This window comes from Phenylobacterium sp. FG114 (genome assembly GCF_057809855.1).
On sequence record NZ_JBMDKU010000011.1, the window covers coordinates 112420 to 166773 of the forward strand.

55 protein-coding genes and 2 tRNA genes (2 of these 57 cut by a window edge) are annotated in these 54354 nt (G+C 69.6%); 21 read left to right on the top strand and 36 right to left on the bottom strand.

Features of this window, described 5'->3' with window-relative positions:
- The 14 genes from ACODSY_RS18410 to ACODSY_RS18475 all read right to left on the bottom strand — a co-directional run.
- A protein-coding gene (locus ACODSY_RS18410; protein ID WP_488953305.1) for a bifunctional [glutamine synthetase] adenylyltransferase/[glutamine synthetase]-adenylyl-L-tyrosine phosphorylase crosses the window boundary here: on the bottom strand, positions 1–662 show its 5' end (the start). It extends 2227 nt beyond the left edge of the window; the window shows 662 of its 2889 coding nt (coding positions 1–662); the start codon lies at positions 660–662; its stop codon lies beyond the left edge, outside the window.
- Positions 663–671: 9 nt separating this feature from the next.
- Entirely contained in the window at positions 672–2072 is a 1401-nt protein-coding gene (locus ACODSY_RS18415; RefSeq protein WP_488953410.1) for a sensor histidine kinase, read from the bottom strand.
- 18 nt (positions 2073–2090) lie between these two features.
- Positions 2091–2762 carry a response regulator transcription factor gene (locus tag ACODSY_RS18420; protein WP_488953306.1) on the bottom strand — a complete coding sequence of 224 codons (672 nt, stop codon included), beginning with the start codon at positions 2760–2762 and terminating at the stop codon, positions 2091–2093.
- A gap of 29 nt (positions 2763–2791) precedes the next feature.
- Positions 2792–4372, bottom strand: a complete 1581-nt coding sequence (locus ACODSY_RS18425; protein WP_488953307.1) for a Do family serine endopeptidase — start codon at positions 4370–4372, stop codon at positions 2792–2794.
- Between the two features lie 146 nt (positions 4373–4518).
- Positions 4519–4971 (bottom strand): cytochrome c-type biogenesis protein, encoded by a 453-nt coding sequence (locus tag ACODSY_RS18430; RefSeq protein WP_488953309.1) that lies wholly within the window; start codon positions 4969–4971, stop codon positions 4519–4521.
- A complete protein-coding gene (locus ACODSY_RS18435; protein ID WP_488953311.1) occupies positions 4968–6932 on the bottom strand; it encodes a heme lyase CcmF/NrfE family subunit in 1965 nt (654 codons plus the stop codon). Before ACODSY_RS18435 ends, ACODSY_RS18430 begins: the two co-directional genes overlap by 4 nt.
- Positions 6929–7438, bottom strand: coding sequence for a cytochrome c maturation protein CcmE (ccmE, locus tag ACODSY_RS18440; protein WP_488953312.1), 510 nt, complete (start codon positions 7436–7438; stop codon positions 6929–6931). The genes ACODSY_RS18435 and ccmE overlap by 4 nt, the downstream gene beginning before the upstream one ends.
- Positions 7435–8517 carry a c-type cytochrome biogenesis protein CcmI gene (ccmI, locus tag ACODSY_RS18445; RefSeq protein ID WP_488953314.1) on the bottom strand — a complete coding sequence of 361 codons (1083 nt, stop codon included), beginning with the start codon at positions 8515–8517 and terminating at the stop codon, positions 7435–7437. Before ccmI ends, ccmE begins: the two co-directional genes overlap by 4 nt.
- A gap of 45 nt (positions 8518–8562) precedes the next feature.
- Complete coding sequence (locus ACODSY_RS18450) at positions 8563–9936, bottom strand: hypothetical protein (RefSeq protein WP_488953315.1); 1374 nt, start codon at positions 9934–9936, stop codon at positions 8563–8565.
- Positions 9937–10017: 81 nt separating this feature from the next.
- Positions 10018–11409 (bottom strand): ATP-binding protein, encoded by a 1392-nt coding sequence (locus ACODSY_RS18455; RefSeq protein ID WP_488953316.1) that lies wholly within the window; start codon positions 11407–11409, stop codon positions 10018–10020.
- Positions 11406–12098 carry a response regulator transcription factor gene (locus ACODSY_RS18460; RefSeq protein ID WP_488953317.1) on the bottom strand — a complete coding sequence of 231 codons (693 nt, stop codon included), beginning with the start codon at positions 12096–12098 and terminating at the stop codon, positions 11406–11408. Before ACODSY_RS18460 ends, ACODSY_RS18455 begins: the two co-directional genes overlap by 4 nt.
- A gap of 36 nt (positions 12099–12134) precedes the next feature.
- The gene (locus ACODSY_RS18465) at positions 12135–12443 is read right to left on the bottom strand and encodes a PepSY domain-containing protein (RefSeq protein WP_488953318.1); all 309 of its coding nucleotides are present in this window, start codon (positions 12441–12443) and stop codon (positions 12135–12137) included.
- A gap of 63 nt (positions 12444–12506) precedes the next feature.
- Positions 12507–13454, bottom strand: a complete 948-nt coding sequence (locus tag ACODSY_RS18470; protein WP_488953319.1) for a DnaJ C-terminal domain-containing protein — start codon at positions 13452–13454, stop codon at positions 12507–12509.
- A gap of 98 nt (positions 13455–13552) precedes the next feature.
- Positions 13553–14017 carry a YcgN family cysteine cluster protein gene (locus ACODSY_RS18475; protein ID WP_488953320.1) on the bottom strand — a complete coding sequence of 155 codons (465 nt, stop codon included), beginning with the start codon at positions 14015–14017 and terminating at the stop codon, positions 13553–13555.
- Positions 14018–14083: 66 nt separating this feature from the next.
- Here ACODSY_RS18475 and ACODSY_RS18480 point away from each other — a divergent pair, with 66 nt between their 5' ends.
- The 4 genes from ACODSY_RS18480 to ACODSY_RS18495 all read left to right on the top strand — a co-directional run bounded on the left by ACODSY_RS18480 (position 14084) and on the right by ACODSY_RS18495 (position 18996).
- Positions 14084–15898 (top strand): ABC-F family ATP-binding cassette domain-containing protein, encoded by a 1815-nt coding sequence (locus ACODSY_RS18480; RefSeq protein WP_488953321.1) that lies wholly within the window; start codon positions 14084–14086, stop codon positions 15896–15898.
- Between the two features lie 616 nt (positions 15899–16514).
- On the top strand, positions 16515–17510 hold the full coding sequence (locus ACODSY_RS18485) for an ABC transporter substrate-binding protein (RefSeq protein WP_488953322.1): 996 nt from the start codon (positions 16515–16517) through the stop codon (positions 17508–17510).
- Positions 17507–18244, top strand: coding sequence for an ABC transporter ATP-binding protein (locus ACODSY_RS18490; RefSeq protein WP_488953323.1), 738 nt, complete (start codon positions 17507–17509; stop codon positions 18242–18244). The genes ACODSY_RS18485 and ACODSY_RS18490 overlap by 4 nt, the downstream gene beginning before the upstream one ends.
- Positions 18241–18996, top strand: coding sequence for an ABC transporter permease (locus ACODSY_RS18495; RefSeq protein WP_488953324.1), 756 nt, complete (start codon positions 18241–18243; stop codon positions 18994–18996). Before ACODSY_RS18490 ends, ACODSY_RS18495 begins: the two co-directional genes overlap by 4 nt.
- A gap of 51 nt (positions 18997–19047) precedes the next feature.
- Here ACODSY_RS18495 and ACODSY_RS18500 read toward each other — a convergent pair whose 3' ends face one another.
- From ACODSY_RS18500 to ACODSY_RS18525, 6 genes are all read right to left on the bottom strand, one after another.
- Complete coding sequence (locus tag ACODSY_RS18500) at positions 19048–19713, bottom strand: TonB family protein (RefSeq protein WP_488953325.1); 666 nt, start codon at positions 19711–19713, stop codon at positions 19048–19050.
- Positions 19714–19792: 79 nt separating this feature from the next.
- Positions 19793–21166 carry a hypothetical protein gene (locus ACODSY_RS18505; protein WP_488953326.1) on the bottom strand — a complete coding sequence of 458 codons (1374 nt, stop codon included), beginning with the start codon at positions 21164–21166 and terminating at the stop codon, positions 19793–19795.
- Between the two features lie 174 nt (positions 21167–21340).
- A complete protein-coding gene (locus ACODSY_RS18510) occupies positions 21341–22465 on the bottom strand; it encodes a 3-deoxy-7-phosphoheptulonate synthase (RefSeq protein WP_488953328.1) in 1125 nt (374 codons plus the stop codon).
- A 512-nt stretch (positions 22466–22977) separates the two neighbouring features.
- Positions 22978–23697, bottom strand: a complete 720-nt coding sequence (locus ACODSY_RS18515; RefSeq protein WP_488953411.1) for a pseudouridine synthase — start codon at positions 23695–23697, stop codon at positions 22978–22980.
- A 14-nt stretch (positions 23698–23711) separates the two neighbouring features.
- Positions 23712–24617 (bottom strand): class I SAM-dependent methyltransferase, encoded by a 906-nt coding sequence (locus ACODSY_RS18520; protein ID WP_488953330.1) that lies wholly within the window; start codon positions 24615–24617, stop codon positions 23712–23714.
- Between the two features lie 4 nt (positions 24618–24621).
- The gene (locus ACODSY_RS18525) at positions 24622–26229 is read right to left on the bottom strand and encodes a peptide chain release factor 3 (protein ID WP_488953331.1); all 1608 of its coding nucleotides are present in this window, start codon (positions 26227–26229) and stop codon (positions 24622–24624) included.
- A gap of 218 nt (positions 26230–26447) precedes the next feature.
- Here ACODSY_RS18525 and ACODSY_RS18530 point away from each other — a divergent pair, with 218 nt between their 5' ends.
- Positions 26448–27422, top strand: coding sequence for a hypothetical protein (locus ACODSY_RS18530; protein WP_488953333.1), 975 nt, complete (start codon positions 26448–26450; stop codon positions 27420–27422).
- Between the two features lie 91 nt (positions 27423–27513).
- Positions 27514–27903: an ArsR/SmtB family transcription factor gene (locus ACODSY_RS18535; protein WP_488953334.1), complete on the top strand. Its 390-nt coding sequence runs from the start codon at positions 27514–27516 to the stop codon at positions 27901–27903.
- A gap of 30 nt (positions 27904–27933) precedes the next feature.
- On the opposite strand, the gene minE is transcribed toward ACODSY_RS18535, so the two are convergent.
- From minE to ACODSY_RS18560, 5 genes are all read right to left on the bottom strand, one after another.
- Entirely contained in the window at positions 27934–28248 is a 315-nt protein-coding gene (gene minE, locus ACODSY_RS18540) for a cell division topological specificity factor MinE (protein WP_488953336.1), read from the bottom strand.
- Positions 28245–29066, bottom strand: coding sequence for a septum site-determining protein MinD (gene minD / locus ACODSY_RS18545; RefSeq protein ID WP_488953337.1), 822 nt, complete (start codon positions 29064–29066; stop codon positions 28245–28247). Before minD ends, minE begins: the two co-directional genes overlap by 4 nt.
- A 39-nt stretch (positions 29067–29105) precedes the next feature.
- A complete protein-coding gene (gene minC / locus ACODSY_RS18550) occupies positions 29106–29804 on the bottom strand; it encodes a septum site-determining protein MinC (protein WP_488953338.1) in 699 nt (232 codons plus the stop codon).
- A 139-nt stretch (positions 29805–29943) separates the two neighbouring features.
- The gene (locus ACODSY_RS18555) at positions 29944–30945 is read right to left on the bottom strand and encodes an ATP-dependent DNA ligase (protein ID WP_488953339.1); all 1002 of its coding nucleotides are present in this window, start codon (positions 30943–30945) and stop codon (positions 29944–29946) included.
- 20 nt (positions 30946–30965) lie between these two features.
- Positions 30966–31298, bottom strand: coding sequence for a DUF1491 family protein (locus tag ACODSY_RS18560; protein WP_488953341.1), 333 nt, complete (start codon positions 31296–31298; stop codon positions 30966–30968).
- A 171-nt stretch (positions 31299–31469) separates the two neighbouring features.
- On the opposite strand from ACODSY_RS18560, the gene ACODSY_RS18565 reads away from it, so the two are divergent.
- Positions 31470–32321 carry a hypothetical protein gene (locus ACODSY_RS18565; RefSeq protein WP_488953342.1) on the top strand — a complete coding sequence of 284 codons (852 nt, stop codon included), beginning with the start codon at positions 31470–31472 and terminating at the stop codon, positions 32319–32321.
- 15 nt (positions 32322–32336) lie between these two features.
- Here the strand turns inward: ACODSY_RS18565 and ACODSY_RS18570 are convergent, their stop codons facing one another.
- Positions 32337–33956: a sensor histidine kinase gene (locus ACODSY_RS18570; RefSeq protein WP_488953343.1), complete on the bottom strand. Its 1620-nt coding sequence runs from the start codon at positions 33954–33956 to the stop codon at positions 32337–32339.
- A 247-nt stretch (positions 33957–34203) separates the two neighbouring features.
- Here ACODSY_RS18570 and ACODSY_RS18575 point away from each other — a divergent pair, with 247 nt between their 5' ends.
- The 3 genes from ACODSY_RS18575 to ACODSY_RS18585 all read left to right on the top strand — a co-directional run bounded on the left by ACODSY_RS18575 (position 34204) and on the right by ACODSY_RS18585 (position 36117).
- On the top strand, positions 34204–34896 hold the full coding sequence (locus ACODSY_RS18575) for a sensor histidine kinase (protein ID WP_488953344.1): 693 nt from the start codon (positions 34204–34206) through the stop codon (positions 34894–34896).
- A 42-nt stretch (positions 34897–34938) separates the two neighbouring features.
- A complete protein-coding gene (locus ACODSY_RS18580) occupies positions 34939–35361 on the top strand; it encodes a SufE family protein (protein WP_488953345.1) in 423 nt (140 codons plus the stop codon).
- Between the two features lie 96 nt (positions 35362–35457).
- Complete coding sequence (locus ACODSY_RS18585) at positions 35458–36117, top strand: peroxiredoxin (protein WP_488953346.1); 660 nt, start codon at positions 35458–35460, stop codon at positions 36115–36117.
- Positions 36118–36122: 5 nt separating this feature from the next.
- Here the strand turns inward: ACODSY_RS18585 and ACODSY_RS18590 are convergent, their stop codons facing one another.
- The 5 genes from ACODSY_RS18590 to ACODSY_RS18610 all read right to left on the bottom strand — a co-directional run bounded on the left by ACODSY_RS18590 (position 36123) and on the right by ACODSY_RS18610 (position 39165).
- Positions 36123–36581 (bottom strand): YybH family protein, encoded by a 459-nt coding sequence (locus ACODSY_RS18590; protein ID WP_488953348.1) that lies wholly within the window; start codon positions 36579–36581, stop codon positions 36123–36125.
- Positions 36578–37057, bottom strand: a complete 480-nt coding sequence (gene mopJ / locus ACODSY_RS18595; RefSeq protein WP_488953349.1) for a motility/cell cycle regulatory protein MopJ — start codon at positions 37055–37057, stop codon at positions 36578–36580. Before mopJ ends, ACODSY_RS18590 begins: the two co-directional genes overlap by 4 nt.
- Before the next feature lie 181 nt (positions 37058–37238).
- Positions 37239–37658 (bottom strand): Ros/MucR family transcriptional regulator, encoded by a 420-nt coding sequence (locus ACODSY_RS18600; protein ID WP_488953351.1) that lies wholly within the window; start codon positions 37656–37658, stop codon positions 37239–37241.
- Positions 37659–37950: 292 nt separating this feature from the next.
- Positions 37951–38829: a crotonase/enoyl-CoA hydratase family protein gene (locus tag ACODSY_RS18605; RefSeq protein ID WP_488953353.1), complete on the bottom strand. Its 879-nt coding sequence runs from the start codon at positions 38827–38829 to the stop codon at positions 37951–37953.
- A 111-nt stretch (positions 38830–38940) separates the two neighbouring features.
- On the bottom strand, positions 38941–39165 hold the full coding sequence (locus tag ACODSY_RS18610) for a hypothetical protein (protein ID WP_488953354.1): 225 nt from the start codon (positions 39163–39165) through the stop codon (positions 38941–38943).
- Between the two features lie 233 nt (positions 39166–39398).
- On the opposite strand from ACODSY_RS18610, the gene ACODSY_RS18615 reads away from it, so the two are divergent.
- The 3 genes from ACODSY_RS18615 (at position 39399) to ACODSY_RS18625 (ending at position 42523) form a co-directional block, all read left to right on the top strand.
- Positions 39399–40940 (top strand): acyl-CoA synthetase, encoded by a 1542-nt coding sequence (locus ACODSY_RS18615; protein ID WP_488953356.1) that lies wholly within the window; start codon positions 39399–39401, stop codon positions 40938–40940.
- A 124-nt stretch (positions 40941–41064) separates the two neighbouring features.
- A complete protein-coding gene (locus tag ACODSY_RS18620; protein WP_488953358.1) occupies positions 41065–41967 on the top strand; it encodes a PEPxxWA-CTERM sorting domain-containing protein in 903 nt (300 codons plus the stop codon).
- 106 nt (positions 41968–42073) lie between these two features.
- Positions 42074–42523, top strand: coding sequence for a MaoC family dehydratase (locus tag ACODSY_RS18625; protein WP_488953359.1), 450 nt, complete (start codon positions 42074–42076; stop codon positions 42521–42523).
- A 39-nt stretch (positions 42524–42562) separates the two neighbouring features.
- Here ACODSY_RS18625 and ACODSY_RS18630 read toward each other — a convergent pair whose 3' ends face one another.
- Entirely contained in the window at positions 42563–43411 is an 849-nt protein-coding gene (locus ACODSY_RS18630) for a S1 family peptidase (protein ID WP_488953360.1), read from the bottom strand.
- Positions 43412–43605: 194 nt separating this feature from the next.
- On the opposite strand from ACODSY_RS18630, the gene ACODSY_RS18635 reads away from it, so the two are divergent.
- From ACODSY_RS18635 to ACODSY_RS18655, 5 genes are all read left to right on the top strand, one after another.
- Entirely contained in the window at positions 43606–45711 is a 2106-nt protein-coding gene (locus tag ACODSY_RS18635) for a S9 family peptidase (RefSeq protein ID WP_488953361.1), read from the top strand.
- Positions 45708–46253: a GNAT family N-acetyltransferase gene (locus tag ACODSY_RS18640; protein ID WP_488953363.1), complete on the top strand. Its 546-nt coding sequence runs from the start codon at positions 45708–45710 to the stop codon at positions 46251–46253. Before ACODSY_RS18635 ends, ACODSY_RS18640 begins: the two co-directional genes overlap by 4 nt.
- A 256-nt stretch (positions 46254–46509) precedes the next feature.
- Positions 46510–47937, top strand: coding sequence for a sensor histidine kinase (locus ACODSY_RS18645; protein WP_488953364.1), 1428 nt, complete (start codon positions 46510–46512; stop codon positions 47935–47937).
- A complete protein-coding gene (fixJ, locus tag ACODSY_RS18650; protein WP_488953366.1) occupies positions 47894–48514 on the top strand; it encodes a response regulator FixJ in 621 nt (206 codons plus the stop codon). Before ACODSY_RS18645 ends, fixJ begins: the two co-directional genes overlap by 44 nt.
- A gap of 28 nt (positions 48515–48542) precedes the next feature.
- On the top strand, positions 48543–49349 hold the full coding sequence (locus ACODSY_RS18655; RefSeq protein ID WP_488953367.1) for a glycosyltransferase family 25 protein: 807 nt from the start codon (positions 48543–48545) through the stop codon (positions 49347–49349).
- Between the two features lie 29 nt (positions 49350–49378).
- On the opposite strand, the gene ACODSY_RS18660 is transcribed toward ACODSY_RS18655, so the two are convergent.
- From ACODSY_RS18660 to ACODSY_RS18675, 4 genes are all read right to left on the bottom strand, one after another.
- Positions 49379–50212 carry an ATP-binding protein gene (locus ACODSY_RS18660; RefSeq protein ID WP_488953369.1) on the bottom strand — a complete coding sequence of 278 codons (834 nt, stop codon included), beginning with the start codon at positions 50210–50212 and terminating at the stop codon, positions 49379–49381.
- A gap of 194 nt (positions 50213–50406) precedes the next feature.
- The gene (locus ACODSY_RS18665) at positions 50407–51102 is read right to left on the bottom strand and encodes a response regulator transcription factor (protein WP_488953370.1); all 696 of its coding nucleotides are present in this window, start codon (positions 51100–51102) and stop codon (positions 50407–50409) included.
- Between the two features lie 5 nt (positions 51103–51107).
- Positions 51108–51524: a response regulator gene (locus ACODSY_RS18670; protein WP_488953371.1), complete on the bottom strand. Its 417-nt coding sequence runs from the start codon at positions 51522–51524 to the stop codon at positions 51108–51110.
- Positions 51525–51793: 269 nt separating this feature from the next.
- Positions 51794–51867 (bottom strand) — tRNA-Gln (locus tag ACODSY_RS18675).
- Between the two features lie 144 nt (positions 51868–52011).
- On the opposite strand from ACODSY_RS18675, the gene ACODSY_RS18680 reads away from it, so the two are divergent.
- The 3 genes from ACODSY_RS18680 to ACODSY_RS18690 form a co-directional block, all read left to right on the top strand.
- Positions 52012–52088, top strand: a tRNA-Pro gene (locus ACODSY_RS18680).
- 347 nt (positions 52089–52435) lie between these two features.
- Entirely contained in the window at positions 52436–53500 is a 1065-nt protein-coding gene (locus tag ACODSY_RS18685) for an alpha/beta fold hydrolase (protein WP_488953373.1), read from the top strand.
- Between the two features lie 38 nt (positions 53501–53538).
- Positions 53539–54354: the 5' portion of an MBL fold metallo-hydrolase gene (locus ACODSY_RS18690; protein ID WP_488953375.1), read on the top strand. It continues 135 nt past the right edge of the window; the window shows 816 of its 951 coding nt (coding positions 1–816); it begins with the start codon at positions 53539–53541; its stop codon lies off the right edge, out of view.

The following is a 54354-nucleotide window of genomic DNA, read 5'->3' on the forward strand; positions in this document are numbered from 1 at the left end:
TGCATCAGGTCGGAGACCCGGTGGGTCAGTCGCACGGCGAAGGCCTGGACCTCGACGTCGTCGGCCAGGACCTCGGCCAGGGCCTCGGGCTCGAAGAAGACCGAGACGTCGATGTCGCTGGAATAGTTGAGCTCGAAGGCGCCCTGCTTGCCCATGGCGATGCAGAACCAGCCGGGCACGGGCCCCCGCTCGCCCTGCCCCAGCCGCAGCAGGCGCCCGGCGTCCAGCTCGCCGCGGGCCGCCGACCACAGCGCAGCCGTGACCGCCGCGTCGGCGAAACGGGTGAGCGCGCCAGTGACCTGGTCTAGGTCCCAGACGCCGCCCAGGTCGGCCAGGGCGGTCAGCAGGTGCAATTCCTGCTTCAGCAGCCGCAGGGGTTCCGACGCCTGCTCCGGCAGTTGCTCGGCAACGGTTTGCGTGCGGCGCAAGATGTCCGCCAGGCGCGCATCGGGGTCGTCGGCCAGGAGCGCGGCCAGCCGCTCCGGGTTTCGCCGCGCGAGACTCGCCAAGTATGGGGAGGCCCCGAGCACGGGCGCCAGCGCCGGCCAGGCCCGCTCCAGGCCGGGCGTCCAGACCCGGTCGGCCACGATTTCGCGCGCGCGTTCCGCGGCCTTGGAGTCAAGCACGGGGCCGCAGGGCTTGAGAGCGTCGGCGAGGATCATGCGGTGAACCTAGGCCCGCGGCAGGATGAAGGCCACGCGCAGGCCGGGCCCCATTTCGCCCACCTTGCCGGGACCCTCCGACAGTTCCAGCCGTCCGCCGTGCGCCTCCGCCACCGCGGCCACCAGCGAAAGCCCCAGGCCTGCGCCGGGTTGGTTGCGGCTGTTCTCGAGGCGCACGAAGCGCTGAATGACGCGCTCGCGGTCCTCGTCGGGCACGCCGGGTCCGGTGTCGGTGACCGAGAACTCCACCTCGCCCGAGGATCGGCGGCGAACGCGCAGCATGATGGCGCCCCCGGGGGGCGTGTACTTGACCGCGTTGTCGAGGATGTTGGCCAGGGCCTGGGCCAGGAACTCGCGGTTGCCGCGCACGGTCAGGTCCTTCGCCGTTTCGGCGGCGTACTCGATGTCCTTCTCCTCGCAGAAGGGCTCGTACAGCTCGCTGATGTCGGCGGCCAGTTCGGCGGGATCGAACAGGGTGGGGTTCGGCGCCTGGCCGGCGGCCTGCAGGCGGGCGATCGACAGCACCGCGCCGAACGTCTTCAGCACGCCGTCGGTGTCGTCCAGCGCCTGGGCCAGCGCCTCCTCGGCGTTGCCCTTGCCGGCCTCGACGTCGATGTAGGCGGTCTCCAGCCGCGCCCGCAGGCGGGTGAGCGGAGAGCGCAGGTCATGGGCGATGGCGTCGCCGGCGTGCTTGTGGCCCTGCATCGACCGCTCCAGGCGATCCAGCATGTCGTTGACGCCCTGGGCCAGTTCGTCGAACTCGTCGCGGGCGCCGCGCACCCGAGCGCGCACGCCCTGCTCGCCGTTGCGCACCCGCTCCACCACACTGATCAGGTCGACCATGGTGCGCGAGACGTTGCGGCTGACCAGCAGGCCGCCGGCCAGTCCGAGCAGCACCACCAACGCCACCGAGGCCCAAAGGGCCCGGACCACGCGGGCGACATAGGCCTCGTCCTCGCCGGCGTCGGCGCCGACGAACAGGATCTCGCCGCCGTGCAGCTTCTGCTGCAGGCCGCGGGCCGGATGCTTCACCTCGCGGCCCTGGGCGTCGACGTCGGTCACCTGGAACGTCGCCCAGGCCGGCTCGCCGGCGAAATCCTCGACCGGGCTCTCCTCGATGGAGCCCGAGATGCGGCGACCGTCCTTGGTGAGCAGCAGGTAGAGGAACGGCTTCTCGCTGGCCGCCCGCTGGATCAGCGACTGGTTCACCGCGTCGACGCCGGCCCGGTCGTAGACGTCGACCAGCGAACGCATCTCGCGCCGGATCTCCTGGTCGGTGCGCCGCGTCGCCTCACCGGCGGTGGCGACGTAGATGTAGGCCAGGAAGGCGAAGGCCGCGCTGGCGAACAGCAGCACGAAGAGCAGTGTCAGCCGGAACGGGGCCGTCCGGAAGATGCGCGGCATGCGCATGGCCACGCGCTCGGTTCCTTAGGCGTCGAGCCGATAGCCCGCGCCGCGCACGGTCTGCAGCATCGGGCGGTCGAAGCCCTTGTCGATCTTGGACCGCAGGCGGGAGATGTGGACGTCGATCACGTTGGTCTGCGGATCGAAGTGGTAGTGCCAGACCTTCTCCAGCAGCATGGTGCGCGTCACGGACTGTCCGGCGTGGCGCATCATGAACTCCAGCAGCTGGAACTCGCGCGGCTGCAGGTCGATCTCCTTGCCCGAGCGGTGGACCGTGCGGGCGATGAGGTCCATCTCCAGCTCGCCCACCTTGAGCAGGGTCTGCACCGAGCCGGTGTCGCGGCGGCGAGCCAGGGCCTCGATGCGGGCGATCAATTCCGGGAAGGCGTAGGGCTTGACCAGGTAGTCGTCGCCGCCGGCCTGCAGGCCGTCGACGCGATCGCTGACCTCGCCCAGGGCCGAGAGGAACAGAACGGGCGTGCGGTCGCCCTCTCGGCGCAGGGCCTCCACCAGCTGGACGCCGTTCATCTTGGGCATCATCCGGTCGACGACCATGACGTCGAACTCGCCGTCGCGGGCGTGGGCCAGGCCCTCCTCGCCATCGGCCCCGCGCGTGCAGTCGTGGCCGGCCTCGGTGAGGCCGCGCGCCATGGCTTCAGCCGCCTCGAGGTCGTCCTCGACGATCAGGATCCGCATCTGATTCCCATCCCGTTCAGGCTGGGAAACTACCCCGAAACCTTGATCGGCAGGAAGGCGGTGCGGCCATTCCGGTAGACCCCCACCAGCACGCTGGTCCGGCCCGCCTTCTTCGCGGCGTCGACGATGGCGGCCAGGTCGGTCGGCTGGGCCACCGCCCGGCCGTTGGCCAGGGTGATGACGTCGCCGCGGCGCAGGCCCTTCGAGCCGGCGTCAGAGGACTGGTCGACGTTGTCCACGACCGCGCCGCGCACGTCGGCGGGCAGGTTCAGGCGGTTGCGGGCCGGCTCGTCCAGCGGGCTCAGCGACATGCCGAGCACCGGGGCCCGGGCCGCTGGCGCGCCAGGCGCGCCCGGTCGCGCGCCGGGCGCCGCGCCGCTGTTGTCGTTGGCCGCCAGTTCACGTTCGGACGGACGAACGCCCGAGCGGACATTGATCGCCTGGCGCTTGCCGTCGCGGATGACGTCCAGCTTCAGGTTCTCGCCAGCGCGCACGCGGGCCACCTGGCGGGTGAGGTCGGACGAGCTCTTTACGGCCACGCCGTTCACGCCCGTGACCACGTCACCGACCTGCAGGCCCGCGCGGGCCGAGGGGCCGCCGGGCGAGATGTCGGCGACGATGGCGCCCTTCTGGTTCTCGAGGCCCTGGGCCTCCGCCATCTCGCTGGTGAAGTTCTGGATCGTGGCCCCGATGTAGCCGCGCTCGATCTTGCCGCCGTTGATCAGTTGCTTGGTGACGCTCTCGGCCACCTCGGACGGAATGGCGAAGCCGATGCCCACCGAGCCGCCCGACGGCGAGAAGATCGCCGTGTTCACGCCGATGACGCGGCCGTAGACGTCGAACGTCGGCCCGCCCGAGTTGCCTCGGTTGATGGGCGCATCGATCTGGATGTAGTCGACGAAGGTCTCACCGATGTCGCGGCCGTAGGCCGAGACGATGCCGGCGGTGGCCGTGCCGCCCAGGCCGAACGGGTTGCCGACCGTGATGACCCAGTCGCCGACGCGCGGCTTGCCGGCGTTCTCGAAGTTGACGAACGGGAACGGACCGGCGCGGCCCTTCACCTTGATCACCGCCAGGTCGGTGGCCTCGTCGCGGCCCACTACCTCAGCGTCGAGCTCGGTCTCGTCCTTCAGGACGACCTTGATGGTCTCGGCGTTCTCGACCACGTGGTTGTTGGTGACGATGTAGCCGTCGGCCGAGATGAAGAAGCCCGAGCCGGAGGACTGCTGGGTCGGCAGGCGCGGTTGGCCGCGCTCGTTGCGGCCGCCCGGATCGCCGTCGCTTTCGTCGTCGTCACCACCGCCGCGCGGGGTGGGGCCCGGCAGGGCGAAAGGCAGTCCGGGGATCTGGCGCAGCGCGCTGGTGTCGACCCGGCTGGTCACATTGATCGACACGACCGCCGGCGAGACCCGGTCGAAGATGTCGGCGAAAGACATGGGCGCGCCCGGCGGCGGCGCGAAAATGGGAGCGGTCGAGGCTTTGATCAGCCCGCCGTTCGGGAGTTGGGCGTGAGCGGCGGGGAGTTGCATGCCAGCCCCCGCGACCGCGGCGGCCATGACGCCGGCGCCAGCGACAGCGCCCAGGAGGTAACCGGTCTTCTTGGAAGTCATCAGCCTTCGTTTCCCTGCGCGACCCCTGTGGGGATACGGTTCGCGCCCAAACAACCTAGGTCGGATGCACGGAAGTGCAACGCCTCTCAAGTTACGTTTAGGTCACCCTACGCGCGGCTTCACGTCCAATATTGGGCGGGATCGTGTCAGGGTGTTTCGTCCTCGATCAGCCGCTGCACGCGCGCCGACTCATCATCATCAAGCTCCGCATCCGGCGCACGGTTCCGCAACCTTGCGACCAAGAGCGCGCCGCCTGCGACCACCACCAGGAACGGGAGGCCCCAGAGGGCCAGGTTGCCGAACGAAAAGCTGGGCTTCAGCAGCACGAACTCACCGTACCGGTCGGTGAGGAAGGCCTTGATCTGGTCTTCGCTCTTCCCGGCCTTCACCTGCTCGCGCACGATCTGCCGCAGGTCGTGCGCGAGGTCGGCGTCGCTGTCGTCGATCGATTCGTTTTGGCAGACGAGGCAGCGGACATCGCGGAAGATCTCGCGCGCCTTGGCCTCCTGCGCCGGGTCGGGCAGCCGCTCCGCCGGATCGGACGCCGCCGCAAGGCAGGCCATCCCCGCAAGCGCGGCCAGGACCAGGCGCAGCCTCACGCCGCCTTCTCCCGACGCCTTCCGACGCCCAGGCGCAGCCGGCGATCCGAGAGCGAGATCAGCCCACCCAGGCCCATTATCACGGGCCCCAGGAAAATCAGGCTGGCCCAGGGGTTCCAGTAGGCCCGCACCAAGTACGTCCCGCCGTCCCGCCGCTCGCCCAGCACGAGGTAGACGTGGCTGAGCCCGCGATAGCAGAGCCCGACCTCCGAGGTCGTCTGGCCGCCGGTGGTGTAGAGCCGCCGCTCGGGCTCGACCTTGCAGACCGGCTGGCCGTCCCGCGTGACGGTGATCGTCCCGCGGTCGGCGTCGTAGTTGGGCCCGGCCACCGGCGTCACGGCGTCGAGGCTGACGTGATAGGCGCCGACGTCGAGCGAGCCCCCGATCGAGAGGGCTTCGGCCGCCTCCACCTTCCACGTGGTCTCGAAGACCGCGCCCAGGACGAAGACGCCCAGTCCCAGGTGCGCCAGCGTCATGCCCCAGGCGCCGCGCGGCAGTCCGGTGAGCCGGCGCCAGGTCTCCGCCGCGGGGACGCGGAACGCCCGCGTGCGCTCCACGATCTCGGCCAGGGCCCCGGCGATCAGCCAGCCGCCCAGCGCCACGCCCAGGACGCCGAACGCCTTCTTCGGGCTGACCACCGCCAGCGCCAGAAGGCCTGCCGCCGCGCTCACCAGCAGCGCGATCCACAGGCGTTGGACCACGCCCCTGGCGTCGCCACGCTTCCAGGCCAGAAGCGGCCCAGCGGGCAGGATGAGCAACAGCGCCACCATCAGCGGTGTGAAGGTCAGGTTGAAGTAGGGCGGCCCCACCGAGATCGCCTCACCGCTCATGGCCTCGCGGATCAGCGGGTAGAGCGTGCCGAGAAGCACCGTGGCGGTGGCCGCGGCCAGCAGGATGTTGTTGAGCACCAGCGCGCTCTCGCGGCTGACGGGCGCGAACATCCCGCCCTGGCTGAGGGTCGGCGCGCGCCAGGCGAACAGGCTGAACCCCAGCCCCGCGGTCACCGCCAGGATGATCAGCAGCAGCACGCCCCGCGTCGGATCGACGGCGAAGGCATGGACCGACGTCAGCACGCCCGAACGCACCAGGAAGGCGCCCAGCATCGAGAAGGTGAAGGCCGCCAGGGCGAGGAAGACGGTCCAGCCCGCCAGCGCGCCACGCTTCTCGGTGACCACGGCCGAGTGCAGCAGCGCCGTGGCGATCAGCCAGGGCATGAAGCTGGCGTTCTCCACCGGGTCCCAGAACCACCAGCCGCCCCAGCCCAACTCGTAGTAGGCCCAGAACGAGCCCAGGGTGATGCCGACCGTGAGAAAACTCCAGGCGGCCAGCGCCCAGGGCCTGACCCACCGCGACCAGGCCGCGTCGATCCGGCCTTCGACCAGGGCGGCCACCGCCAGCGAGAACACCACCGACATGCCGACATAGCCGGCGTAGAGGAACGGCGGGTGGACGGCCAGCGCCGGGTCCTGCAGCAGCGGGTTCAGCGAGCGGCCCTCGGCAGGCGGCGTCAGCAAGCGCGTGAGCGGGTTCGAGGCGAAGACCGTGTAGGCCAGGAAGACCGTGCCCAGCAGGCCCTGGGTCGCGACCGTCATGGCGCGCAGGCCGCGCGGCAGGTCGCGCCCCAGTCCGGCGACGGCGGCGCCGAAGCCGGTGAGCGCCAGGCACCACAGCAGCATGGAGCCTTCGTGGCTGCCCCAGGTTCCGGCCACGCGGTAAAGCAGCGGCTTCTCGGAATGGGAGTTGGCCGCCACGTTCGCCACCGAGAAGTCCGAGACGACGAAGGCGTGCATCAGGGCCGCGAAGGCCACGGCCACGCTCAGGAACGCCGCCAGGGCCGCACCCTCGCCTGCCCCGGCCAACGGCGCCGAGCGGCGGATGCGGCCGGCGACCGAAAGGACGACCTGGGCGATGGACAGCGCCAGCGCCAGGATCAGCGCGAACGCGCCCGCTTCGGCGATCATGTTCCGGTCTGGGCCTTCCCGTAGGGCTTGGCGTCGTACGAAGGCGGCGGCGCGCCTTCGCCCCGCCACTCGCCCTGTTCCTTCAGGGCGTCGGCCACTTCCTTGGGCATGTAGGTCTCGTCATGCTTCGCCAGCACGCGCTTCGCCTCGAACACGCCATCGGCGCGGTAGTGGCCCTCGGCGACGATCCCTTGGCCTTCGCGGAACAGGTCGGGCAAGTCGCCCTGGTAGTGCACCCGGTCGGCGGCGAGCTTGTCCTGGACCGTGAACTCCACCCGGCCATCCGGATGCTTCACGACCGAACCGGCGGCCACCAGGCCGCCAAGCTGGATGGCCCGGCCCGGCTCGGGCTTGGCCGCCGCGGCCTGCGACGGCGTGTAGAAGAGCGAGATCGAGTCGCGCATCCCCCACAGCGTCAGGCCGACGGCCACGGCCACCACCGGCGCGATGACCGAGAGCAGGAGCAGGCGCGTGCGCGCCTTGCGGGACTTGGGCAGGAAACTCATCGCATCGGCTCCGCTCGGGCGGCCTCGTCCAGTTGCTGCGTCACCTGCGGGCGCTGGGCGTAACGGGCCCTGGCGCTGGCGTAGGCGGCGTCGCGTTTGTCAGTATCGCCCAGGACGGCGTAGGCGCGAACCAGTCTCACCCAGCCCTCCGGGTCGTCGGGATTCGCATCCAGCCTGGCGGCGAGGCCGGCGACCATGCCCTGGATCATAGCGAGCTGCTGGGGATCGGCCGTGACCGGCGCGGCCTTGCCCTCGATCTTGGCGAGCGCCTGCTCCACGGCGGCGCGGCGCTCGGCGTCGTCCGACGGCAGGTCGGCCAGCAAAGCCTTGAGATCGGCGGCGGCCTCGGCGGTCTTGCCGGCGTCGGCCTTGGCCGAGGCCAGGAAGTAGCGGGCGGTGGCGTTCGCAGGGTCCAGCGCCAGCAGGCGGGCGAAGGCGGCCTGGGCGTCCGCGTCCACCTTGCCCTGGGCCTCGAACACCTCGGCCTCGCCCAGCATCTGCCAGATATCGGCGCGCTCGGGCGCCAGCGCCGCGGCGCGGCGCAGGGCGCGGACGGCGGCCACCGGGTTCTGAGACGCGCCCTCGGCCAGTCCGAGCAGCCGGTAGCCTTCGGCCTCGTTCGGGCGCTTGGCGGTGGCCTGGCGCAGGACGGCGGCGATTTCGGGCGCGGTCAGCGTCGACAGGTCGGAGCGGCTCCAGCGGTCGAGGCGCGCGGCGAACGGCTGGTCCCCCAGGCCCGGCGAGCCCAGCGACAGGTAGAGGCCCAGCGCCAGCGCCGGCGCGGCGGCGAGGGCCAGCAGCACGATCCGGCGCGCCTTGGGGTCGGCGCTCCAGGCCTGCTGCGGCGCATCGGCCGCCGCCAGCAGGCGGCGCGCGGCCTCGGCATGAGCGGCCTTGCGCTCGGCTTCGCCCATCAGCCCGCGCTCGGCCAGGTCGTCGATCTCGGAGAGCTGGCGCTTGTAGAGGACGGGTGCGGGATCCGCGGCCTGGGCCTGGGCGGCGGCGCCGGCGGCGCGAAACAGGATCAGGCCCGCCGCGGCGGCGGTGAGGACGCCAACCACAGCCCAGAAGACGAACATGGCCGCGCGTGTAGCGGAAAGCGGCGCCGGGCGCGAGTGTGACTCTTAGCCGTCGTGCTGATGTGAAGGGTCGGGATGCAGCACCGCGTGGGCGCGGCGGCGGACGATCTCGCTGGCCTTGGCGCCGCGCAACAGCGCCTCGAACTCTGCGGCGCACGACAGGAAGGCCGCGGCGACCTGCACGTCCTCCACATCGTTGGTGCGGACCAGGTCGATGACCTCGTCCACGTAGTGGTCCATGTACTCGCCCAGCTTCTCGACCATCTTGTTGCGGACCGAGGAGAAGCCCCCGTAGTTGGCCGCGCTGCGCAGCTCGTCCGAGAACGAGAGGAGGGTCATGGCGGCGGCCACCTGCCGGTCCTCGGGCGGGCTGGTCAGACGCGGGACCTGGCGGCGGACCCGCTGGTTGCGGGGCGCGAACATCGGCAGGGCCTCGATCGTCGCCTTCTCGGCGTCGCGCAGGCGCGCCTCGACGACGCCGGCCAGGCTGCCGCGCTGCTTCTGGACACGCTGGCCCCACCCCGACTCCCGCTGGAGATCGATGCAGGTCTCGAGCTCCATGATCTGCTGGACGATGAGCTCGACCGACTTGGCCGCCGCGCGCGCGGCCGGCGGACCGGCCTCGCCCTTCAGGCCGCCGATGACAGCGACGGCCGCATCGATGTCGGCCAGCAGCCCCTCGCCGAACCCGGCCATCTCGGAATCCGCCAGATAGCGCTCGGTCGGCTTATCCATCACCGCCGAGATGACCCGTAGGATCATCCAAGGATGGACCATCTGGGCGGCCAGCATCTGGAAGAAGCGCGGGCCGGCCTCGCCATCGATCGCGACAGCGTCCTTGTACGCCAGGCGAGCACCGGCCGCGGTCTCGCCGCCCGGATGGGCCAGCCATTCGGGCAGGCGTTGGGTGGCGCGGCGCACGACCGGGGCGATGTCGAGGCAGGCGGCCAGCAGCTCGGCCCCGCCGTCGCGGGCCTGGTCGCACAGCTCGGCGGCCTGGCGGAAGGCGTCGGAGTCGCGCGACCGCACGCCGGCCGCCGCCGTGGCGGTGACCTTGTCCTCGGCGACCACGACCAGATGCGCCGGCGTGTCGCGCTCGGGCGCCTCGCGCACCTCGGCGATCGCGTCGATCTCGATGTTGCGGACCGCCCGCCATAGCAGGCCCAGGACCCGCGACGGGAAGGTCAGGCGGTGCGGGTCGTCGCCGGCGCCAACGCACATCGGCGCGACCGGCTGCAGGATCGCATTGCGAAGGGTGCGGTCGTAGACCTCGACTTCGACCAGACGCTTCACGCCGCCCAGGGCGCTGTGGTCCGAGGTATCGGCCAACGCCTGGCGAAGGCTGCCCACCACCCGGTCGGGCGCGGATTCCACCAAGTGTCGGACGATCGCGATCTTGCGCTCGGACAGCGCGGTCATAGGCCTTAGGTCCCCGGCGGAACGCCGTTAGGCGGAAAACATGCCTCCGCGCGGGTTAAAGCTTTACGAAGCTTAGGGTTTTTAGGACTCCGCGCGGGGCAGTTCGACCGCAACAAGAAGGCCGCCAAGGGCCGAATCCCCAAGGCTCAGCGACCCGCGGTAAGCCCGGGCCAACTCGTCGACGATGGACAGGCCAAGGCCCGAGCCGGGCGCGTTCTCGTCGAGGCGCGCGCCGCGCCGGATCACCTCGTCACGGCGGTCGTGAGGAAGGCCCGGGCCGTCGTCCTCCACGGTCAGGCGCAGACGCTCGGGCCCGACGGCGGAGGCCCGGACGCGAACCTTGCGGTTCCCGAACTTGCCGGCGTTCTCCATGGCGTTGCCGGCGATCTCCATGAAGTCCTGGCGCTCCCCCGCGAACCAGAGGTCGTCCGGCGCGTCCCAGTCGATCGCGACGCCCTTGGCGCGGAAGATGCGCTCCAGCGTGCGCGACAGTTCGTCCAGCACCTCGGCCACCGAAGTCCGCTCGCCCTGCCCCTGGCTGCGGGCGGCCGCGCGCGCGCGGCGCAGGTGGTGGTCGACCTGCTGGCGCATCACCTCGGCCTGGCGGGTGACCACTTCGGCCAGCGGGCCGGGGCGCTGGCTGGCCTCGGTGATCATCACCGAGATCGGGGTCTTCAGGGCGTGGGCCAGATTGCCGACGTGGGTTCGCTGGCGCTCGACGGTCTCCTGGTTGTGGGCCACCAGGGCGTTCAGTTCGTCGGTCAGCGGCAACAGCTCCGAGGGATAGGCGCCCTGCAGGCGCTCGGCCTTGCCCCGACGGACCTCGGACACCTCGGCGCCGAGGCGGAACAGAGGCTGCAGGCCCACGCGCACCTGCACGATCACGGCCACGATCAGGCCGAGGCCCAGCAGGGCGAACGCGATGGCGGTCGTCGTAAAGAAGTTGCGGACGTCGCGGTCGATCGGTCGGCGGTCTTCCGCGGCCAGGAACACCAGCGGCGCGTCACGGCCCGGCAGGCTGGTCCAGCGGGCCACCACCCTCAGCCGTTCCCCCGCCTGGACGCCCGGTGCGTTGAAGGCGATGGGCTTGCGCGGATTGGCGCGCAGGCGGTCGGGCAGGTCGGTGGGGATCTGCAGCGACGAATCCCAGAGCGAGCGCGAGGGCACCAGGCTGCGAACGCCGCCGGTGGGCAACGGCTCGGCGATGTCCCAGTAGCGTCCGGAATAGGCCCTCAGCGCCCGCTGGTCGGTGAGCGCCGGCGCCACCACCTCGCCCGCCTCGATGGTCGAGCCCGAGATCAGGTTGTCGACCAGGTCCGACAGCCCGGCGTCGAAGCGGCGCAGCGCCGCCTGCTGGAACAGCAACGCCAGCACGACGGCGGCGATCACCAGGGCCGCAAAGCTCCATCCGACGGCCAGCAGAGCCAGCCGCCGGGCCAACGAGGGACGCGTCAGGCCCCCCGGCAGCTTCATGCGTTCGCGGATTCCGCGTCGACCTCGTCCGGCGGGCAGGTCAGGCGATAGCCGAGGCCGCGCACGGTCTCGATGCGATCGGAGCCGATCTTCTTGCGCACGCGGCCGATGAAGACCTCGATGGTGTTGGAGTCGCGGTCGAAGTCCTGGTCATAGAGGTGCTCGACCAGCTCGGTTCGGCTGATCACCCGGCCCTGGTGCATCATCATGTAGTGCAGCAGGCGGTACTCCAGCGAGGTCAGCCGGAGCGGCTCGCCGTTGACGCTGGCGCGGGCGGCGCGGGGATCCAAGCGCAGGCCGCCGCACGAGAGGTTCGGCGTGGCATGGCCGGCCGAGCGACGCAGCAGGGCGCGCAGGCGCGCGAGCAGCTCCTCGGTATGGAACGGCTTGGTCAGATAGTCGTCGGCGCCGGCGTCGAAGCCCGCCACCTTTTCACTCCAAGCGCCGCGGGCGGTGAGGATCAGGACCGGCGTGGCCATGTTCTCGCGCCGCCAGCGCTCCAGGACCGACACCCCGTCCACCTTGGGCAGCCCCAGGTCGAGAATGATGGCGTCGTAGGGCTCGGTCTCGCCCAGGAACTGGGCTTCTTCGCCGTCCGGGGCGTGGTCGACGGCATAGCCGGCGTCGCCCAGCGCCAGCTTCAGCTGACGCGAGAGGTCCGGATCGTCTTCAACAAGCAGGATGCGCACGTGGGGCGTCCCTTCTTCCTTCTGAATTCAAACAGCTCAGCCGCCCTGGCGGCCGATGACCTGACCCGACTCCGCGTCCACGATGAAGACCACCACGCGGCCGTTCTCCATCTGCCACTGGACGTAATAGGCCGGGCGCCCGCCCGCGTCGCCCATGGTGCTGTTCAGGTGGCGGCCGGGATAACGTTGGGCAAGCATGCTCAGAACGCGCGACAGCGGCACCTGGCGCCCGGCGCGCTCCTGTCCGCCGCCGGTCAGCACCATCATGCCGCGCTCGTGCGCCTCCGCGACGACCGGGGTCGTCGTGGCCGCGAGCAGGACCGCAAGGGCGAAGAGGCGTTTCATGCAATCCGTCCTAAGCTCAGGCGACTGAACCCGGCCTGAACGCCGGCATCAGGGTTCCTTAGCTTAAGCGCGCCGCTTCGGCGAATAGGGGCGCTTGGCCTTCTGCTCTTCGGCGAAGGCTTCAAGCGCGGGATCCGGGTTTTCCGGAAGCACGACTTCGAGGCGCGCGAAAAGGTCGCCCCGCTGGCCGCGGGCGTCCGAGAGGCCCCGGCCCTTGAGGCGAAGGCGCGTGCCGGTGTTGGCGCCCTTGGGCACCGAGACGTTCACCGGCCCGTCCGGAGTGGGCGCCTCGACCTTGCCGCCCAGCACCGCGTCGTAGAGCGAGACCGGAAGGTCCATAACCAGGGCGTCGTCCTCGCGGCGGTAAATCGGGTGCGGCCTGACGGCCAGCTCGATGAAGGCGTCGCCCGCTCCCGAGCGGCCGGGCGAACCCTGGCCTTTGAGCCGCAGGGTCTGGCCGGTCTGGGCGCCCTTGGGGATCGTCACGTCGATGGTGCGGCCGTCCGAGAACGCGATCCGCTGCTTGCCGCCGCGGATGGCGTCGACCAGGTCGATCTCCAGCTTGGCGCGCACGTCGGCCCCGCGTTGCGAAAAGCCGCCGAAGCCGCCCCCCGCGCCGCCGCGTCCGCCCGCGCGGCCGCCGCCGAACATCTCGCCCAGGATGTCGCCCAGATCCGCGCCCTCGAAGGTCTCGGTTCGGAAGCCGCCCCGACCGTCGCGTTGGCCGAAGCCGCCCGGACCGGGCCCGGGGCCCCAGGGCCCACCGCCGTAGCCGGGGGCGGTCTCGCGCCCGTCCGCGTCGATCAGGCCGGCGTCGAATTTCTTGCGCTTCTCGGCGTCACCCACGATGTCGAACGCGGCGCTCACCTTCTTGAAGCGCTCCTCCGCCGCGGCGTTGCCCGGGTTGGTGTCGGGGTGATTGGCCTTGGCGAGCTTGCGGAACGCCTTGCGGATCTCGTCCGCCGACGCCGTCCGGGAAACGCCCAGCTCCTGATAGGGGTCGCGCGCCAAGCTCGTCAGAATCCTCAGATGTCCATGCCCAAAGTGTGAGTACTAGATTGGGCCGACGGTTCCGTCACGCAAGGTCGAGTGTGGCAATTTCGCCACAGTTAGTCGTCGCCGCGCTCGATCACCAGGTCCCAGGCCGCGAAGTCCAGGGCGTCCTCGGGATCGGCCAGCACCGCCTCGCTGACGGTCTGGCCGCGCACCGAGATGCCCTCACGGTGCACGCTCTCGGGGTCGCCCGAGATCAGGGGGTGCCAGTCGGCCAGGTCGCGGCCCTCGTGCAGGCGGCGGTAGGCGCAGCTCTTCGGCATCCACTCCAGCGCCTCGATGTTGTGCGGCGTGAGCTTGATGCAGTCGGGCACGTACTTGTGGCGCTGGGCATAGTTCGAACAGCGGCAGGCGTCGGCGTCGAACAGCTTGCAGTGAACCCGCGTGGGGATCACCTCACCCGTCACCTCGTCCTCGAAACGCACCAGGCAGCAAAGCCCGCAGCCATCGCAGAGGCTTTCCCACTCCGCGACGGTCATCTGCTCGAGGGTCTTGCGGCGCCAGAAGGGTTCGCCCGTCATGCCGCGGATGTAGTGCCGTCGCGGGCTCGACAGAAGCGCGAACTTGCGTCGCGGCCCGCAACCTCTATGTGGAGCGCCTCCATGAGAGCTCCGATCCTCGCCTTGAAGGAGGTCCGTCTGGCCGACGGGCCGGTGATGCTGTTCGACGGCGTCGACCTCGCCATCGAGGCGCGCACCCGCGCCTGCCTCGTGGGCCGCAACGGCGCGGGCAAGTCGACGCTGCTGCGCATCCTGGCAGGGCAGATCGAAGCCGACGCCGGGGAACGGACGGTCAACCCCGGCACGACCATCGCCTATGTGCCCCAGGAGCCCGAGATCATGGGCGCCACGGTGCTCGACCACGCCACCTCGGGCGGCGCGCCGGCGCACCAGGCCGAGGCGGCGCTCGAGGCTTTCGGTATCGATCCGCAGAAGACCGCGCAGGGCCTGTCGGGGGGCGAGACCCGGCGTGTGGCGCTGGCCAAGGCGTTCGCGGAAGACCCCGACGTGATCCTGCTGGACGAGCCCACCAACCACCTGGACATCCTGGCCATCGAGGTGCTGGAGGCCGAGATCGCCGCGAGCCGCGCGGCGGCCCTGATCGTCAGCCACGACCGCGCCTTCCTGGAGCGCGTCACGCAGCGCTGCTTCTGGCTGGAATATCGCCAGGTGCGCCGACTGGACGCCGGCTTCGGCGCGTTCGACGAGTGGGTCGAGAAGATCGAGGCGCAGGAAGCCGAGGAGGCCCGCCGGCTCGACCGCGCCATCCAGCGCGAGCAGCACTGGATGGCCCGCGGCGTCACCGCCCGCCGCGCCCGCAACGAGGGCCGCCGCCGCCGGCTGATCGCCATGCGCCAGGACATGTCCGACCGCATGAAGGAGATGCGCGGCACGCTGAACATGGGCCTCGAATCCTCGGGCGTGTCCGGTAAGCGCGTGGTCGAGGCCAAGGGCGTCACCAAGGCGTTTGGCGAGCGGACGATCCTGAAGCCGTTCTCCACCCGCATTCTGCGCGGCGACCGCGTCGCGATCGTGGGGCCCAACGGCGCGGGTAAGACCACGCTGGTGAAGATCCTGCTGGGCGAGCTGGAGCCCGACGCCGGCTCGGTGAAGCTCGGCACGAACCTGACCGTCACCTACATCGACCAGGCCCGTGCGGCGCTCTCGCCCGAGATGACCCTGAAGGAGGTGCTGACCCCCCTGGGTGGCGACCAGGTGCTGGTCCGCGGCATGCCCAAGCACGTGAACGCCTACGCCAAGGATTTCCTGTTCAAGGACAGCCAGCTCCGCCAGCCGGTGAAGAGCCTGTCGGGCGGCGAACGCAACCGGCTGCTGCTCGCCCGGGCGCTGGCGAACCCGGCCAACGTCATGGTGCTCGACGAACCCACCAACGACCTCGACATGGACACGCTGGACCTGCTCGAGGATCTGCTGGCCGACTACGACGGCACGCTGATCCTGGTGAGCCACGACCGGGACTTCATCGACCGCCTCGCCACGTCGACCATCGGGCTCGACGGCACGGGGCGCGCGGTAGAGACGCCAGGCGGCTGGCAGGACTTCGTGAGCCAGAACCCCGGCTTCTTCGGCGCGCCGCCCAAGATCGAGCCGATCAAGACCTCACCGAAGCCGGCGGCGGCCGCGCCCCCCAAGGCCGCATCCAAGCTCTCGTACAAGGACCAGCGGCGGCTCGCCGAACTGGAGACCCTCATCGCCGACATGCCCGGCAAGATGGCCGTCCTTGAGACGGCGATGGCCGATCCGACCCTCTATTCCCGCGACCCGGCCGGCTTCGACCGCTACAGCCGCGCGCTGGATGCGGCGCGCTCGCAGCTGGCCGCGGCGGAAGAGGAGTGGCTGGCGCTGGAAGAGCGCCGCGAAGCCCTCGAATCCGGCCGCTGAGGGTTGCGTTAACGCTTTCCTGTGGATGGCGCAGGCCCGTTGATTTCGTGGCAGAATCTTACTCGCCATACGCATCTATCAACAGGTTCGAAACAGCTTCCTGACAATGGCGAAGCTTCCCCGCCGATGCGCCCGCTTGCGTCATAAAAGCTTCAGGCGCACCGTCCTCTTGCCGACAGGAACTGCGGCGCGGGCGACGGAGAAACCGGCAACGGCGGACCCAGAACCAAGCGAGCGGAGTGACTGATCCAAGGCGAGAAACCGGGGCGACCCGGGATCGAACCGGAAGGTCCTTCACCGGAAGCCAGGGAAGAAACGGGGCGACCCGGGACGGAACTGGAGACTGGCCTGGAAGGCGCAGATCCCCCAACGGATCTGTATGAGAGGGCGACGCCCCGGGCGACCGGAGCGTCGCCCTCTTGCTATCTGGAGTTCGGCTCCCGAAGGGATCCGGGCGACCGGAGCGTCGCCCTCTTGCTATCTGGAGTTCGGCTCCCGAAGGGAGCCGGGCGACCGGAGCGTCGCCCTCTTGCTATCTGAAGCTTGCCCCAACGGCCGCGTTGCGCCGGAAGCAAGGATAGCCCTACCTTCCCGGCGCTTCAGTCGAGGGGTCTTCATGAAAGCCTTGCGTACCCTGGTCATCGCCGCGGCCGCCTTGCTGGCCGCCTGCTCGCCAGGGAAAAAGGAGGACGCCAAGCCGTCGGCCGACGCGCCGGTCACCATCCGTTTCGCGACCGACTGGAAGGCCCAGGCCGAACAGGGCGGCTTCTACCAGGCGCTGGCCTCGGGCGAGTACGCCAAGCGCGGTCTCAAGGTCGAGATCGTGCAGGGCGGTCCCGGCGTGAACGTGCCTCAGCTGCTGGCCTCGGGCGCGGTCGAGATGGGCATGGGATCCAACAGCTTCATCGTCATGAACCTGGCGCAGGAGAAGGCGCCGGTGAGGGCGGTGGCCGCCTTCATGCAGAAGGACCCGCAGGTGCTCATGGCCCACCCCGGGGTGGGCATCGAGAAGATCGCCGACCTGAAGGGTCACCCGATCCTGCTCTCGGACGCCTCGGTCAGCGCCTTCTGGGTCTGGCTGAAGGCGAAGTACGGGTTCACCGACGACCAGGTCCGCAAGTACACCTTCAACGCCGCGCCATTCCTTGCCGACAAGCGGGCCGCGCAGCAGGGCTATGTCACCTCCGAGCCCTACACGATCGAAAAGCAGGCCGGCCTGAAGCCGAAGGTCTTCCTGCTGGCCGACGAGGGCTACCCCGGCTACGCCACGATGGTGCTGGCTCCGGATAGTCTCATCGCCAAGAACCCCGCCGCGGTGAAGGCCTTCGTCGAGGCCTCGGCCAAGGGCTGGACCGACTATCTCACGGGCGACCCGAAGGCGGCCGACGCGCTGATCCGCAAGGACAACCCCGAGATGACCCAGGACGTCCTGGATCAGGCCCGCGAAAAGATGCGCCAGTACGGCATCGTCAGCGGCGACAAGGGCGAACAGATCGGCTCGATGTCGGATGAACGCTGGAAGGCCTTTTTCGACGTGGCTTCGGGCCAGGGGGTCTACCCGAAGACGCTCGACTACAAGCGCGCCTACACCCTGCAGTTCGTTCCGAAGTGAGCCTCGCGGCGCTGAAGGACGTCGAGGTCGAGTACGGCCCCGGCCGCGCGCTGGGGCCCCTCGCCCTGGATATCGCCGCCGGCGAGACGGTCGCCCTGGTGGGGCCGTCGGGCTGCGGCAAGTCCACCGCGCTGCGGCTGCTGGCCGGGCTCGAGGCGCCGACCCGCGGGACCGTCACCCGCGCCGCCGGCCGCGGCGAGACCGCGGTGGTGTTCCAGGCGCCGACCCTCGCGCCCTGGCTTTCGGCGCGGGCGAACGTCGCCCTGCCGCTGGAGTTGTCCGGGACGCCCCAGGCCGAGGCGCATCGGCGCGCCGACGAGGCCTTGTCGCGCGTCGGTCTTGCGGGCGCCGAGAACAAGCGGCCGGTTCAGCTTTCCGGCGGTATGGCCATGCGGGTCTCCCTCGCCCGCGCCCTGGTGACCGAGCCCAAACTGCTGCTGCTGGACGAGCCGTTCGCCGCCCTGGACGAGATCACCCGCCGCACCCTGGCCGACGACGTGCTGAACCTCTGGGCCGCCTCGAAGCCGGCCATCGTCTTCGTGACCCACAACGTCGAGGAGGCAGTCTACATGGCCTCGCGCGTCGTCGTGCTGACCCGGGGGCCGGGCCGGATCGCCGCCGAAGTCGCGGTCGCCGGGCCGATGCCGCGGCCCGCGCATTTCCGCACAGAACCGGGCTTTCGCGCCACGGCTGAGGCCGTCTCGGACGCGCTCGCCCAGGGCGTCGCCGCATGAGCCGCCTCGCGCCCCTGATCCTCGTCGCGGCGCTGTTGGCCGGCTGGGAGATCGCCTGCCGGGCGATGCAGGTGCCGGCCTACTTCCTGCCGGCGCCCTCGGCGGTCGCCGTCGCGCTGAAGGATCATTTCCCGACCCTCGTGAAGGCGGCCGGCCACACGCTCTCCACCGCCGTGATCGCCCTGATCATCGCGAGCATCGTCGCGCAGGCGCTGGCGGTGCTGACGGCGCTCAGCCCCCTGCTGGACAGGGCCATACGCCCGCTCGCCTCGGTGGTGCAGGTGACCCCCGTGGTGGCGATCGCGCCGTTGCTGCTGATCTGGGCCGGCATCGACCATCCGGGCCGCGCCCTGGTGGCCCTGGCGGTGCTGGTGGCTTTCTTCCCGATCTTCTCGGGCGCCGCCGCCGGCCTGCGCTCGGCCGACCCCGATCTGGAGCGCCTGTTCACGCTCTACGGCGCAGGCCGGTGGCAGCGGGTGCTGCGCCTGCGCCTCCCGTCCGCCGTGCCGTTCCTGCTCGAAGGCCACAAGGTGGGCGCCGGCCTGGCCCTGATCGGCGCCGTGGTGGCCGAGTTCGGAGCCGGTTCCGGCAAGGTCCAGGGGCTGGCGTGGCAGATGCTGGACGCCGGCAACAAGCTGCAGACGGCGCGGATGATCGCCGCGCTCGTGGTGCTGGGCGCCATGGGCGTGGCGCTGCATGCGTTGCTGGAGGCCCTGGAGCGCGTCGGCCTCAAGTGGTGGCGCGGGCGCTAGAGGCTGTCCCGGGTGCCAAACCGGCGCCCAGCTTGGCTGGATGCGCGCTAGCTACTTCGCCGCCTGCTGAACCGGCTTCAGGTCGAAGCGCACGGGCACCCGGACCTTCGAGCCCACCGTCGGCATGCCCTCGGCGCTCATCAGGCCGACCTGGAACTTGGGCGCCAGCGCCAGGATCGCCGCGCCGAAGCCCTGCCCCGCCGGTTCTTCGCGATCCACCGCGCAGCCGCTCAGCGAACCGCCAGCCTGGACTTCGCACACCAGGGTGACGCGGACGTCGTTGGGCCCGCCTTCGGTCTTCGGCACCGCCGCCTGCATGTCGCCGACGCTGGGCAGCGCGGTCCACTGCGGCGTCTTCACGGTGGAGATCGCGCCCTTGGCGAGGTCGGGGGAGAAGGTGATCGGGATGCGGATCTCCTGGTCCTTGGACACGCCAGCCGCCACCATGGAGCCCTGCGCCAGCTTGCGCGCCGCCGCCCCGAAGCCGTAGCCCCGCGGGCTCTCCCCGAGCACGTCGCAGGCGGTCATGGCGCCGCTGCGCGCCGCGGTGCACATCAGCTCGACACCGCCACCGATCCCTTCGGCCCTGGCCTTGGCTGGATAGAGCGCGGCCATCTCGGCGGCGGTGGGCGCGGACACCCAGATGGCCTGGGCGGCGGCCGGCGCGGCCGCGCAGACCGCGACCACGGAGAGGGCGGATGCGAGCTTACAGGACATGGCGGATCCTCCTGGCGCAGGAGGATGCTCTGCAATTTCAAACCTGTGAAGCGGCTCGCCGTAACGTTGCGACGAACGGTTACCGCAGGTTCCGCTCGTGCAGGTCGTGCAGCCGGTCGATGGCTTCATTGGCCACGACGCTCAGCGAGCGCATGCCGTGCTCGGCGAAGACGTCCAGGGCGGCGTCCAGCGCGATGAGGGCGCCGGCGCGCTCGCCGCGGTCCTTGCCGGTCATGCCCAGGCGCGCCTCGTAGAGGCGTGCCAGGTGGAGTTGCGCCAGCGCCCAGCCCACCGGGTCGCGCCGGGGCGAGAGGGCGGCGAGCTCGATCTTCATGGCCGCCTCAGCGGCGTCCAGCACCGCGGCGTCGCCGGTGAGCTCCGCCGCGCGGGCCAGGCAGACGGCGCGCGAACCGGCGGCCACGCCGCGGAGCGGCAGGGTCGGCGTATCCTTCAGCACCAGCAGCGAACGGTCGTAGCACGAGACGGCGTGCTCGAAGGCGCGCGGGTCGCTGGACGCCTCGCCCAGCGCCTGCAGCGCCTGGGCCAGGGCGACCTGGGTGCGGGCCCAATCCATCGGGCTGTGTTCGCGGGTCAGGCTGTCCAGCGCCAGCGCGAGCGCGCCTGCGCCAGCGGCCAGGGCGTCGACGTCACCGACCGCCTCGCCGCGCAGGGCCAGGGCCTGGCCGTGGGCGATCTTGGCCCGGGCCCAGGTGAGCGGCTCATAGGCCGAATCCAGACGTTCGCCCGCGGCCATGGCGTCCTTAGCCGCGAGGTCCAGCAGGTCGCCGTCCTTCAGGCGGGCGCCCCAGCCGCAGAGCAGGTCCGCGCGGATCAGACGGGCCTCGGCGGCCAGCGCACGGGCGGCGGTGACGCGCTTGGCGATGGCGTCCAGGGCGTTGATGGGCAGGTTGAAGCGAGCGGCGAAGGCGCGAGCCTCCGTGGCGTCGGCCGTATCCAGCAGGCGGCGGCCCTCGATGGCCAGCAGGCCGACGTCGGCCAGCGGCGCGGCCAGGCCGCCCTTCACATGGCTGCGGGCGTCCTGGAAGGCGACCTCGGCGGCGGCGTTCAGGCCAGGGTCGCCAAAGATCTCGGCGCCCAGCAGCGCGCAGAAAGCCTGTTCGCACCGGGCGCGGGCCCAGCCGTCGCGACGGTGGGCGGCTTCGAAGCCGGCGGCGGCGGTCTCGGCCCCGGCCGCGGCCTTGCGCAGGGCGACGGCGTCGGCCGTGCGGCGGGCGACCTCGCGCCAGACGATCGCAGCTTCCAGGCGACGCCGCGGCTTGTCCTTGGCGCTGATCCGTCCGGCGGCGACATCGGCCGCCTTGGCTTCCTGCGCAAGCAGTTGGGAATCCAGCAGTTCGAGCAGCGAGGAGTCGCCGCCCGTCAAACCATCCGCCGGCGCCTTCGCGCGATCGGCGGCGAAGAAGCGCTTGAGTTCCCGACCCAACTCGAACATCGACCCGCTCCGACGCACCGGCGTCCCAGGTTGGAACGCCCCTAAGAGGTACTGCCAGAACACAGCAAAGCCGGAGCCGCGGGCTTTAACAAGTCATTAACTTCTCCTGTATGGTTAACAGAACCTTGCTCCCCTAGAGAAGACGCACATCAAATTTATGTATTTTCTCGCGGCTCAACTGACGGCCTCCGCCGCGGGAGCCTTGGGCCGGCACGAATCCCGGCGTGCGCGGACGGCGCGGGAAAGCGCATCCAGCACCCCGACCGAGGTCTCCCAGTCGATGCAGGCGTCGGTGATCGACTGGCCGTAGGTCAGCGGCCGGCCCGCCACCAGATCCTGACGGCCCGCCACGAGGTGGCTCTCGACCATCACGCCGACGATGCGGCTTTCGCCAGCAGCCATCTGGGCGGCGAGGTCGGCGACGACCTTGGGCTGGTTCTCATGGTTCTTGGCGCTGTTGGCATGGCTGGCGTCGATCATCAGGCGCTCTGGGAGGCCTGCGCGGGCCAACTCGGCGGCTGCGGCGGCGATGCTGGCGGCGTCGTAGTTCGGCGCCTTGCCGCCGCGCAGCACCACATGGGCGTCCTCGTTGCCGGCGGTAGCGGCGATGGCCGCGCGGCCATCCTGGGCCACGGCCAGGAAGCGATGGGGCTGCGAGGCGGCCAGCACCGCGTCGACCGCGATCTTCACGTCGCCGTTCGTACCGTTCTTGAAGCCCACGGCGCACGAGAGGCCCGAGGCCAGCTCGCGGTGGATCTGGCTTTCGGTGGTGCGCGCGCCGATGGCGCCCCAGGCGACCAGGTCGGCGATATACTGCGGCGTGGTGACGTCGAGGAACTCGCAGGCGGCCGGCAGGCCCAGGGCGTTAATGTCGACCAGCAGGCGGCGCGCCAGGCGCAGGCCCTCGTTGATCCGGAAGCTGCCGTCCAGGCCGGGATCGTTGATCAGCCCTTTCCAGCCCACCGTGGTGCGCGGCTTCTCGAAGTAGACGCGCATCAGGATCTCGAGCTCGCCGGCGTGGCGCTCGCGTTCGGCTGCGAGGCGGCGGGCATAGTCCATGGCCGCGGACGGATCGTGGATCGAGCACGGCCCGATCACCACGATGAGGCGATCGTCCGCGCCGGTCAGGATGTCGTGGATGGCCGCGCGGCTGTCGCCCACCACCTCGGCGATCATCGAGGTGGACGGCGACTCGCCGATCACCTGGACGGGCGGACTGAGCGGGTCGAGGCGCTGGATACGGGTGTCGGCGGTGGGCTTGGGCATGGTCGTCTCCGGGTGTGGGAGGGGAGCGGCCATGAAAAAAGCCGCCAGTCCCCTGGCGGCTTGGAAGGGTTGTTCGGCGAGCTCAGCTCAGGCCAAACGATCCTCCGCCGGCGCCAGGGGCGTCGGTTCGCTAAAATACCAAAAGTAGGTGTAAGCGGCGGAGGTCATCGCGGGCCTTGTAGCGGCCCCGGCTCGGGTTGTCACGAGAAAGGGTCCCCAGAGCCGCCTCCCGGACATAGAGCTGCACCGGCGCCGGTATCCAGATCGGCGACGGCTGTACCCGGTCCGGCGGGATGACGCCCGCGGGGAGACGGCTCGGGGAGGTTCAAATCGTCCGCACGATCCTTCGCCGCAGCCCGGGGGGCGGGGTGCTGCTATGGGATCGGAGGTGCGAGACAACTGTCGGGCCGCCCGCACCCTCGGAACGCCGAACCACCGACAGTAGAACCGCTAAGGCGGGTTCCCGACATGGTCGCGAACCGATCTGAATCCGAGCTGTGGGCAATCAATAGCCAAGCTCGTCGATAGGAGTAGGCTTGGCAGCCCTAGCTGAAGATCGCAGCCTGTTCGTCGGCGCCGAGGATGCGCCATTCGCCGGGCGCCAGATCATCCGGGAGGGTGAGGCCGCCGATGCGATCGCGGTGCAGCGCGACGACATGGTTGCCCACGGCGGCGAACATCCGGCGCACCTGGTGGTAACGACCCTCGGTGATGGTCAGGCGCGCCTCGGTCGCCGACACCGGCTCGAGCACCGCGGGCGCCAGTGGGTCGGTCTCGCCCTCCAGCATGAGGGCGCCCGCGGCGAAGATCTCGCCCTCGTCGCCCTTCAGCGGGCGGTCGAGGGTGGCGATATAGCGCTTGGCGACGTGGCTCTTCGGCGAGATCACCCGGTGCAGGAACGGGCCATCGTCGGTGATGAGCAGGAGGCCCGAGGTCTCCTTGTCCAGGCGGCCGATGGTGGAGAGCGCCGGCATCCGCGCCCGCCAGCGCTGCGGCAGCAACTCGTAGACGCTGCGCCCCGCTTCGCGATGGGAGCAGACCACGCCCAGCGGCTTGTGCATCAGCAGCGTCAGCGGCGCGGGGGGATCGACCGGCTTGCCGGCGATGGTCAGGCGCTGCGGCAGCTCGGCCACGACCGGGATCTTGGCTCCGGTATCCTTCAGCGCCACGCCGTCCAGGACGACCTGGCCCTTGGCGACCAGGGCGCCGACCTCTCGCCGCGAGCCGTAGCCCAGGTTGGCGAGCAGGCGGTCGAGCCGCGCCATCGGGGCCTTGGCGTTCACCTGCGCGCCTCGATCACCTTGTAGCCGCCGCCGTCGTGACGGACGTCGAAGCTCGCAAAAGCTCCGGTCAATGTCGCCTCGTAGGGCAGGTGCCGGTTGGCCACCAGCCAACAGACCCCGCCCTTGCGCAGCAGCCTTGCCGCCGTGGCGACGAAAGCTACGCCCAGGTCGCGATCCTCGGTCCCGCCGTCATGGAAGGGGGGGTTCATGACGACGAAGTCCAGATCCGACAGGTTCTCCAGCCGGCGCACGTCGCCCCAGACCACCCTGGTGCGAGGGTCGTCGAGGTTATGCCGGGCGCAGTCGACGGCGCGGCGGTCGATATCGACGCAGGTGAGCTCGGTCACCGCGGGCGAGGCCAGCACCCGCTGCGCCAGCAGGCCGATGCCGCAGCCCAGGTCGGCGCCGCGGCCGGAGAGCGCCGGCATCATCTCGATCAGCTTCGCGCTGCCCGCGTCCAGGCGGTCCCAGCTGAACACGCCCGGTTGGGTCCAGGCGCCGAGGGTCGGCGACAGCCGCGGCGCGCCCGCGGCGATGGCCTGGGTGACGCCGTCCAGCAGGGCGGGCCGGGCCACGTGGCAGAACCGGTGATGCTTGCGTGCGTCCTCGGCGACCTTGCAGCCGAAGGCCTCCAGCGTCTTCCTCAGGCGCGAGCCGCCCTTGTCTTTCGGCGCGAAGGCCAGCAGCGGCGCGGCGGGCTTCAGCACCCGCAGCGCCTGGGCGAGCACGTAATCGCGCTCGACAGCCCCGCCCGGCGCGAGGATCACCGCGCGCTCGGCGCTGGCGTCGGCCATGGCCGCCAGGTCCGGGGAACCCGGGGTCAGCGGCGATACCTGGACGGCGCCGGCGGGAATGTCGACGAGTCCGGGCGCGGGCGCGCCGTACAGGATCGCCCCGGCCACGGCCCTACGCCCGCTCCCGCGAGCGTTCGAAACGGACCTTGGGATAGCGGTCGACGGCGTAGCCGACATCCCACGCGCTCTTGGCCAGGAACACCGGCTGGTCGTCGATGTCGGTTCCCATGGCCGAGCGGTGCTTGCCCATGAAGTCCTCCAGATCGGCCTTCTCGCCCAGGATCCAGCGGGCCTCGCCGTAGGGGCTGGGCTCGAAGATCACGTCGAGCTGGTATTCCTCCCTCAGGCGGTCAGCCATCACCTCAAACTGAAGCTGCCCCACGGCTCCCACGATGAAGTCCGCGCCGATCGAGGGCCGGAAGAGCTGAGTGACCCCCTCCTCCGCGAGGCTCTCCAGGGCCTTCTTCAGGTGCTTGGCCTTCAGCGGGTCCTTCACGCGCACGCGCTGAAGGATTTCAGGGGCGAAGTTGGGCAGGCCGGCGAAGCGCAGGGTCCCGCTTTCGGACAGGCTGTCGCCCACCCGCAGCACCCCGTGGTTCGGGATGCCGATCACGTCGCCGGCATAGGCGTCCTCGGCCAACTCGCGATCCGAGGCGAAGAACATCATCGGCGCGTTCACGCTGAGCTGCTTGCCGGTGTTCTGCACCTTCAGCTTCATGCCCCGGCTGAACCGCCCCGAGCACAGCTTGAGGAAGGCGATCCGGTCGCGGTGGTTCGGATCCATGTTCGCCTGGACCTTGAAGACGAAGCCCGTCACCTCGCGGTCGCCGGGAGCGACGTGGATATCCTCGCCGCCCTTCTTCGCCGCCACCGCCTTTGGCGGCGGAGCGTAGGCGCCGAGGCCCTCCAGCAGTTGGTCGACACCGAAGTGGCGCAGCGCCGAGCCGAAGAAGACGGGCGTCATGTGGCCCTCGAGGAAGGCCTGGGGGTCGAAGGGCTTCAGCCCGCCCATGGCGAGCTCGGCGTTCTCGCCCAGCTCCTCCTGTTCGTCGGGGTCGAGGTAGCTGACGATGGCGTTGCCCTTGAACGCGACCGGTCGTGGATGGCCGTCGTCCTCGTCGGTGGCGCCGCCGCGCTTGCTGGCGAACGGCAGGAACTGTTGGCGGCGCAGGTCGAGCATGCCCTTGAAGCGGCCGCCCGAGCCGGCCGGCCAGTAGAGCGGCGACGGATCCAGCGCCAGCTTGGACGAGACCTCGTCCAGCAACTCGAACGGGTCCTGCGCCTCGCGGTCCATCTTGTTGATGAAGGTGACGATCGGGATGTCGCGCATGCGGCAGACCTCAAACAGCTTCAGCGTCTGCGGTTCGATGCCCTTGGCCGCGTCCAGCACCATCACCGCGGCGTCGGCGGCGGTGAGCGTGCGGTAGGTGTCTTCCGAGAAGTCCTCGTGGCCCGGGGTGTCCAGCAGGTTGAACATCAGGCCGTCGTGGTCGAACGTCATGACCGAGGCCGAGACGCTGATCCCGCGCTCGCGCTCGATCTTCATCCAGTCCGACCGTGTGCGGCGGTTCTCGCCGCGGGCGCGCACGGCGCCGGCCGCCCGGATGGCGCCGCCGGCCAGCAGCAGGTTTTCCGTCAGGGTCGTCTTGCCGGCGTCGGGGTGGGAGATGATGGCGAAGGTGCGCCGGCGCGCGGCCTCGGCGGCGGGAGAGGTGCTCATGGCGCGGCGCCTATCATGTGGGGGCCCGCGGCGGAAGCAAACACGGCGGCGGCGCCCGGTGGGCGAAAGGGCCGAAGGGTCTGCCGCCCTCAAAGGGACGGCGGGCGACCGCGCAAATTCGACGCACAGCTGGACAATTCCTCTCGCGCCGAAATGTCGTAGTGTCCGCGACGGGGCGGCAAGGCCGCAGGTGGGACGTCGGCGCGAGCCGACCGGGATTGGAGGCGCAACTGATCAAGGCGGGGAGAGACGCCTTCGAGAAGATCGCTCAGGTCGGTCTCGAGGACGCCGGCGCATTGGCGCGCGACCTGCGTCGTGACCCGAGCGATCAGCGCTTACGCGCGATGGCGGCCATGGCGGCGCATGTGGCCGCCGCCGCGCCGGAGCGCATGGCGGACGTCTACGACAGCGCGGCCGCCGGCTGGTTGGGCCGCAATGCGCCACCGCCGCAGCCGCCCGGCGCCGATCCCCTTCCGATATCGGCGGGCTGGATGAGGACGCTGTGGAGCATCGCCGGCCCGCCCACCGGGCCCGGCCGCCAGCGCTATGGCGAACGCATGATGGAACTGGCGGGGGAGTTGAATCCCGGAATCAACGCCAGGATGGCCGCCGCCGCCATGAAGTTTCCCGGCGTCGCGGAGGCGGCAGCGGGGGAGCTCTCGCAGTCGCACGACTTCGAATGGCTGGCGCAGTTTCCGCCGGCGTCGCTGGCCTATGCCCTCAGCCAGGAGATCATGAGCCCCGGAAATCCAGCCTCGGATCCCTACTGGACCAGCGCCCTGCCCTACCTGCGGCACATGCCGACGCCGCTGAACTACATCAACGTCCATGTGATCCAGTCGATGTCGCTGTGGAGCCTGGTGGCGGGCTACACGCCGCGCGCCCTCGATCGTGTGGCGCTGGGCGGCTTCCTGATGGCGCAGGTCGGACACCACTACTCCGCCCTGGCCAGCGCGGTCACCCTGACCAGCCTGGCGGTGATGCGCCCCGACAACCTGGAAGTCGTCCTCGACTGTCTGTTCAGGGGCTGGGCGCATGGTCGCGAGACCCGGCCCATGATCCAGGTGTCCTGGGAGCCGCTCTGGCGCCTGCGTGTGGATCAGGCCCGCGAGGCGCTGGGCATCCGGGCGTTCGAATCCCACTACGCCCGGGTCGCGCAAGCCCCCAAGGGGTGGGAGCCGCGGATCGTATAGGCGGCGGGCGTCTACGCCGGAACCCGCTCTTTCTGGACGAACTCCGTTCTTACGCGTTACCGTCCTGCCGCTCAGGGAGGCGAGGGCAAACATGGATGGGGTTACGACCGCCAAGGTCCTCGCGGCCCTCGGTCACGAGGGGCGGCTGACGATCTTTCGGCTGCTGGCCAGCGCGGGGCCCGAGGGGCTGCCGGCGGGTGAGATCGCCCGCAGGGCCGGCCACCTGCAGAACACCACCTCGACCCACCTCAGCGTCCTCTCGAACGTCGGCCTGATCGTGGGACGCCGCGACGGCCGCTCGATCATCTACTCCGCGACTCACACCCGGTTGAGCGAGGCCCTCGACTTCGCGACGGAGGGCTTCTTCGACGAACAGACCGGCGAGCGCACGGCCTTCTTCCAGCGCCTGCTCAACGCCTGGGACACCGACCGCCGGCCCCCCGACCGCGCAGACCACCGCGACCACGGCGACGCGGCCTGATCCGCGTATCCCGGCGGCGGAGCCGGGCGCCTAAGCGCTGCGCCGGCGCCGCGCCGGGGCCTTCGGGGCCGCGGCCTTCGGCGCCGGGGGCGCCAAAGCCGCATCCGGCATTTCGATGTCGATCTCCAGCGTCGAGACCTGCTCGCCGCGGTCCAGCTTCACCATCACCCGGTCGCGGTCGATCGGGATGTGGCGGGCTATCACCTCGAGGATCTCCTGCTTGAGAACGGCGGCCAGATCCGCGCCGCCCGTGAGCGCGCGCTCGTGCGCCAGCAGGACCTGGAGCCGCTCCCGGGCCACGGGCGCCGAAGTCCGGCCTCGGGTGAAGAAGTTCAAAATGCTCATGCCGCCGCCCTCTTGCCGAACAGGCGCGCCATGAGGCCCGGCTTCTCCTGGCGCGGCGTGCGCAAGGGGATCGTCTCGCCCATCAGGCGGCGGGCCGCGTCGTCGTAGGCCTTCGCGGCGGGCGAGGCCGGATTGTGCAGCGTGACCGGGCAGCCGACATTGGAGGCCGTGAGCACGTCGGGGCTCTCCTGCACGATGCCCAGCAGGGGGATCGCCAGGATCTCCAGCACGTCGTCGACCGTCATCATCTCGCCGCGCGACGCCCGCCCGGCGTCGAAGCGGGTGAGCAGGAGCTGCTTGTCGATCCGGTCGCCGGCCTCGGCCCGGCGGGTCTTGGAATCCAGCATGCCGATGATCCGATCCGAGTCGCGGACGGACGAGACTTCGGGATTGGTCACCACCACCGCCGTGTCGGCGAAGCGCATGGCCATGGTGGCGCCCTTCTCGATGCCGGCCGGGCTGTCGCAGATGATCCAGTCGAAGCTCTCGCGCAGCTCGTCGATGACCTTGCCGACGCCGGTCTCGGTCAGCGCATCCTTGTCGCGGGTCTGGGATGCGGGCAGCAGCGACAGGCTTTCCAGCCGTTTGTCGCGGATCAGGGCCTGCGGAAGCTTGGCGTCGCCCTGGACCACGTTGACCAGGTCGAAGACCACGCGCCGCTCGGCGCCCATCACCAGATCCAGGTTGCGCAGGCCGACGTCGAAATCGACCACCACCACCTTCTGCCCCGCGCGGGCCAGGGAGGCGCCAAGGGAGGCCGACGAGGTGGTCTTGCCCACCCCGCCCTTGCCGGACGTGACCACGACGACGTTGGACATTGTACTCACCGTTCCTTCCCCCGCCGTGCGGCGAGACTTTCAGTCGAGGGCCGTGAGGCGCAGCGCGCCGCGGTCGCAGCGCACCTGCACGGCGCGGCCGTGCAGGTCGGGGCCCCAGTTCTCGGCCGTGCGGTAGAGCTGGTCGACGCCGACCATCTCGGCCTCCAGCCGGGTGCAGAAGATGCGCGAGCCCACCGTCTTCAGGCCGGCGATGGCGCGGCCCCGCAGCGGGCCGTAGACGTGGATCGAGCCGCCGGCGATCACCTCCGCCCCGGAGGCGACCGACCCCACGATGGTGATGTCGCCGTCCTCGAAGACGACCGACTGGCCCGAGCGGACCGGGCGGTCGATCAGCATCGAGGCCGGCGTCGCCTGGGCCGGCGTACGTCCGGGCCGGGCCTCCAGGCTGCTGTCGCGGCCGTGGAGGTTGGTGGGCAGCTCGGCCCAGCGCGTGCCGGCCAGTTGGGACGGCGTCGCGCCCTCCACACCCACGATCCGCATGCCACGAGCCGCCAGGCCATCCATCGCGATCGACAGGCCATCGCCGCCCAGGGCGTCGATCACGCCCGAGAGGTCGGCCACCACCGGGCGATCGGCGAAGAAGCCGGGCGCGCCATCGAGCTGGCGGTCCAGGGCGGCGAACCAGTCGCCGAAGGGGGCCTCTGGCGCGAGCACCATGGCCATGAAGCTGCGGCCCCGAATGCGGACCCAAGGCAGCGTATCCGCCGCGCCGTCCATGGCGCCTCCGTCCGTTCAATGGGATCGGGGCGTCTCGCTTCTGCGCGCCCCCGATCGATAGGGGTCGGAGATTCGTGGGGCATTCCTGCGGCTTGGCCACGCCGCACAAAAGCCGTCATGCAGCAGAGCTTGCGCGCGCTCAGCCGCGGCGGATCTGTTCGAAGGTGCATTGGCGCGGAGATTTGTCGGGCCGCCAGCGGACCAGTCGCGTCCCGTGCCGAAAGCGGCCGCCGGTCACCTGGTCGTAGCGCACCTCCACCACCAGCTCGGGGGCGAGCGGGACCCAGGCGCCCGTGCGCTCGGCGCTCCATCGACTGGGGCCGCCGGGCGCGTCGCCGGTGAAGCCTTCGCCCTTCACGGCCAGCAGCTTCTTCGTGAGCGCCGGCCGCTCGGCGTGCTTGATGGTCGACGTGAAGCCCACGTGGTGCAGCAGCCCGGCGTCGTCGTAGAGGCCGAGCAGGAGCGAGCCGGCTTCCTTCGTCCCCTCGGCATAGCGGAACCCGCCCACCACGCAGTCGGCGGTGCGGATCTTCTTGATCTTCAGCATGGCCCTTTCGCCGGGGACGTAGGGGCCGTCCAGACGCTTGGCGACCACGCCATCCAGGGACGAGCCCAGTTGCTCCAGCCAGGCGCAGGCCTCGGCCCGCTTCGTCGTCCCCGGCGAGAGCTTCAGCTGCGGCGCGCCGCCGAAGCGCTTGAAGAGCGCCTCCAGCGCCTTGCGGCGATCACGGAGCGGCGCGCCGATCAGGGCGCCGTCCTGCGCGTCCATCAGGCAGTCGAACAGCATGAACGTCGCCGGCTGTTCGGCCGCCAGCTTGCGGACGCGGCTCTCGGCGGGATGCAATCGCATCTGCAACGCCTCGAACGAGGGCTCTCCCTCCACGGCGATGGTCAGCTCGCCGTCGACGACGAACCGGTCGACCGGCAGGTTCCGCATCACCTCGACCATGTCGGGGAAAAACCGGTTCAGCGGCTTGCCAGACTTGGCCTTGAGCAGGACCTCGTCGCCCGAGCGATAGGCCAGGCAGCGGAAGCCATCCCACTTGGGCTCGAACCGCCAGCCCGCCTCCTTTGGGATCTCGTCGACGAGCTTGGCCTCCATCGTCGCGAGATCGAGCGGGATCGGCAGGTCGGAGAGCATGCGGGCGGAAAGCCGCAGCTTCAGCTCCGTTCCACGGGCTCCACCAGGAAGTGGCGGCCCTCGCGATCCTCGATCTCGACCACCCAGACGTCGGGGTCGATGCGGACGGCGCGTTCGATGTAGCGGTCGAGGTCCGGTTCCTCGCGCGAGGCGGCCGGCTCCATCCAGACGCGCTCGCCGTCGCCACGCGTCGCCTCGGACAGCAGTCGCGCCTCGCCGGTGGAGCGGTTCAGCACCTTGACCAGCACGGCGCCGGCCCGGGGATCGCCCTTGCGCGCCACGACGGCGAAGCCGCCGCCGATCTCGACGCGGCGGATGAGGGCGCCGACCCAGATGTCGGTGGAAAGCAGCATGCAGCGGAGTTAGCGCGTCTTCGGCGCGGACGAAATCGTTAACCCTGTCCTTCCACCTCGCCTCAACCACGGGGGACTAAGCCGGAGCGTTCAGACGGCCGAACCAAGGCCGCGCCAGATGGTGGACGCATGACGAGCACGCGCAGAAGCGCGAGGCCGGCGTCTCGGTGGATGGGGTTGGTGGCAGGCGCGCTCGCCGCCCTGCCGTGCGCTGCGCTCGCGCAGCCGTCGGACCTGTTCTTCGAGCGCTCGGCGATGACCGCGGCCGACAGCCGCTGCGGCCTCTTCACGCCCGAAGTGTCCGCCGCGCTGGCCGCCGGCGCGGCCCAGGCACGGGGCGCGGCCCTGCGCGCCGGCGCCGACCCCAAGATGCTGACCGCACGCGAGTCCGCCGCTCGCGCCTATGCCGCGCGGCTGAACTGCCGCAGCCCGCAGGTGCTGGCCGAGGCGCAGCGCGTCCAGCAGGCCTATTCCGGCTATGCCCGTGTCACCCGGATGACCTATCCCGGCGACGTCGCGGACTGGCGCGCCGATCGCGGCAGCGGCCGCAACGCCCGTTGGCGACTGGCGCAGGACACGGCGTTCAGCGGCGGCCGGATGACGTTCGGCCTAGCGGGCCGCGAGGGGGCCAACGCCCTGGTGGCCGTGGCGGACTTCGCCGACGGCCAGGCGCCTTACGCGGCGCGCCTGGTGCTGCGCGACGACAACCGCACGATGGGCCCGTACCTGGACGGCCGCGCAAAGGGCCAGCCCCTCAGCCGCAAGCTGCCCCCGCGCGGCGCGACCCGCGCCTTCATGGCCGAGGCGCGCGATCAGGCCGACGACCTGCTGCTGCCCAAGGGTTCGGACGAAGGCTGGGCGTTCCGCTTCCCGGCCGCCGCCGCCCAGGCCCTGGCCGACCTGGACCCGCGCGAAGCGGTGGCGGTGGAATTCCTGTTCGCCGGCGAACGCGTGCGTACGGCCTATGTGGAGGTCGGCGACTTCGCCGCTGGCCGCGCCTTCCTGCAGCTGGCGTCGCGCTAACGGCGCTGGGCGCGCCTAGTTCGCCTTGCGCAGGCGGACGGGTTCCGCGGCTTCCTGCGCCAGCACCGGCATCCGGATGGTGACGGTGGTGCCCTCGCCCACCGCGCTCTCCACCGTCATGTCGCCGCCGTGCAGGCGGGCGAAGGCGCGGACCAGGGAGAGGCCCAGGCCGGAGCCCGCCGCCCGCTGCTCGGCGTCGCCGGCCTGTTCGTAGGGCCGGCCCAGGCGATGCAGGTCGTCGGGGGCGATGCCGACGCCGGTGTCGGCCACCACCAGCTCCAGCATGTCGCCGGCGCCCTGGACGGTAACGGTCACCGAGCCGCCGCGGGGCGTGAACTTGAGCGCGTTGGAGATCAGGTTGAGCGCGATCTGCTTGACCGCCCGCTTGTCGGCGTCGGCGTAGAGCGGGCCGATGGGCAGGACGCCGCGCAGGTTGACCCCGGCGCGGTCAGCTTGGCCGCGCATCAGGCGCAGGACGGCGGCCACGGCGTCGCGGGCGTCGAAGGTCTCGAGGCTGAGCTCGAACTTCTCGGCCTCGATCTTGGACATGTCGAGCACGTCGTTGATCAGTTCGAGCAGGTGCGTGCCGCTCTCGTGGATCAGCTCGGCGTACTCGGCGTAGCGGTCGCCCAGGGGGCCGAACAGGCGCTGCCGCATGATGTCGGAGAAGCCCATGATCGCGTTGAGCGGCGTGCGGAGCTCGTGGCTCATGTTGGCCAGGAAGCGTGACTTGCCGGCGTTCTGCTGCTCGGCGGCGACGCGTTCGGCCTCCAGGCGGCGTTCGCGGATGGCCTGATCGCGGGCGTCGCGCACGGCGGCCACAAAGCGGTCGGGGCCGGCGGCGCGCAGTGAAATCTCCAGCGCGCCCTCGGCGTCGTTGGCCGGAATGACGTAGACGCTGGCCCGGCCGTCGCGGGCGGCGGCGTGCAAGGCTGCCGCCAGCAGGGGCAGATCGTCGTCGGCGACGAGATGGCCCAGGCTACGGCCTTCGAGCTGGGAGGCCGCCTGGCCGGCCATCGTGGCGCCGGCGGCGTTCAGCACCCGCCCGCTGCGTTCGACCAGCGACAGCAGCAGCGGCTGGCCATCCAGCAGGGCCAGCACCTGTTCGGCGCGGTCGCGGCGGCGGGCGTCTCGCACCCCGGCGCCCTGGACACCGATCAAACCGACGGCGAAGCCCAGGGTGACGGTGCTGAGGGACAGGAGACCCAGCCAGGGCGCGACGGCCGGCGCGGCCGTGGGCAGTGGAAGCAGCATGGCGTCCATGGCCGAAACGGCGGCAGCGGCCAGCGACGCCGCGGCGCCCAGGGCCAGGGTGTCTCGGTTGCGGTAGGCCGCGGCCGCCGCGGCGGGGGCGAGGCACCAGGCCGCCAGCGGGCCCGCGGTTCCACCGGTCAGGTGGCAGGCCCCGGCGCCCGCGGCGCCCCAGATCAGGACACTGGCCGCGCGACCGACCCTGCCGAAGTTGGCCAGCAGCGCGCCCAGCATGGCGGCCACGCCGCCCATGCCCAGCGCCATCATCTCGGGACCGACCGGCAGCAGCCCCTGCACGGACAGGCCGCCCATCGTCACGGCGACCGCCAGCGCCCAGGCGGCATGCCATGGCAGCCCGGGCGCCGCATCGCTGCGGCGGCGCATCTTCGTCGATGGAGCTCGGGCCCGGGCCATGGCTCGTCTAGGAACCCCCGTCAGGTTCGAGGGCTGAGCCTACTTGCCGCAGGGGATTCGCGCGAGCGCGCACAGCTGCGCTATGTCGGACGCAAGACTTTCGTAAGCGCCATGCGCGACTTTGCAGGTCCCCTTCGACCAGGCCTATCGCCGTTCCATGCCTCAAGAGGCCCCTCCCAGCGCGAAACGGCGCGCCCACGCCCGATACGAGGCGGCAATGGACGAGCGGAAGCGTTCGTTCCTGCGCATGGTCAGCCATGAACTTCGCACGCCTCTGAACTCCATCCTGGGGTTCTCGGAAATTCTCACAGCGGAACTGTACGGCCCCTTGGGAGCTCCGCAGTACAAGGAATATGCCGGGATCATCCATGGCAGCGGCCAGAAGCTGCTGAAACTTGTGAATCAGGTGCTGGAAATCGCCCGCCTGGAGGGCAACACGGTGGCTTTCGACGCCGACGTCGAGCCGCTGGAGCCGGCGCTGGATGACGCCCTCGCGGCGCTGACGCCCGAGTTGGGAGTGCGCGATGTCCGCATCGAGATCGTCGGCCGCGGCGCCCTGCCGGCCGTCACCGCCGACGGCCGCGGCCTGCGCTCGGTCTTGACCCACCTGCTGCACAACGCCGTCGTGTTCTCGCCCGAGGGCGGGATCGTACGGGTCAGCGCGGCGGTCGTGGCCGGGGAAGTGGACATCCTGATCCGAGACGAGGGCGACGGCGTGGACCCCGCGCAGCTCCAGCGGCTGATGGCGCCCTTCGAGCAGGGCGAAAATGCGCTGACCCGCAAGACCGAGGGCGCGGGCCTGGGCCTGCCGATCGCCGACATGACCTGCGCGGCCATGGGCGGGCGGCTGAGACTATCTTCGGCGCCGGGCGCGGGCCTCACCGCCGAGGTGCGCCTGCCGGCGGCCTGATCCACGGTTGCCAGCACTCCGCCGGGTCCCTAAGTGGCCGGCATGACGATCGAAACCGCGCTTGCCGAACTCGCCGACGAGTTCGAGCTCCTGGGCGACTGGGAGGAGCGCTACCGCTATGTGATCGAGCTGGGCAAGGAGCTCGATCCGCTCACCGACGCCGAGCGGACCGACCCCTACAAGGTGCGCGGCTGCGCCAGCCAGGTCTGGCTGGTCACCGAGCCGCAGACCGACGGGACGCTGCGCTTCCGCGGCGATTCCGACGCCCACATCGTCCGCGGGCTGATCGCTATCCTGATGCGCCTCTACTCGGGCCGCGCCCCCGCCGAGATCCTGGCCTTCGACGCCAAGGCGGCCTTCGAGCAACTGGGCCTCGCCGGCGCCCTTTCGACGCAGCGCTCGAACGGCCTGGCCTCCATGGTCGCCCGCATCCGCCGCGACGCCGAGGTCGCCCAGGCCGCCTAGCTTCCGCAGGGCCCTTCTGTCGCGCGACGCATGCGCCTAAGTGTCCGCGCAGCGACGGCCCACGGGGCAGCGCGCACCAGTCTACGGAGCATCCCAATGAGCCTGAGCATCGGCGCCGTCGCGCCCGACTTCGAAGCCGAGACCACCGAAGGGCCCATTCGCTTCCACGACTGGATCGGCGACTCCTGGGCGATCATCTTCTCGCATCCCAAGGACTTCACGCCGGTCTGCACCACCGAGCTGGGCTACATGGCCCGCCTGAATCCCGAGTTCGACAAGCGCAACGTCAAGATCATCGGCCTTTCCGTCGACCCGGTCGGCAACCACGCGAAGTGGGCGGAGGACATCGCCGCCACCCAGGGGACCGCGCCCAACTTCCCGATGATCGGCGACACCGACCTGAACGTGTCCAAGCTCTACAACATGCTGCCGGCGGCCACCGACGGCGGCTCGGACGGTCGCACCGCCGCCGACAACCACACGGTCCGCACGGTGTTCGTCATCGGCCCGGACAAGAAGATCAAGCTGATGATCAGCTACCCGATGACCACAGGCCGGAACTTCGACGAGATCCTGCGGGTGGTGGATTCCATGCAGCTCACCGCCAAGCATCGGGTCGCGACGCCGGTGAACTGGCAGCCCGGCGAGAACGTGATCATCGCCGGCTCGGTCTCGGACGACGAGGCCAAGACCCTCTACCCTAATGGCTGGGACGCGCCGCGCCCCTACCTGCGCATCGTCCCGCAGCCGAAGTAGGCGCCTTACGGCTCCTTCGACGACACGTGGTTCAGGGCGATGACCCAACGGCCATCCACCTTGCGCATCAGGCGGGTGTTTATCCCGTCCTGCGGGTTCTGCGGCCGGTCGAGCTGATAGCGGCTGATCAGCTGGGCGGCGTCGGGGGCCAGCATCTCGATGCGGATGTCGAAGAAGCGCAGCCTGCCGCGCTTCTCCGGCGCGCCGCCGTAGTCGCGGACGTAGTGGTCCAGCGTGCCTTGCCACCCGTCCTGGAACCGGCCCTTGGACACGAACACCACGCCGGGGTTCTGGAAGCCCGCCATGTAGCCGGGGAAATCGCCACGGTTCCAGGCGGCCTCCATGTCGGCGATCACCTGGCGGATGGCGGCTTTCTCGGCGTCCGCGTTGAGGACGGACTGGGCGAGCGCCGGCCCGGCCAGCAGAGCAAGAGCCAGACCCGCGAAGGCCGCGCGCCGGATCATGCCGCCGGGCGGATGCCGCTCTGCACAGGCCCGAGGCCCACGACGGCGTCGTAGCCCAGGATCATGTCCACTTCCGAGCCCTTGGTGGCCAGCGGCAGCCGGATCCAGATCAGCGACAGGTGCGAGGCGCCGCGCCAGGCCAGATTGTGGACGCCCACGCCGGGCTTGCGCTGCTTCACCACCCGGCCCAGCTCTTGGCGCCAGTATTCGGCGGCGGAGGTGTTGTAGATTTCGGAGAAGCTGCGGCCAGTGATTTCGCGGCCATAGACATTGTAGAGGCCGGTGCCGGCGAGACGGACCCGGTAGTCGTCCGCCACCTCGATCAGGCTGACGGTCGGCAGCAGGCGCTTCATGTCGGCGGGGTCCAGCCGCCGCTTGGGCGGCACGGACGTGTCCGCTCGCAGCGAGCTCCAGTAGGCGAACAGTTCTTCGTGGGCGCGGATCGCCGCGGCCGGGGGCGCCATTTGCGTCGCCATCTTCAGTTACTCGGACAATGGCTTGGATTCATGACGAATCACATGTCGCCTGATCCGCGAATCGGCGGCAAGCGCGAAACGCCGTCCGGGCTGTAAAAGTGGTTAACGGCGCGCCCGAAAGCAGAACGCCCGCCGGAGGCCGGCGGGCGTTCGCAGATCGTCGATCGGTGGGCGGAAGCGCCTAGCGCTTCTTGCGCGGCGCCTGACGGCCGCCTTGGCCCAGCCCCATCTGCTTGGCCAGGTCCGAACGCGCCTTGGCGTAGTTCGGAGCGACCATCGGATAGTCCTTCGCGAGGCCCCACTTGGAGCGGTATTCCTCGGGGCTCATGTTGTACTTGGTGCGCAGGTGACGCTTCAGCGACTTGAACTTGCGGCCGTCCTCCAGGCACACGAGGTAGTCCGGCGTGATCGACCGGCGGATCGGCACGGCCGGTTCCTTCGGCGCGACTTCAACCGTCTCGGCCCCCGAAGAGACACCGGCGAGCGCCCGGTGGACGCTTTGGATCAGGCCGGGAAGGTCCGCCGCCGCGACAGTGTTGTTCCCCACATACGCGGAAACAATGTCCGCGGTCATCTCGATGACTTCCGACTTTTCGTCCATTTTCTTGGTTCCGAAGGTTGGACGCCAGCAGCGGCGCTCAGTGATTCACAAGATCGGTGCGCCGTCATTATCGGCATCGTCGGCTGCACACAACAGAGAAATAGAGCAACGCCACCTCGCCTATTCCGAGAACAGAAGTCCAGCGCAACGCAAACAACAGGCCTTCGCGTAGGTGAGTTCGCGCCCGCCAGTACCTGCGCAATGCGGTTTCAGCCCCCGCCACGCCCGAGACGTTCAAAACGAAACGACGCCCGCGAGGGGCGCCGTCCGTCGTCTATTTGACAGTGCCAGGCTAGCTGAACGTCGGCGGCGCCCAGTGCGGCCAAATGTCGGGCAGGTCCTTCGACACCTTGTCGGGATAGTTCGGCGGCCGCTTCTCCAGGAACGACGTCACGCCTTCGCGCGCGTCGGCGGCGCGGCCACGGGCCTGGATGCCGCGGCTATCGGCCTTGTGGGCCTCCATCGGATGCGACGCGCCGGCCATGCGCCAGATGAGCTGGCGGGTGATGGCCACCGACACGGGCGCGGTGTTGTCGGCGATCTCGCGGGCGATGGCGCGGGCCGCGGGCAGCAGGTCGTCCGGCGCGTGCACCGAGCGCACCAGGCCGCGCTCGGCGGCCTCCTGGGCGGGGAAGATGCGGCCGGTGTAGCACCACTCCAGCGCGGTCTGCACACCCACCAGCCGCGGCAGGAACCACGAGGAGCAGGCTTCCGGGTTGATCCCGCGCCGGGCGAACACGAAGCCATAGCGGGCCGTGTCCGACGCCAGGCGGATATCCATGGCCAGTTGCATGGTCACGCCCACGCCCACCGCCGCGCCGTTGCAAGCCGAGATCACCGGCTTGAGGCTGTCGAAGATGCGCAGCGTCAGCAGGCCGCCGCCGTCCCGCTGCACGCCGTCGCGGGTGCGCGCCTCGTTGTCCTCGGCGCTGCGCTTGTCGTAGTCGAAGGTCGCGCCGCCCGCCGACAGGTCGGCCCCGGCGCAGAACGCCCGCCCTGCGCCCGTGACGATCACCGCCCGCACATTGTCGTCGCCGTCCGTCTCGTCGAAGGCGGCGATCATGTCCTTCATCATCTGCGTGTTGAAGGCGTTCAGCTTGTCGGGCCGGTTCAGGGTGATGGTCGCGACGCCGTCCTCGACGGCGTAAAGCAGGGTCTCGAAGGTGGGCATGGGTTCGACGTCCTCGTCCTTGTTCGCCGTCAGTTCGGACCGGGTGACGGACGGGAGGTCAAGGGGGCTCGAGGGGCGCCGTTCGACCGCGAAGCCGAAGCCCGCGGCGATCTACTTCGCCGGCGCCTGGGCCAACTGGGCGGCGTCGGTCTTGTCGCCCTGCGCGACCTCTTCGACGAACTTGCGCGGGCAGACCTTCTTTTTGATCGTGCTGCCGACCACGGTCTCCTTCCGGCAGACAGGCTTCGCGGCCTTGGCCGGCGGCGCGCTGGGCGCAACGGCGTCGGAAGCGGGCGTGGCGCTTTGCAGAAGCGCGGCGAGCAGCAGGGCGACCATGGGACCTCCAGCAGGATTCGGTCCCGGAACCTTGATCGCCCACCGCGGGGATCGCGATGGCGGCGCGTCACATCGTGACGCTTGCGTCGCGCCTGATGCAGGTTCGGGCAGGCGCGGACGATTTCGCTCGATCGGAAGGCGCCCGAGCGCGGCTTGACGCACCCGACGTCAAGGTCCGCAATTCGCCCCTGAGGAAACCGGCCGGCGCGAAGACCGGCCCCGGGAGTGAACACATGCATCCGGCGACACACGCCAAGACCGATCCGGACCGCGCCGCCTACATCATGGCGGGCTCAGGCGAGACGGTGACCTACCGACAGCTCGACGAACGCTCGAACCAGGGGGCGCACCTGTTCCGGTCGCTGGGGCTGAATCCCGGCGACGTGATCGCGCTCTTCATGGACAACAACCCCCGCTTCTTCGAGATCGCCTGGGCTGCGCAGCGCAGCGGGCTCTACTACACCTGCATCTCCTCGAAGCTGACCGCCGGCGAGGTCGAGTACATCGTGGGCGACTGCGGCGCGCAGATCCTGATCACCTCGCCCGGAGTCGGCGGCGTGGTCGATGAGCTGCCGGGCGTGCTGCCGAAGTCGGTGAAGCTGTTCATGGTGGGCGACGCCCGGGCGCCCTACGCGAGCTTCGAGGCCGCTCGGGACAAGTTCCCGACCACGCCGATCGCCGACGAGACCGCCGGTTCGGACATGCTCTACTCCTCTGGCACTACCGGGCGGCCCAAGGGGATTAAGCCCGCGCTGACCGGGGCGGCGATCGACGAGCCGAACGCCCTGGTGATGATGACCCAGACGCTGTTCGGCTTCCCGCCGGGCTGCGTCTACATCTCGCCCGCCCCGCTCTATCACGCCGCGCCCCTGCGCTGGTGCATGAGCGTCCACAAGCTGGGCGGCACCGTCATCGTGATGGAGAAGTTCGACCCCGAGACCGCGCTGGCGCTGATCGAGAAGTACAAGGTCAACGTCGGCCAGTTCGTGCCCACCCACTTCGTGCGCATGCTGAAGCTGCCGGAAGAGGTGCGGAACAAGTACGACGTCAGCTCGATGGTCTCGGCGGTGCATGCCGCCGCGCCCTGCCCCGTGCCGGTGAAGGAGCAGATGATCGCCTGGTGGGGGCCGGTGATCTACGAGTACTACGCCGGGACCGAGGGCAACGGCTTCTGCTTCATCAAGTCCGAGGAGTGGTTGACCCACAAGGGCTCGGTAGGCCGCGCGATGATCGGCGAACTGCGCATCTGCGGCGAGGACGGCGAGCCCCTGCCTCCGCGGGCCGAGGGGGTGGTGCATTTCGCGGGCGGCCCCCCGCTGAGCTACCACAACGCCCCCGAGAAGATCGCCGAGGGCACAAACAAGCACGGCTGGACCACCCTGGGCGACGTGGGCTGGGCCGACGAGGAAGGCTACCTCTACCTCACCGACCGCAAGAGCTTCATGATCATCTCGGGCGGGGTGAACATCTATCCGCAGGAGATCGAGAACCTGCTGATCGGCCACCCGAAGGTGGCGGACGTGGCGGTGGTCGGCGCGCCGCACGAGGAGATGGGCGAACAGGTGGTGGCGGTGATCCAGCCGGCCGATTGGGCCGACGCCGGGGACGCGCTGCGCGACGAACTGATGGATTATGCCCGCAAGAACCTGAGCCACGTGAAGTCGCCGCGGAAGCTGGACTTCATGGAGGAGCTGCCGCGTCACCCGACCGGCAAGCTCTACAAGCGCCTGATCCGCGACGCCTACTGGGGCAAGGAGGGCTCGCGCATCGTCTGATCGACGCGGCGCGGGCCTTGCAGCCCACGCTCTCACGATCAGGCTGGCGTCTCGAAACCGCACAGCCGCAGACCACAGGAAAGCGCTCGTCCGAGTTGCTGGGGGTCGATCGGCGGGGCGTGAGATGCGGAAGTTCAATCAGATGGTCGCGGCGCTGGCGTTCGGCGCGGCCCTGACGGTGTCGGCGACGGGGGCCCAGGCTGCCACGGTCGTCCTGGACAAGGGCGCGATGGACCATGCCCGCACCGTGAACATCTCCGGCATCGGCGCCGTCTATGCCGCCCCGATGCAGTTCGCGACGATCTACGACGGCGCGCCCAAGAGCCTCGTGGCCTGGTGCGTGGACGTCTATCACTCGATCACGGCCAAGGACTACGCGCCGAACCTCCAGTACACCGACACCGCCACGCTCAGCACCGACTTCAACGGCAAGGCGCTGGACGACGGCGACGTGCGCAAGATCGGCCTGCTGGCCAACTACGGCCAGGCCCTGTTCGACGAACTCCCGGTGGCGCCGCCGCCGTTCACCGAGGTGGCGCCGAAGCGCAGCGACTTCCCGGCGGGCTCGGCCGGCACGACGGCCTACAACAACGCCAAGGCCGCCTACAACGCGCGCAAAGCCGCCGCCACCCAGGCCGTCGCCGACTACAACGCCGCGGTCGCGGCCCGCTACACGCGGCTGTCGGCCGTGCAGGGCGCGATCTGGCAAGTGGCGTCGAACCGCAATGTGACGAGCACCAATCACGACGCCGCCTTCGACCTGCTGGTCGACAACCTGTCGGGCGCCAACCTCACCGACTACTTCTACAACGGCCTGGGCGATGGCGATTTCGGGTTCACCCTGATCACGCCGGTCCAGCAATATGGCGGCAAGTACGGCAAGACCCCGCTGTCGCTGACCCAGTCGTTCGTCTTCGCCACAGGCGCGGTGCCCGAGCCGACCACCTGGGCGCTGATGATCCTGGGCTTCGGCGCGACCGGCGCCGCCCTGCGCCACAAGCGCCGAGCGTCGGCCGCCCTGGCCTAGCGCGCGTCGGGCGGCCCCGCCGTCTGACGCTGCGTCCGCCTTGCCCTCGTCCGAACAGATGTTAGAGGCTTGCTCTCGAACTCAAACACGCGAGGGAGCGGACGAAATGAACCCCGTCGAGATCAAGGACCTGCCCGGACTGGTCGGCCAGGAAGTGGGCGTATCGGACTGGGTCCTCATCGACCAGGACCGGGTCAACAAGTTCGCCGAGGCCACCGGCGACCACCAGTGGATCCATGTGGACGTCGAGCGCGCCACCCGCGAGATCGGCGGCCCGATCGCCCACGGCTACCTGACGCTCTCGCTCATCCCGTTCCTCGGCGCCGGCATGCTGCCGGTGAAGGGCGTGACGCGCGGCATCAACTACGGCTCGGACAAGGTCCGCTTCATCAACATGGTCCGCGTCGGCAAGCGCGTGCGCATGCGCCAGAAGCTGATCGGCGCCGAGCCCAAGGCCGGCGGCATGCAGCTCAAGAACGAGTGCACCATCGAGATCGAGGGCGAGACCAAGCCCGCCTGCATCGCCGAGACGATCTCGGTCCTGTACGGCGCCTGACGGACAGCAGGATCCCGGGCCGTCGACGACGGCCTGGGGTCAGTCCCGAGCGGCCTCTTCCGCCGAGGCCGTGCGGCCGCCGCTGACGGCGGTCATGCCCTCGGCCACTGTCGCCGGGGCCAGCGGATTCTGCATCAGGCCGATCGTCTCGCGCACGAACTTTGCGTGGGTGACGATGCCGATCTCCAGCCGCTCGCTGTTCAGCTCGACCTGCTGGGTCAGCAAGCCGGCGATGAAGCCCGTATCGCCCTTCTCGGCCGGCTTGTCGGCCACCTGGGTCACGCCGGGCTCGGCCTTCACGGGATGGCTGATGAACACGGGCCCGCCCGAGTTGCCGGGGAAGACCGAAAAGTCCAGCAGGAAGGTCGGGAAGATCTTGGCCGGCGCAACCGGATACGAGGCCACCCGGCCCGAACGCAGGATCGGGAAGCCGGCCGAATTGGCCGACAGGCCGCGCGGGAAGCCCAGGGCCATCATCTCGTCGCCGGCCGTCACCTGCTCCTTGTCGAAGGTCTCGTCGGCGGCCAGGTAGTCGAGCGGCAGCGCCGCCTTGGCGAATTCCGGCGGGGCCTTGATGCTGATGGCCGCGACGTCGCGGTTCGGGTGGTGCGTCCAGAGCTCGCGGCCGTTGTCGTCGCGAATCTTCAGCTGCTGGGGCGAATAGCTCCACGAACCGTCGGCATTCGAGATGCGGTAGCCGATCCGGGCGTTCACGCCGGGCATCTTCTGGAACACATGGTTGGCGGTGACGAGCACCGTCCGCGTCTGACCGTCGGGCCCCGGCGTTGAGATGAGAAAGCCAGTCCCGACCGTACGCGTACCGTCGCCCAGCGGTTGTTCCAGCTGAACGGTCGCGTGGATCAGCTCTACCGCAAGATCCATGACCATGAGGGTTGCCCTAAAACTCGATGCGCTACTCGCGTCTTTGATGCGCGATGCAGATGCACAAGTAGTGAATCACGGAACCCGGTCTGCCAACAAGTCGCCACATTCGGCTGCGGCCGGACGCCGCGCGCGGAAACGCACAGGCGCCGGGTCCGTAGGCGCTTGAGTGATACGGGCGGGCGTCGCATCTAGCCGCCATGAGCCTTCCCAAACCGCCCGTCGCGCCCAAGCATCCCCACCGCATCGAACAGCTCGGCCGCGTCCGCGTGGACGACTATGCCTGGATGAAGGACGACAACTGGCAGCAGGTGCTGCGCGACCCCAAGGTGCTGCGCGCCGACGTCCGCCAGCACCTGGACGCCGAGAACGCCTACACCAAGGCCGTACTCGCCGAGACCGAGGCGCTGCAGGCGCAGATGTTCGCGGAGATGAAGGGGCGGATCAAAGAGGATGACAGCTCGGTGCCGTCGCCAGACGGCGCCTGGGACTACTACTCCCGCTACGCCATCGGGGCCGAGCATCCGGTGCATGCGCGCAAGCCACGGGGCCAGGACGGCGGCGAGCAGGTGCTGCTGGACGAGGACGCCCTGGCCAAGGGCAAGGCCTATTTCCAGGTGGGCGCGGCCAGCCACAGCCCGGACCATGCGCTCTACGCCTGGGCCGCCGATGAGCAGGGCTCGGAGTACTATCAAATTCGGGTGAAGGACCTCGCGAACGGCCAGGAGACCGGTCCGCCGATCGAGAGCGCCTATGGCGACTTATGTTTCTCGCCGGACAGCCAATGGATCTTCTGGATCTGGCGGGACGAGAACGCCCGGCCGGCCAAGGTCTTCCGCCGCCCGGCGCGAGGTGGCGACGATACGCTGGTCTATGAGGAAAAGGACGACGGCATGTTCCTGGGCGTCGGCGTCGCCGCCGACGACAGCCACGTCCTGATTCACGTGGGCAACCAGGAGACCACCGAGATCTGGCTGATCCCCGCCATCGACCCCACCGCGCAGCCGGTCGTCGCCGAGCCCCGGCGGGTGGGCGTGAAGTACAGCGTCGACCATTGGAGCGACCGCTGGGTGATCCGCACCAATGACGACGGCGCGGTCGACTTCAAGCTGAGCGTCTCGGAGGCGGCAGTCCCCTCCAAGGTGACCTGGCGCGACTGGATCGCCCACGAGCCCGGCCGCTACATCACCGGCTTCGCGGCCTTCGCCCGCCATCTGGTCCGCGCCGAGCGCGTGAACGCCCTGGACCGGCTGGTGGTCATGACCCGCGACGGCGGCGAACACACCGTCGCTTTCGACGAGGAGGCCTACGCGCTCAACCTCGAGGGCGGCTACGAGTACGAGACCACCGTCACCCGCTTCGTCTACCAGTCGCCGACCACGCCCCGGCAGACCTTCGACTACGACATGGCGACCCGCGAGCGGACGCTGCGCAAGACCCAGGAGATTCCGTCCGGCCACGATGCGAGCCGCTATGTGGCGCGGCGTCTGTACGCGAAGGCGCCCGACGGCGCCGAGGTGCCGATCACGCTCCTGATGCTGAAGGACACGCCTCAGGACGGCTCGGCGCCGGTGCTGCTCTACGGCTATGGCAGCTACGGCCACGCCATGGAGCCCAGCTTCTCGATCCGCAACCTCAGCCTGGTGGACCGTGGCTGGATCTGGGCCACGGCCCACATCCGCGGCGGCTCGGACAAGGGCTGGGGCTGGTTCCTGGACGGGCGCAAGGATAAAAAACCAAATAGTTTCATCGATTTCATCGCCTGCGCCGAACACTTGGTCGCCGAGAACTACGCGACCAAGGGCCGGATCGCGGCCTACGGCGGTTCCGCGGGCGGCATGCTGATGGGTGCGGTGGCCAATCTGCGACCGGACCTTTGGGGCGCGATCATCGCCGCCGTGCCGTTCGTGGACGTGCTCAACACCATGAGCGACACCACCCTGCCGCTCACCCCGCCGGAGTGGCCCGAATGGGGCAACCCGATCGAGGACGCCGCCGCCTACGACCTGATCGCGAGCTACAGCCCCTACGACCGCGTTTCGGCCCAGGCCTATCCCCCGATCCTCGCCACTGGGGGGCTCTCGGACCCGCGCGTCACCTACTGGGAGCCAGCCAAGTGGGTGGCCAAGCTGCGCGAACACGCGACAGGCGACGCACCGATCCTGCTCAAGATCAACATGGAGGCGGGCCACGGCGGCGCATCTGGCCGTTTCGACTTCCTGAAAGAAATCGCATTGGACTACGCCTTCGCCGTCTGGGCGCTGGAGAAGGGGTGGGCGATGTCGGAAAAGGTCGGGGCGGGATGATCATCCGGGCGGCGACGGCGGGCGACGCGGAGGCGCTGGCAGCGATCTACGGCCACCATGTGCTGCACGGCTTCGGCACCTTCGAGATCGAGCCGCCGGACGCCGCCTGGATGGATGGCCGCCGCCGAGAGATCCAGGGCTATGGCCTGCCGTACCTCGTGGCCGAGCGCGAGGGACGCGTGCTGGGCTATGCCTATGCCGGTCCGTTTCGCCCCCGTCCCGGCTATCGGTTTACCGCGGAAGACAGCGTCTACGTCTCCCCCGATGCGGTCGGCCAGGGGATCGGACGCGCCGTCCTGTCCCAGGTGGTACAGGACTGCGAGGCGTTCGGGTTGCGACAGCTGGTGGCTGTGATCGGCGACAGCGGCAACGCCGCCTCCATCGGCCTGCATCGCTCGCTGGGCTTCACCGACGCCGGCGTGGGCAAGAGCCTCGGCTTCAAGCACGGACGGTGGGTCGACATCGTCTGGATGCAAAAATCGTTGAATGGCGGAAGTGAAACCGCCCCGTCAGCCTCCGGGATCAAACTGTCGGGTAGCTGACGAAGCTATTCGCCTCAACAGAGACAGTCTTCGCGGGAATTCGCGCACGAAGCGAGTTTCCCCACATGTACGTACCCTTATGTAGTTGTACGTAATTGCTCAGCTCGAAAAATTTTCGCACAACACGTTTGTCGGAACGGGGCCGACGCGGAATGTAGAATACATGGCAAGGTTGTGGACGGGAAATCGCACAACCGGCGTGGCAATCTCGAGTTCTGGTCTCCGCCTAGTTAGGGGCCAGCTTCTGGCGGTCGGCGTGTCCGCGACCATCCTGGCCGCGCTCTATGCCCTGCGTCCGATGTTCAGCCACTCGGTCTATCTGGTCTGCGCGCCGGCGTTGCTGGCGTGCGCAGCGTTTGGCGGCGTCGGTTCCGCCCTGACCGCGGCGCTCTTGCTGGCGCTCGGCGGCTTCACCCTGGAAGGCCTCGACAACCTGCCCTTGCTCGAGCGCACGGTGCGGGCGGCGCTGTTCCTGGCGCTCGGGCTCGGCGTCACGGGCTGGGTGCGCTCGCTGATGGCCCAGCGCCTGGCGGCGGCGGAGATCATCGCCGACCAGGCCGAGCGCGAGGAATTGCTGCAGGCCAGCCTGGAGATCGTCGCCGACGCCCTGGTGCTGATCGACGACCGCGGCGTCATCCAAAGCTTCAGCCACCCGGCCGAGCGGCTGTTCGGCTGGCCCGCCGAGGAGGCGGTCGGCCAGAACTTCAGCAAGCTGATGCCCCCCGGGGAAGACGGCGCCCTGACCGGCCAGCCGGCGCGGCATGACGGCGACATCAGCGGCAGCACCCGCAAGCTGACCGGCCTTCGCAAGGATGGGGCGACCTTCCCCATGGAGGTGCGAGTGGGCGAGGTGGCCATCGGAGGGCGGCGGTTGCTGACCATGGTGGTCCGCGACATGACCTCCATCTTCGAGGCCGAACGCCGCTCGGAAGAACTGCGCGAACAGCTCACCCAGGTCTGGAGCGCCAACTCCATGGGCGAGATGGCTTCGGTGCTCGCGCACGAACTCAACCAGCCGTTGTCGGCCGTGGCGAACTACCTCCGCGCGGCGCGCAACCTGATCGCCCGGATGGAGCTGGACGACGACGACCTGATCGACGCCGTGGCCCGAGCCGGCGACCAGGCCGTGCGGGCTGGCGAGATCATCCGCACCATGCGCGACCTGGCCACGCGCGGCGGCACGCTGCAGAAGCTCGAAAGCCTGTCGGCGATGATCGGCGAGGTCGACTTCATCATCGCCGTGATGGCCCGCGATGCGAACGTCCGCTTGGTCTACGATCTGTACAAGGGTCGCGACACGGTGATCGCCGACCGCATCCAGATTCAACAGCTGGTGGTCAACCTGGCGCGCAACGCCATCGAAGCTGTGACGAAGTACCCGAACCGCCAAGTTAACATTTCAACCCGTCTGGAACCGGACGACCGGCTCGTAACTACAGTCGAGGACAGTGGTCCTGGTATCGACCAGAGCGTGGCCGAGCGACTCTTTCAACCGTTGGCTAGCACAAAGCCCGAAGGCATGGGGCTAGGCCTCTCGATTTCCAGTGCTATAGTCGAAAATCACAGGGGACGGATCTGGGTCGAACAGAGCCGCCTGGGTGGCGCCGCTTTTAGTTTTGTATTGGCGCGGGCAGGTGAAGATGGCGAGCGGGACGGCCGATCGGACGGTGTTCGTCGTCGATGACGACGATGCGGCTCGCGATTCCCTGGTCATGCTGCTGAAGTCCGACGGCCTCACCTCCCGGGGGTTCGCCTCGGCTCACGATTTCCTCGCCACCTTCGACCCCGGGGCGAGGGGCTGCATCATCACCGACCTACGCATGCCCAGCATGGACGGCATCGAGCTGATCCGGGCGCTCAGGGACGTCGGCTGCATACTACCAGTGATAGTAATCACCGGTCATGCGGACGTGAGCCGAGCCGTCGACGCGATGAAGGCGGGCGCCATCGACTTCATCGAGAAACCGTTCGAGGGCGAGGTCATCCTGAAGGGCGTGCGCCATTGCCTGGAGGAGAACGACGCAGCCGTGGACGCCGGCGCCGCCCGCACCCGGATCCTGCGCCGGCTGGAGAGCCTTACGCCGCGCGAGCGGCAGGTGCTGGACCTGATCGTGGACGGAGCCAGCAACAAGATCATCGCCGCCACGCTTGAGATCAGCCCGCGGACCGTCGAGATCTACCGCGCCAACGTCATGTCGAAGATGCGGGCGGAGAGCCTCTCCGACCTGATCCGCTCGACGATCACGGCCGGGGCGGCCTAGACGCCGATCGTCAGGCCCCCGAGACCGCATGCGCTGCATCTATATCAACCTTGACCAGGCGGAAGATCGCCGCGGCGCCCTGGAGGCGAGCTTCGCCGGCGCTCAGCGCCCGGGGTGGGAGTTGGTCCGGCAGCCGGCGCTGGGACCTGCCGACGTCACCGGCCTGGAAGGATCCCTCACGCCCCGCCAGAAGGCCTGCTACGCCAGCCACTGCGCGGCGATCGAGTCCTGCCTGGACGACGAGGAGGACGTGCTGATCGTCGAGGACGACGCGAACTTCTCGCCGCGCGCCTTCGAGATCCTCGACAAGGTCCGGAACGCGCCGAAGGCCTGGGACGTCCTCTTCCTCGACCTGGACCTCGTGGAGCCGAACGACATGGTCCACTACGCGCGGCAGTGGCGGCGGCTGCAGGCGGCGGACCAGGTGACGGTGCCGGACCTGGCCTCGACGCGGTTCGCCAGCGCCAGCGCCTATGTGGTCCGGGGCCCGGCGAAGCGCAGGCTCGCAGAACTTCTGCATGGACCGCGCTACGACAACCCCTACGACCTGAAGCTCCGCGATCTCTGCCATGAAGGCGCGCTGCAGATGCGCATGTGCTTTCCCTTCCTCGCGCGCCTGTCGCCGGCGGCGATGTCGTCGCAGATCTCGCAGCCCCGCGGGCTGCTCGAGGCGACCCTGATGACCTTCCGGCGGCTGATGTTCATCGATCGCGACCCCGCGGAGGCGGTCGCCGAGGCCGAGGCCCTGAAGGCCCGGTACGCGGATCCCGGCGCCTACGCCATCGGCCTCACCCTGGGGGCGCTGGCCTCGGGTTCGATACCCGACAGCTGGTGACGCGCCAGGCTCCGCCGGGCGCAGCCGACTTAGGCCCGCGGTAGATAGACCGTCGCTGTCGTGCCGCGTCCGACCTCGGACACCAGCTTCAGCGCACCGCCCGCCCGCCGAGCGAAGTCGCGCACGCCGGCCAGGCCCAGGCCGCTGCCGCCGCGTCCCGCGCGGGTGGTGAAATAGTGCTCGGCCGCGCGCGCCAGCACCTCTGGCGACATGCCGACGCCGGAGTCGATCACGGAGAAGGCCACATAGCGGCCGGGGGCCAGACCCAGCGCCGCGGCCTGTGCGCCGCCCAGCGTTCGCGGCGTGGCGGCGATCTGCACCGCGCCGCCGCGCGGCATGGCGTGGCCGGCGTTGACGCAGAGGTTCAGCAAGGCGGATTCCAGCGCGCCGCGATCCGCGCGGCAGGCCATCGGCTCGGGCAGGGCCAGCGCCACCACGGTCACGGTGGCGGCCGTGGACACCTGCGCCAACCGCGCGGTGGCGACCGTGACCTCGGCCGCGTCGACCCGCTCTTCGCGCGACGGCTCGGCGGGACGCGCGAGCTCGGCGATGCGCTGCAGCAGTTCAGCGCCCTTTTCCGCCGCCTCCTGGCTGATGCGGGCCAGGTCGTATTGGTCGGAATCACGAGGCAGCGAGGCGGTGAGCGCCTCATTGGCGGCGAGGATCACGTTCAGCAGGTTGTTGAAATCATGGACCAGGATATCGGCCTGACGCCGGCGCGCGTCGGGGCGCGTATCGGCCTGGATTTCGGAGCGTCGGGCCGGGCGGGCTTTCGCGCGGCGAAGCGCGCGCGCCGGCGTGGCTGCGGGCGGCCCCGGGCGGGTCCCGGCGTCTTCCCTGGTCGCGATGCCGTCCGATGCCATGGCTGGCCGCCGTCCCGCCCCATCCGTGGCCAAAATGTGGCCGAGCGAATCAAGAGCATGCGTGCTGGTGGAAGACATCCCGGGACCACTACCTAGGTACAGTTACGGAGCGGCGGGGCGCCGCATGGTGGAGCTGGACAACCGGACGGCCGGGCCCTCGCGAAGACCGGCCGCCCTGGCGTTCAAGCGGCCGATCAGGCGGCCAGGCGCTCGGGCTTGGCGTCGCGCAGCATGTAGCCGCCACCCCAGACGGTCTCGATCTGGCTGTCGCCGCCGGCCGCCGCCGCGATCTTCTTCCGCAGCTTGCAGATGAAGACGTCGATGATCTTGATCTCGGGCTCGCTCAGGCCGTTGTACAGGTGGTTGAGGCACGCCTCCTTGGTGAGGACGGTGTTCTTCCGGAGCGAGAGCAGTTCCAGCATCTTGTACTCGCTGGGCGTCAGGTGGATCGGCTGGCCCGACACTTCGGCGCTGCGCGTGTTGAGGTTCAGGGCGATGGCGCCCGTACGGATGATCGACTCGACGTGGCCACGCGAACGGCGAACCACGGCGTTGATACGGGCGGTCAGCTCGGACTTGTGGAACGGCTTGGTCATGTAGTCGTCGGCGCCCACCGCCAGCGATGCGACCTTGGTCTCCACGTCGGTCGTCCCCGACAGGATGATCACCGGCGTGGCGTTCTTCTTCAGGCGCAGTTCGCGCAGAGCCTCGATGCCGGTGATGTCCTCGAGGTCGATGTCCATCAGGATCGCGTCGTACTCGTAGACCTCGGCCAGTTCGACCGCCTCCTCGCCCGACGCCGTCATGGACACGTTGTGCCCCTCGGCGCCCAGGATCAGCTTCACGCTCTTGGCGGTGGCTTCGTTGTCTTCGACGAGAAGAATGTGCATCGGATCTAACCCCTGAGATCGTTCGAATGGACGGATGACAACTGGATGGACGGCCGGGCGATGACGGACTTCGACATCCTCATGAGCTCGGACATGCGGAAGGGCTTGGCCAGCACCTCGTCGGCGCCCAGGTGGCGAGCCCAGCTCAGATAGTCGGCGCCTTTCGAGCGACCGGCGCCCGAGATCGCGATGACCTTGGGGGGACGCGCCCCCTGCTTGATGGCCCGGATCGCCCCGATGCCCTCGATGTCGGGCATGACGATGTCGGTCACCACCAGGTCGGGCCGGTGGGCGCCCGCCATGCGGATGCCGGCCCGGCCGTTGTCTGCGGCGACGGTCTGGAAACCCGCCGCCTGGAACGCCATCGACATCAGCCGCAGCAACGCCGCGTCGTCGTCGATGATCAGCACCTTGCCACCCATGAAAAGCCCCTACCCCCTAGGACGACGCCGTCTCGAGCAGGCGACCCAGCCCCCGGGTGTCGCGCACTTCGGAGAGGTGTCCTGGGATCATCTGCGGCCCGTCGTGTTCACTATGGTTAACGACAAGAACCACAGTGATTCGGTCCGAGGAAATTCGGGACGATTGCTTAAGTAGATTCCCCGAGTGACAGGGTGTCGCGGCAATGTCGGGTTGTGCGAAACCGAAAGCTCTGCCTTGGGCCGGATGAGGGGCTAAGGCAGGCGGGCCGTGGCTGGGGAACTAGGACTCGAACCTAGAATGACGGTACCAAAAACCGCAGTGTTACCATTACACCATTCCCCAGCAGGAACGGCCGGCGAGGACCCTCAGGCCCTCGGGAGCGGGGGAAATAGCGCAGCGCGCCGGCCGATGCAACGCCCCTGAACAAACGTCCTTTTCCCCCGCTTGCAGCCCGGCGGACCCTCCTCTATAAGCGCGCCTCCAAGTCGGAGTGTGGCTCAGTCTGGTAGAGCACTGCGTTCGGGACGCAGGGGTCGCAGGTTCAAATCCTGCCACTCCGACCATTCATCTCCCCCACTGAAGCGGGGAGACCTCTTTCCCGAAAATTCCATGAAACATCCGTGCGTGCGCGGATGCGGCGCCGAGGGGACCGGCCGTCGCCTGACCCTATCCAGGTCCCCTTCAGGCGCGGTCCGGAAGGGAAGCGCGGAGAGACCAGTGATGGCTACTCCACCGCGACGCCTCGAATATCGACGCTTTGGTCACTTCCTAAAAGCTTCACACCACACGCCATCGCCTCGGCGATGACATTCTCCTTGTCGCCCCGCCGCCAACGACGATAGGTTAGTTGACCATATCGTCATTTCAATCAAAGCTGGCCATCCGGCGACGACGGCAGAGGAACTGCGCGATGCCCCCCGAAACGACAGGTGAAGCCCCACCGGCCACCCGGCGTCGGACCACCCGGCGAACTCTGGTGCAGGGCGCGCTGGTCGCGCCCATGGCCGCGGCGGCGCCCGCCGGCGCACAACCTTCACCCGCGGCCGCGCCGCCCCTCGCCGCCGGCCTCCCTGGGCGCGGCGGGCCGGCCTACAAGCCCGCCTTCGTGCCGCACGGCTACCCGGAAAGGACCGTCGACCTCGGCGAGGTCGTGATGAACTATGTGGTCGGCGGCTCGCCCTCGAAACCAGCGCTGCTCCTCATCCCGGGCCAGACCGAATCCTGGTGGGGCTACGAAGCGGCGATCAGGCTTCTCGAGGCGGATTTCCAGGTCTACGCCATCGACCTGCGCGGCCAGGGCCGCACCACTTGGACGCCCGGCCGCTACACGCTGGACAACATGGGCAACGACCTGGTCCGCTTCATCGCCACGGTGATCAAGCGTCCCGTCGTCACCAGCGGCTGCTCTTCGGGTGGCGTGCTCTCCTGCTGGCTATCGGCCTACGCCCTGCCCGGCCAGTTGCGCGGCGCGATCTACGAGGATCCGCCGCTGTTCGCCTCGGAGCTGACGCCGGCCTTCGGCCCCTCGGTGCGCCAGACCATCGTCGGCCCGATCTTCCAGCGCTTCGCCGCCTACCTGGGAAACCAGTGGAGCGTGGGCGCCTACGCGACCATGGGCGGCGGGATGGGCGCGCCGGCCGAACCACCGCAGAACGTCAAGGAATACGACCCCGAGTGGGGCCGCGCGCACTACGAGGGAACCGTCGCGGCGAGCTGCCCGCACGACCGCATGCTGGCCAAGGTCAAGGTCCCTGTGCTGCTGACGCACCACGGCCGCACCGTCGACCCGGCAACCGGCCGGCTGGTCGGCGCCTTGACCGACCTGCAGGCGCGGCAGGCCGGCGAGATCATCAGGAAGGCGGGACAGCCGTTCGACTACGTGTCGCTGCCGGACGCCGCCCACGCCATGCACGCCGCCCAGCCCGAGCGGTTCGCCACCGTCGTGCGCGATTGGGCCGGCAAGTTGCCGGCCTGAGCCAGCGCCGCCCGACCTCTGACCCGGAAAGATCCCGAATGCACCGCCTGTCCCTGACGCTGCTCGCCGTCTGCGCCGCCACCGCGCTCGCCACGCCCGTCGCGGCCGCGCCGGCGACGCTGACCTTCACCACCCTGGGCACCAACTCCGGGCCGATCCCTCGCAAGGATCGGTCCGAGCCGGCCAACCTGGTGCGCTTTGGCGATCGGCTGATCCTGGTCGACGTGGGCGATGGCGCGGCCGAGCAACTCGCCAAGGCCGGCGTTGGCATCGACCAGGTCCAGACGGTGCTGATCAGCCACCTGCACTTCGACCACACCGGCGGCCTCTTCGCCTTCCTGAGCCTGCGCTACCAGACCAGCGGGCCGAACCCGGTGACCATCTACGGCCCTGCGGGCACGCGCGAGACCGTGGCCAGCCTGTTCGCCGCCATGGAGCACGGCGGCCACGCGATCCAGACCATGCGCCTGTCCGGCGGACCGGACGCCGGCGTGAAGGTCGTGGAAATCGAGGACGGCTCCACCTTCAACGCCGGCGATGTGAAGGTCACCGCCACCGAGAACAGTCACTACGCCACCCTCAAGTCCGGGGCCGGTCCGCGCCCCGTGTCGCTGTCGTTCCGCTTCGACGCCCCCGGCCGCTCGATCCTCTACACGGGCGACACCGGTCCCAGCCCGAAGGTCGAGCAGGCCTGCAAGGGCGTCGACCTGCTGGTCAGCGAGATGATGGACCCGGCCCTGGCCATCGCCCGCATAAAGGTCAACCGGCCGGGCGGCCCGCCGGCGATCTACGACCTGGTCGAGGACCATTTCCGGCGCGAGCATCTGTCACCGTCCGAGGTGGGCAAGCTGGCC

What these genes read in the sequence shown, in the direction of transcription:
- ACODSY_RS18510 (WP_488953328.1), bottom strand. Translation starts at nt 22,465, where the DNA reads ATGGCCGCTCCCCTCCCACACCCGGAGACGACCATGCCCAAGCCCACC.
- ACODSY_RS18485 (WP_488953322.1), top strand. Translation starts at nt 16,515, where the DNA reads ATGAAAGCCTTGCGTACCCTGGTCATCGCCGCGGCCGCCTTGCTGGCC.
- ACODSY_RS18635 (WP_488953361.1), top strand. Translation starts at nt 43,606, where the DNA reads ATGAGCCTTCCCAAACCGCCCGTCGCGCCCAAGCATCCCCACCGCATC.
- ACODSY_RS18575 (WP_488953344.1), top strand. Translation starts at nt 34,204, where the DNA reads ATGGACGAGCGGAAGCGTTCGTTCCTGCGCATGGTCAGCCATGAACTT.
- ccmE (WP_488953312.1), bottom strand. Translation starts at nt 7,438, where the DNA reads ATGAGTTTCCTGCCCAAGTCCCGCAAGGCGCGCACGCGCCTGCTCCTG.
- ACODSY_RS18435 (WP_488953311.1), bottom strand. Translation starts at nt 6,932, where the DNA reads ATGATCGCCGAAGCGGGCGCGTTCGCGCTGATCCTGGCGCTGGCGCTG.
- mopJ (WP_488953349.1), bottom strand. Translation starts at nt 37,057, where the DNA reads ATGGCGACGCAAATGGCGCCCCCGGCCGCGGCGATCCGCGCCCACGAA.
- ACODSY_RS18560 (WP_488953341.1), bottom strand. Translation starts at nt 31,298, where the DNA reads ATGCTGCTTTCCACCGACATCTGGGTCGGCGCCCTCATCCGCCGCGTC.
- ACODSY_RS18670 (WP_488953371.1), bottom strand. Translation starts at nt 51,524, where the DNA reads ATGGGTGGCAAGGTGCTGATCATCGACGACGACGCGGCGTTGCTGCGG.
- ACODSY_RS18630 (WP_488953360.1), bottom strand. Translation starts at nt 43,411, where the DNA reads ATGGTCATGGATCTTGCGGTAGAGCTGATCCACGCGACCGTTCAGCTG.
- ACODSY_RS18660 (WP_488953369.1), bottom strand. Translation starts at nt 50,212, where the DNA reads ATGGCATCGGACGGCATCGCGACCAGGGAAGACGCCGGGACCCGCCCG.
- ACODSY_RS18685 (WP_488953373.1), top strand. Translation starts at nt 52,436, where the DNA reads ATGCCCCCCGAAACGACAGGTGAAGCCCCACCGGCCACCCGGCGTCGG.
- ACODSY_RS18415 (WP_488953410.1), bottom strand. Translation starts at nt 2,072, where the DNA reads ATGCGCATGCCGCGCATCTTCCGGACGGCCCCGTTCCGGCTGACACTG.
- ACODSY_RS18475 (WP_488953320.1), bottom strand. Translation starts at nt 14,017, where the DNA reads ATGACGGGCGAACCCTTCTGGCGCCGCAAGACCCTCGAGCAGATGACC.
- ACODSY_RS18505 (WP_488953326.1), bottom strand. Translation starts at nt 21,166, where the DNA reads ATGTTCGAGTTGGGTCGGGAACTCAAGCGCTTCTTCGCCGCCGATCGC.
- ACODSY_RS18515 (WP_488953411.1), bottom strand. Translation starts at nt 23,697, where the DNA reads ATGGCGCGGCTCGACCGCCTGCTCGCCAACCTGGGCTACGGCTCGCGG.
- ACODSY_RS18610 (WP_488953354.1), bottom strand. Translation starts at nt 39,165, where the DNA reads ATGGTCGCCCTGCTGCTCGCCGCGCTTCTGCAAAGCGCCACGCCCGCT.
- ACODSY_RS18600 (WP_488953351.1), bottom strand. Translation starts at nt 37,658, where the DNA reads ATGGACGAAAAGTCGGAAGTCATCGAGATGACCGCGGACATTGTTTCC.
- ACODSY_RS18570 (WP_488953343.1), bottom strand. Translation starts at nt 33,956, where the DNA reads ATGCGCCGCCGCAGCGATGCGGCGCCCGGGCTGCCATGGCATGCCGCC.
- ACODSY_RS18495 (WP_488953324.1), top strand. Translation starts at nt 18,241, where the DNA reads ATGAGCCGCCTCGCGCCCCTGATCCTCGTCGCGGCGCTGTTGGCCGGC.
- ACODSY_RS18455 (WP_488953316.1), bottom strand. Translation starts at nt 11,409, where the DNA reads ATGAAGCTGCCGGGGGGCCTGACGCGTCCCTCGTTGGCCCGGCGGCTG.
- ACODSY_RS18590 (WP_488953348.1), bottom strand. Translation starts at nt 36,581, where the DNA reads ATGATCCGGCGCGCGGCCTTCGCGGGTCTGGCTCTTGCTCTGCTGGCC.
- minE (WP_488953336.1), bottom strand. Translation starts at nt 28,248, where the DNA reads ATGAGCATTTTGAACTTCTTCACCCGAGGCCGGACTTCGGCGCCCGTG.
- ACODSY_RS18555 (WP_488953339.1), bottom strand. Translation starts at nt 30,945, where the DNA reads ATGCTCTCCGACCTGCCGATCCCGCTCGATCTCGCGACGATGGAGGCC.
- ACODSY_RS18605 (WP_488953353.1), bottom strand. Translation starts at nt 38,829, where the DNA reads ATGCCCACCTTCGAGACCCTGCTTTACGCCGTCGAGGACGGCGTCGCG.
- ACODSY_RS18425 (WP_488953307.1), bottom strand. Translation starts at nt 4,372, where the DNA reads ATGACTTCCAAGAAGACCGGTTACCTCCTGGGCGCTGTCGCTGGCGCC.
- ACODSY_RS18640 (WP_488953363.1), top strand. Translation starts at nt 45,708, where the DNA reads ATGATCATCCGGGCGGCGACGGCGGGCGACGCGGAGGCGCTGGCAGCG.
- ACODSY_RS18420 (WP_488953306.1), bottom strand. Translation starts at nt 2,762, where the DNA reads ATGCGGATCCTGATCGTCGAGGACGACCTCGAGGCGGCTGAAGCCATG.
- ACODSY_RS18615 (WP_488953356.1), top strand. Translation starts at nt 39,399, where the DNA reads ATGCATCCGGCGACACACGCCAAGACCGATCCGGACCGCGCCGCCTAC.
- ACODSY_RS18450 (WP_488953315.1), bottom strand. Translation starts at nt 9,936, where the DNA reads ATGACCGCGCTGTCCGAGCGCAAGATCGCGATCGTCCGACACTTGGTG.
- ACODSY_RS18500 (WP_488953325.1), bottom strand. Translation starts at nt 19,713, where the DNA reads ATGTCCTGTAAGCTCGCATCCGCCCTCTCCGTGGTCGCGGTCTGCGCG.
- ACODSY_RS18620 (WP_488953358.1), top strand. Translation starts at nt 41,065, where the DNA reads ATGCGGAAGTTCAATCAGATGGTCGCGGCGCTGGCGTTCGGCGCGGCC.
- minD (WP_488953337.1), bottom strand. Translation starts at nt 29,066, where the DNA reads ATGTCCAACGTCGTCGTGGTCACGTCCGGCAAGGGCGGGGTGGGCAAG.
- ccmI (WP_488953314.1), bottom strand. Translation starts at nt 8,517, where the DNA reads ATGTTCGTCTTCTGGGCTGTGGTTGGCGTCCTCACCGCCGCCGCGGCG.
- fixJ (WP_488953366.1), top strand. Translation starts at nt 47,894, where the DNA reads ATGGCGAGCGGGACGGCCGATCGGACGGTGTTCGTCGTCGATGACGAC.
- ACODSY_RS18465 (WP_488953318.1), bottom strand. Translation starts at nt 12,443, where the DNA reads ATGAAACGCCTCTTCGCCCTTGCGGTCCTGCTCGCGGCCACGACGACC.
- ACODSY_RS18525 (WP_488953331.1), bottom strand. Translation starts at nt 26,229, where the DNA reads ATGAGCACCTCTCCCGCCGCCGAGGCCGCGCGCCGGCGCACCTTCGCC.
- ACODSY_RS18480 (WP_488953321.1), top strand. Translation starts at nt 14,084, where the DNA reads ATGTGGAGCGCCTCCATGAGAGCTCCGATCCTCGCCTTGAAGGAGGTC.
- ACODSY_RS18580 (WP_488953345.1), top strand. Translation starts at nt 34,939, where the DNA reads ATGACGATCGAAACCGCGCTTGCCGAACTCGCCGACGAGTTCGAGCTC.
- ACODSY_RS18625 (WP_488953359.1), top strand. Translation starts at nt 42,074, where the DNA reads ATGAACCCCGTCGAGATCAAGGACCTGCCCGGACTGGTCGGCCAGGAA.
- ACODSY_RS18535 (WP_488953334.1), top strand. Translation starts at nt 27,514, where the DNA reads ATGGATGGGGTTACGACCGCCAAGGTCCTCGCGGCCCTCGGTCACGAG.
- ACODSY_RS18665 (WP_488953370.1), bottom strand. Translation starts at nt 51,102, where the DNA reads ATGCACATTCTTCTCGTCGAAGACAACGAAGCCACCGCCAAGAGCGTG.
- ACODSY_RS18655 (WP_488953367.1), top strand. Translation starts at nt 48,543, where the DNA reads ATGCGCTGCATCTATATCAACCTTGACCAGGCGGAAGATCGCCGCGGC.
- ACODSY_RS18585 (WP_488953346.1), top strand. Translation starts at nt 35,458, where the DNA reads ATGAGCCTGAGCATCGGCGCCGTCGCGCCCGACTTCGAAGCCGAGACC.
- minC (WP_488953338.1), bottom strand. Translation starts at nt 29,804, where the DNA reads ATGGACGGCGCGGCGGATACGCTGCCTTGGGTCCGCATTCGGGGCCGC.
- ACODSY_RS18565 (WP_488953342.1), top strand. Translation starts at nt 31,470, where the DNA reads ATGGGGTTGGTGGCAGGCGCGCTCGCCGCCCTGCCGTGCGCTGCGCTC.